This window comes from Kocuria himachalensis (assembly GCF_054784195.1).
Genome location: NZ_BAAGPL010000015.1, coordinates 307,267 through 363,566, shown reverse-complemented (window position 1 = coordinate 363,566; position 56,300 = coordinate 307,267). Strand labels below are relative to the sequence as shown.

Below are 56,300 nucleotides of genomic sequence, written 5' to 3'. Positions count from 1 at the left end.
TCCTCGACGAGATCGATGGGCATCCGCCGCAGGAGGGACTTGGGATTCTGTGCGTTCATGGGTGGTTCTCCGTGAGTGGGAGGGCATACCTGTCGAGGCCTTACTATGCGCGACTTCTGCCGTTGGATAAAGTGAATTTTTCCGACCGTTGTTCATCAGCGCGGACGATGGGTGACGGCTGTGGTGGCGCCGGTTGCGCCGCTGCGGTGGTCCGAGCGTGCTGTGTTCCGAGCGTGCTGTGGTCCGGATGACGGCCGTGCCGCCGGCCCGCGCCGGGTCGTGGTCCTCACCGCGCCCGCTCACCGCTCTGGAGGAGTCCCCCATGCCCACCCCCGAGTTCGTCCTGTCCCTGCGCGAGAAGATCGGCCACGACCTGCTCTGGCTGCCCGCCGTCACCGCCGTGGTGCTGCGCGACGACGGCCGGGTGCTGCTCGCCCGGCGCAGCGACAACGGCAACTGGGGACTGGTGAGCGGGATCGTGGAGCCCGGCGAGGAACCGGCGGTCACGGCGGTGCGCGAGTGCCTGGAGGAGACCGGCGTCGTCGCCGTCGTGGAGGAGCTCGTGGCGATCAAAGCGGGGGAGCCCGTGCAGTACCCGAACGGGGACCGCTGCCAGTTCCTGGACCACACCTTCCGCTGCCGCTGGGTCTCCGGCGAGGCCCGGGTCAACGACGACGAGTCGCTCGAGGTCGGCTGGTACTCCCCGGACGAGCTCCCGCCCCTGCCGCCCCACCAGCTCGAGCGGCTGCGGGCCGCGCGGGCGCACAGCGGCCCGCCCCGCTTCGTGGTCTGAGCCCGCCCACCGGTCACCCGCAGATGCCGGCACGCTCCCTTGCGACCGGGCGGTGTGCAGCGGCCCGCCACGGGTCGTGTGCCGCGCCGGGACCGGCCCCCATGGAGGACCCGTGTGCCTCCTCAGGACCGGGCTGCCGGAACCCGTTCCGCCCGGGGCCCGATGATCGACCGTGCCGTGCGGCGGGCGAGCCCCGCGGGATCGGACGGCGCTCCCCGCAGGAGGCTGCTGAGCACCCCGTTGTAGAGCAGCAGCAGCACCGAGGCCGTGGCGGCCGGATCCTGGTACCCGGCCTCCCGGGCGAGGTTCGCCAGCCGGTCGGTGACCAACCGGGTGTCCTGCCGGATCAGCTCGAACACCGGGTCCGTCCACCCGTCCTCGGGGGCGGGGCGTTCAGAGGCGGTGGCCAGGAAGCAGCACCACTGGGTCGGTCCGGCCGACGCGCGGAAGGTCTCGACGGCGTCGAAGACCGCCAGCAGCCGCTCCTCTCCGGTGCCGGCGGCGGCGACGGCCTCGTCCCAGTGCCGGGTCCAGGAGTCGAGCCGGCGGGAGAGCACCTCGCGCAGGAGGTTGTCCTTGGAGCCGAAGTGCTTGTAGAGCGTCACGATCGCCACTCCGGCCGCTGCGGCGACCCGGTCGACGCCCGTCGCGGCGATGCCGTCGGAGAAGAACAGCTCCTCGGCGGCGTCGAGGATACGGTCCCGCGTGTGCTGGGGGTTGGCCATGCCCCTAGTGTAACGTTCGTTATGGTGAAACGACCGTTATGCTCAGGGGGCAGAGATGACCGGAACGACCGTGGACCGTCGGGCGAGGGCCGGCCTCGGGACGGCGGTGGCGGGCATGCTGCTGATCGCCGCCACCTATGGCATGGCACGTTTCGGGGTGGGCCTCTTCGCTCCGGTCCTGAGCGCCCAGCGACCGGACCTCACGGGTGTCCTCGGCTGGGCGGGAGCCGCGCAGTTCACCTCGTACTCGCTGGCCGCGGTGGTGGCCGCCCGGTGGGTCGACCGGCGCCCTCGTGCCGGGCTGCTGCTCGCCGGGGCCACCGCGGTCCTCGGGTGCCTGGGAGTGGCGGTCGCCTCGACCCCGCTGCTGTTCGTGGTCGCGGTCTTCGTCGGCGGCATGGGCGGAGGGTTCGCCTCTCCCGCACTGGTGCCGGTCATCGACGCGGTCGTGGCACCGCACACCGCCGCGACGGCGCAGTCCGTGGTGAACTCCGGAACGGCCGTGGGCGTGATCGGGGCCGGGGTGGTGGCCTCGACGGCCGCGGCGGTCGGTCCGGCCTGGGTGTTCATGGCGCTGGTATGCGCGGCGGCCACGGCGGCGGCGTGGTATCCCGCCCGGGCGCGCACCGGTCCAGCCACCGCCCGTCGCGACACCGCGGTACCGGCCTCCGTGCCCGCTGGGGGCCCGCCCTCCGTGCCTGACCGGGGTCCGTCCGCCCCGCCGACCCGGGGCTCGTGGCGGCTCCTCGTCCGCCCCGGCGCGGCGGCGCTGGTCGCCGGCGCCGGCTCGTCCCTGGTCTGGACGTTCGGGCCGCTGCTGCTCACCGGCTCCGGTGCTGTCCCCCCGGCGCGGGTCGGAGGGCTGTGGATCGCCCTCGGGCTGGGGGGCGTCCTCGGCGCGCTCACCGGCACACTGGTCCGGCGCGCGGGAATCCGCGGTGCATGGTGCTGGTGCGCGGGTGCTCTGGCTGTGGCCGCCGCCGGAGTCGCGGTGTCCGTGGTGGCCGGCAGCGCCTGGGTGGCCCACGGCAGCATGGCCCTCTTCGGTGCCGGCTACATGGGCCTGTCCGGTGTGCTGATCCTCTGGGCGCGCCGGCTCTGGCCCGGCGGCGCCGGGGCCGGCACGTCCGTGCTCTTCATCGCCCTGGCCACCGGGCAGGCGCTGGGCTCTGCCGGTTTCGGACTGGCCCGGGAGGTGGCGGGCCCGGCGGGCCTGGCGGTGCCGGCCGCCGGCCTGTGCGTCCTGGCCGGTGTCGCGGCCGTGGTGCGGAAGCGGTGACCGCCCCTGCGCATCCCCGCGGAGCCTGCCGCGGTGCTCCGCGCACAGCGGCCTCCGCCTCGAGACCCACGGCCTGCCCGGCGGCGGCGCCAGCGGACACAAAGCGTACTTACTTGTGACCGGTGTCACCCGATCCTAGACTCGGAGACGTCCACCCGACGAGCACGAACGAGCAAGGAGGAACGACATGCCCGCAGGACAGACCAGTTTCGACGACGTGACCTACGACCTGGTCTCCGTGCAGTACCACTCGCTCAAGGCAGGCCACGACTACGGCCAGTACGTGCGGGACGCCCGCAACGCCGGCCGTGACGACATCGCCGACTTCTTCGAGCAGGTGATGAGCCAGGACGCCGACCGTGCGCGGAGATGCCACGAGTTCATCAAGGAGCTCTCCAAGTCCGACGAGTCCGGGCCCGCCGTGACGCCCTGACCCGGGCCACCGGTCCGGAGCGGGGCCACGAGCAGCCTCCGCACGACACGAGGGGTCGCGTCCGCACGGGAATGTCGCAGCATTCCCGTGCGGACGCGACCCCTCGGTGCGGAGGGAGCGCCGGGTCAGGCGTTGGGGCCCGTCATGGTGGTGACGTCCAGCGCCCGGTCCAGCTGCTCCTCGGTGAGCTGGCCGTTGTCGACGTAGCCCAGGGCGATCGTCGCCTCGCGCACCGTCATCTTGTTCGCCACGGCGTGCTTGGCGATCTTCGCGGCGGCCTCGTAGCCGATGGCCTTGTTCAGCGGGGTCACGATGGACGGGGACGCCTCGGCGAGGAACCGGCAGCGCTCCACGTTGGCCTCGAGCCCGTCGATCATCTTCTCGGCCATCACGCGCGAGGAGTTCGCGAGCAGCCGGATGGACTCCAGCAGGGCCGAGGCCATGACCGGGATGCCCACGTTGAGCTCGAACGCGCCGTTGGTGGAGGACAGCGAGACCGTGGTGTCGTTGCCAATCACCTGCGCGCAGACCTGGATGGTGGACTCGCAGATCACCGGGTTGACCTTGCCGGGCATGATCGAGGAGCCGGGCTGGAGATCGGGGATGAGGATCTCGCCGAGGCCGGTGTTGGGGCCGGAGCCCATCCAGCGCAGGTCGTTGTTGATCTTCATGTAGCTGTAGGCGACGTTGCGCAGCTGGCCGGAGGCCTCGACCAGGCCGTCCCGGTTGGCCTGGGCCTCGAAGTGGTTGCGGGCCTCGGTGATCGGCAGCCCGGTCTCCTCGGCGAGCAGCTCGATGACGCGGGCGGAGAAGCCGGCCGGGGTGTTGATGCCGGTGCCCACGGCGGTGCCGCCCAGCGGGACCTCGGCCACGCGCGGCAGCGAGGACTGCACCCGCTCGATGCCGTAGCGGACCTGCGCGGCGTAGCCGCCGAACTCCTGGCCCAGGGTCACCGGGGTGGCGTCCATGAGGTGCGTGCGCCCGGACTTCACGACGTCCTGGAACTCCGCGGCCTTCTTCTCGAGGGACTCGGCCAGCTGCGTCATGGCCGGGACCAGGTCGTTGATCAGTGCGCCCGTGACGGCGACGTGCACCGAGGTCGGGAAGACGTCGTTGGAGGACTGGGAGGCGTTGACGTGGTCGTTGGGGTGGACCTCGACGTCCGTGCCCTCGAGCGCCTGGTTGGCGAGGGTCGCCAGCACCTCGTTGGTGTTCATGTTGGAGGACGTCCCGGAGCCGGTCTGGAAGACGTCGATCGGGAAGTGCTCGTCGTACTGCCCCGTGGCGACCTTGTCCGCGGCGTCCGCGATGGCCCGGGCGCGCTCGTCGTCGAGCACCCCCAGCTCCGCGTTCGCCTTGGCGGCGGCCTTCTTGATCTGTGCCAGCGCGACGATGTGCTGGGGCTCGAGGGGCTTGCCCGAGATGGGGAAGTTCTCGATCGCCCGCTGGGTCTGCGCGCGGTACAGGGCGTTCGCGGGAACGCGGACCTCGCCCATGGTGTCGTGCTCGATGCGGTACTCGGTGGTCTCTGCGGTGGTATCAGCCATGGCGCCAGTCTAGGACAGCGCCAGGTGACGCCCGGCACGGCAACCCCCGGTGACGGTCGCCGTGCCGGGGCGCCCGGTTCAGCGGCCCGGCAACCAGGTGCCGTGCCCGTGGACGAGCTCCGCCTCGCCGTCCTCCAGGTGGTAGAAGACGCCGACCACGGCGACGTCGCCGTTGGAGACCGCGTCGGCGATCACCCGGGACTGCTCCATGAGGCGCGACGCCGTCTGCTTGGTGTGCTCCACGACCGCCGCGTTGACGTCCTGGTGGCCGTGGCGCTGGGTCTCGAGCACGGACGGCATGATCCGTTCGATGAGGTCCCGCTGGAAGCCGCGGGGCATCTGCCCGGAGCCCGCGACGTCGTGCGCGGCGGTCACGGCCCCGCACGAGTCGTGGCCGAGCACCATGATCAGCGGCGTGCCGAGGTTCGCCACGGAGTACTCGATCGAGCCGAGCACGGCGTCGTCGATGACCTGCCCGGCGGTGCGCACCACGAACGCGTCGCCCAGGCCGAGGTCGAAGATGATCTCCGCGGCCAGCCGCGAGTCCGAGCAGCCGAAGATCACGGCGAACGGGTTCTGCCCGCCCGCCACCGACTGCCGGCGGGAGGCGTCCTGGTTGGGATGCAGGGACTCGCCGGCCACGAAGCGGGCGTTGCCTTCGCGCAGCCGCCGCCAGGCGGCGGCCGGGGTGCGGGGCGAGGTGTCGTCGGGGCGGGTGTCCGGGGTCATGGCATCTCCGTGGTTCGCGGGGCAGGGGCGTCGGTGAGGTCCTCGGCGACGGCGGTGGCCAGCCGGTCCAGCTCGGCGCCGGGCGCGTCGCCCTTGAGCACCACGGTGGAGCCGTTGACCTCTCCGGTGTACACGGTCACGGCGTCCTGGTTCCGGGACTCCTCCCGGACGTGGACGTCCCACGGCACACCCCCGGCCTCGACCACCGCGGTGGCGGGCAGGGCCTCGGTCTGCTGGGCCAGCCACGTGGGGTTGGCCACGGACGTCTGGACCAGGCCGATGAAGCTGCCCTGCGGAGTGGCCCAGCCGATCTCCCAGAAGGGCACCCCCTCGGCGGCGCCGCCGTTCCACCGGGCGTAGTTGGCGGTCCAGCCCTCGCCCGGCTCCGGCACGACCGGGCTGAACGGCGCCTCGTCCGCGACGTACTCCGCCTCCTGGGCGACGTCGACGTCGGGACGGTACGGCTGCGCATCGGGGCGGGGCTGGAGCCACACGAACGGCAGGACCAGCAGGAGGAGGACCGCCATGGAGATGATCATCCCCTGCACGGGGGCGTTGAGCCGCCGGGCCTGCTTCTCCGTGATCTGCGGGAGCGGCTGCCCGGGGGCATCGGGACCGGGGGTGTCGGGGCCGGGCGCGGTGCCGGTGCCCGCGGCCGCGGGGTGTTCTGCCGCGCGGTGCTCTGCGGGACGGTCGGGGGTCGAGGAGCTCACCCGTCCATTGTGCCCTGTCCGCCGTCCCCCTGTCCGCCGCGCCCGCTCCACCGGTCCCGCCCCCGGCCGGGAATGTGGCGCAGGTCGCGGTCCGCGGCGGAGCGGGCGATATGCTGGGCGGGACGTGGACCGCGCCCGCGGCCGAGCCCGGCCCGGGGGTCCCCCAGAACGTGAACTCGAAGGTGAGGAACAACGTGGCCGAAGAATCCACCGGAACGATCCAGGCGCGCACCAACAACGTGGCCGACCGCAACCTCGCGATGGAGCTGGTGCGGACGACTGAGGCCGCGGCGATCGCCGGCGGCCAGTGGGTCGGCGCCGGCGACAAGAACGCCGCCGACGGGGCCGCGGTCGACGCCATGCGCTCCCTGCTCTCCACCGTGCACTTCAACGGCACCGTGGTCATCGGCGAGGGCGAGAAGGACGAGGCCCCGATGCTGTTCAACGGCGAGCAGGTGGGCGACGGCTCCGGCCCGGCCTCCGACGTCGCCGTGGACCCCATCGACGGCACCCGCCTCACCGCCCTGGGCATGAACAACGCCCTGGCCGTCATCGCGGTGGCCGACGGCGGGTCGATGTTCGACCCCTCCGCCGTCTTCTACATGGACAAGCTCGTGGTGGGCCCGGAGGCCGCGGACTTCGTGGACCTGCGCCTGCCCGTCAAGCAGAACCTGCACCTCGTGGCCAAGGCCAAGGGCATCAAGATCAACCAGCTCACCGTGTGCGTGCTGGACCGTCCGCGCCACCAGAAGCTCGTCGACGAGATCCGCGCCACCGGCGCCCGCACCCGGATGATCCTCGACGGGGACGTGGCCGGGGCGATCGCGGCCTGCCGCGAGGGCACCGGCGTGGACGTCATGATGGGCATCGGCGGCACCCCGGAGGGCATCGTCACCGCGTGCGCCGTCAAGGCCACCGGCGGCATCATCCAGGGCCGGCTCGCCCCGGTCGACGACGACGAGCGGCAGAAGGCCCTCGACGCCGGACTGGATCTCGACGCGGTGCTGACCACCGACGACCTCGTCACCTCGGACAACTGCTTCTTCTCCGCCACGGGCATCACGGACGGCGACCTGCTGCGCGGCGTGCGCTACCGCGGCGCCCGCATCACCACCCAGTCCATCGTGATGCGCTCCCGCTCCGGGACCGTGCGGATGGTCGAGGCGGAGCACCTGGCCTCCAAGTGGGAGAAGTACGCCCGGCACTGAGCCCGGCCCGGAGCACGCGGCCCGCGCGGCCGTGGCAGGACCCCCGCACCGACCCCGGTGCGGGGGTCCTGCCGTCCCTCGTCACACCGTGTCCGGCACCGGTCGCGACCCCTACCGGCTCTACACTGGAGGCCGAACTGCGGGCGCCGACCGCGGTCCCCCAGCCGGGGCGGAGCGCCCGGGTGACGAGGAGGATCCCCACGTGAGCACCACGGTCAGCCCCTGTCCCAACCGCAAGACCTGGGACGCCACCGTCCGGGTGACCGGCGGGCACCCGCAGCAGCTCTGGGGCATCGGCGAGGCGCAGGTCTCCGCGGAGGGACCCGGCCTGCGGGTCGACCGGGTCATGGTCCACGACGCCGAGCAGCGCACCGTGGGCTACGCGCAGCTCTACCTGCGCTCCGAGGCCGAGCGCGTGGTCGCCGGGACCGTGCACTGCCACGTCCACCGGCCCGAGGACCTGCCCGTGGTCGCCGCCGCGCTCGCCGACTGGGCGCGGGAGGAGCACTCGGCCGTCCTGCTGCGCTTCCAGGCCGACACCCTGCGCGCCCCCGGCACCCTGGAGGCGCTGGAGGCCGCCGGGTTCGCGCGTCCCGCCGCGGACGCCGGATCGGACGAGCCGCGGCGGCTGGAGGTCGTGCTGGGGGAGACGGAGCGGGACCTCTCGCGGCGGCTCTCGGAGGCCACCCTGGACCGGTGCCGCACGGCCCTGCGCACCCCGGGCGTGACGGTGCGCGAGGTCACGGCGGGCAGCCGGGTCCTCGCGAACATCGGGCTGCGGACCCGGCTCATCACCCAGCTGCTGGAGGACCTCGGCGACGACTCGCTGCTGCTCGTGGCCACCGAGGCCGCCGAGGACGGCCGAGAGAGTGCCCTGGGCTACCTGTGGTTCGTGCACACGCGCGGACTGGCGATGATCTACCGGCTCGGCTTCACCCGCCGGGGGCGGGACCTGGGCGTGGACGACGCCCTGCTGCTGACCGGGATCGTCGAGCTGCAGAAGCGGCGCGTGCAGCGCCTCGACGGCGGCGACCCGGACGAGACGGAGGTGCCGCTGGTGGTCCGCGAGCTCGCCGCGGCGCAGCGGCCGGTGCTGGGCCCGTGGGAGAAGCCCCTGGGGCGGGGCCCCGCCGGGGAGTTCTCGGAGGACGTCGCCGACGCCGCGGCCGAGGCCTCGGGGACCGCGGTCGCCGCGGAGCTGGGGCTGGACGAGTCCGCCCCGGCGTGGTCGCCCGACAGCGGGGAGCCGGACGACGTGCCCGAGGACGACGGCGGCACGGGGAACCCGGCCCGGGGGCGGGCCCGGCGGGCCAGGGACCTCACCCGTCGCGTGGTCGGGGAGAGCATCTCCGCCCTCCGGGACGCGGCGGGACGCTGACACCGGGCCGCGACCGGCCCCCGACCGCCAGAGTGCGGTCGGTCCGGTCCCGGTCCGTGCGGTGCCGGTCCGTCCGGTCTCGGTCCGCCCGGTCTCGGTCCGCCGGTCGAGGGGGGCGCTCAGGCCTCCCGGCGGCGCACCCCGGCGACGGCCTGCCGGAGCCGGGCCGTCAGGCCGGGCAGGCTCTTGCGGGCCGAGACGGCCGCCTCCCGGGCGGCGCGCACACCGGTGTACGCGGCGTACTTCCCCTGGCTCAGCGGCAGGTCCCAGGTCCCGGGGTAGGACTCCGTGCGTCCCCCGAAGGACTTCTTGAACTTCGTGAAGCCGTGCCACGCGTGGTCCGGGCCGGCGTCCTCCGGCGCGGTGCCGAAGAGGTCGAACCGGCTCAGACCCTTCTGCTTGGCGTCGAGGACCATCCGCACGACCAGCGGGATCCCCGCCGAGAGCCTGCGGTGCTCGAAGTCCATCGCGGCGTGGGCGTAGGTGCGGGTGTCGTCGGAGTCGTAGACGAGGGAGGCGCCGATGGGCTCCCCGTCCAGCCGGGCGACGTAGAGGGCCGCCGCGCCCACGGGCATGAGGCTACGGGCCGCCTCGCGCAGATAGGCGTCCTGCTGGCGGGCGAAGTCCTTGCGCTCGGCCGTGGCTTCCAGGAAGCCCAGCAGCACGTCGACGTCCTCGGGGTCGGTCGAGGCCGTGAAGGTCACACCCTTCTTGGCGATGTTGCGGTGCAGGTTGCGGTTGGTGGACTTCATGTCCTTGAGGATCGCGTCCTCGTCCTGGGTGAGGTCGATGACCTGGGTGTGCCCGGGCTGCACCTGCCGGGGCGCCGGGCGCAGCCCGCGCCGGCGCAGCGACGCCTCGGGGGTCTCGAGGCCGTCCGTCACCGCGGCGTCGACGGGCTCCACCCGCACGAACCAGCACCGCTCGGACCGGGCCGTGCGGGCGAGGTCGTCGAGCGCGGCCTCGAAGGCCTGCGGGCTCCGCGCCTCGGGGCCGTACGGGCAGTAGAGGTAGCGGCCGGTCCGGCCGCCCTCGAGGATCGCCAGGTAGCGCCATCCGTCCCCGGAGGCCTGGAACACCGTGTGCCCCAAGTTCCGCTGGAATCCGGCCCATGCCTTCGACTGCAGTATGTTCGCCACGTCCCCACTGTACCGGGGCGCCCGGGTGCCGCCGGCGACCCGCGGACCGGTCCGGTCAGCGCACCGAGCAGGTGCCGTTGGGGGTGAGCTCCTGCGTCCTGGCGAGGGTCTTCGCCGCCGCGAGGGGTGCGGTCATCGCGATCCCGGCGCCCACCGGGGTGCCGACCGGCAGGGCCTCCGCGTCCCGCGCGCCACGGTCCGTGGCCTCCTCGAGCACCCGGTCGAGGTCCTCGTGCAGCAGGTCGAAGTCCGGGTAGGTGGGGAAGGACGGGTCGTAGTAGGGCGGGCCGGCGGCGTACTGCACCAGCTCGTGCTCCTTGGCCTTCAGGGCCACGTCCACGAACGAGCCGATCTGGCTCTGCGGGATGTCGGTCTCGACGACCTGGGTCCCCGAGTTCGCGAGGTCCTCGAACCGCGTCAGCACGTTGACGGGGTTGAGCTGCTTGAGCATCGCGGCCTGCACGCAGCGCTGGCGGGCCTGGCGGTCGTAGTCCGTGGCCCCCTCGCGGGACCGGGCGTACCAGAGGGCGTGATAGCCGTCCAGGTGCTGGACGCCCGGCTCGATGTACCCGAAGATCTCGTTCGGCAGGCCCGTTGTCAGGTCGGTGCCACCGCCGATCGGGACCCGCCCGCCGACGTCGATGGTGATCCCGCCGAGGGCGTCCACGAGCTGCTCGAAGCCGTTCATCTCGACGATCGCGTAGGCCTGGACCTTGAGGCCCAGGACGCCGGACGCGGCGTCCTTCATGGCCTCGGCGCCGGGGTCGGCGGCGTCGGGGTAGAGCTCGGCGTGGTTGTTCGTGACGTCGGTGTAGAGGGAGTTGAGGATGCACTCGTCGCCGCAGTTGAAGCCCTCGGGATAGACGTCCGCCAGCGGCGAGTCCTCGGGGAAGGGCGCGTTCTGCAGGTTGCGGGGCAGGGAGACGGTCACGGTCCGCCCGGAGTCGGCGTCCACGCTGAGCACCGTCATCGAGTCGGGGCGGCGGCCCGAGCGGTCCTCCCCGGAGTCGGTGCCCATGAGCAGGATGTTGTACCGGCCGTCCGAGGGCCGGAAGGGCAGCCCGCCGCCGAAGACGTCCGAGACCGCCCCGCGCGTCACGGACAGCAGGTAGGCGGAGTACGCCAGCCCGCCCGAGGTGACGAGCATGAGCGCCACGGTGGCCGCGGCCACCGCCCGGCGGGTCCGTTGCACGAGCAGACCGGGCCGGACGAGCCGGAGCGTGTCGAAGAAGAGGAACGCCCATCCGAGCGCCAGGGCCAGCAGTCCCGCGATCAGCAGCAGGGACGTGAACGAGTTCGTCAGGAACCAGACCAGGGGAGTCCGCCACAGCACCAGGCAGACGAGCGTCAGCGCGGCGACGGCCCAGACGACCACGTCGACCCTGAGGGCGGCGCGCCCGATGGACCGCCGGCCCGCGACGAGCTGGGCGCTGCCGGGGACCACGAGCGTGGACAGCAGCAGCGTCCAGGCCCGCCGGGCCCGGGTGCCGTCCCCGGCGTGCTGGGGGTGGCGCAGCGGGTCCGTGAGCCGGGGCGAGCTCGTCGCCGCGTCGTCGTCGACGCCCCGCACCGCCGTCACGGCGTCGGGCGGGAGGTCCCGGGACGGGGAGTCCTCGGCGGACGGGTCGTGCGGCGGGCGGGGATCGTGCTCAGCGCGGGGGGTGTGGCCGTTCACGGGCAGCTCCGGCGGGGAAGGGCGGGCGGGGGAGGGGCAGGGGGGAGCGGTCGGCCGGGTCAGCCGTCGAGGCGGGTGCGCAGGGCGGCGCCCTTGTCGTGGGCGGTCTGCCGGAGCTCGGCGGCGAAGCGCAGGAGCTGCCCGCGCAGGGCCTCGGCCTGCGGGTCCGCGCCGGCGGCGAGGATCCGGACGGCCAGCAGACCGGCGTTGCGGGCCCCGCCGATGGACACGGTGGCCACCGGGACGCCGGCGGGCATCTGCACGATCGACAGCAGCGAGTCCATGCCGTCGAGGGTCTTCAGGGGGACGGGGACGCCGATCACGGGCAGGGGCGTCACCGAGGCGAGCATCCCCGGGAGGTGGGCGGCGCCGCCCGCCCCGGCGATGATCACCCGCAGCCCCCGGTCGTGGGCCCGCCGGCCGTACTCGATCATCTCGGTGGGCATCCGGTGGGCCGAGACGACGTCGGCCTCGTAGGGGATCCCGAACTCCTCGAGGGCGGTGGCGGCGGCCTCCATCACGGGCCAGTCGGAGTCCGAGCCCATCACGACGCCCACGACGGGCTGCTGCTTCTCGTTCACTGCTGCTCCTGGGCTGCTCGGCGGGTGGGGGCCGCCATCGCGGTCCGGTCTGGGGCTACGCTATCCGTCCCGGCTGGACGGGCCGTGGGAGGCACGCGGGTCAGGCCTGCCCGTCGCGCAGCACGGCCGCCGCGCGGGTGGCCCGCCGGCGCAGCTCCGGGATCTCGTCCGCGGCGCCGGTGAGGTTGACGTGGCCGATCTTGCGCCCGGGCCGCACGGCCTTGCCGTAGTTGTGGATCTTGGCGCGGGGCTCGGCGCTCATCGCCGCCCGGTAGGCGCCGAAGAGGTCCTGGTTCGCCCCGCCCAGGTAGTTCTTCATCACGGCGGACCCGCCGATCAGCCCGGTCTCCCCGAGCGGGAGGTCCAGCACGGCCCGCAGGTGCTGCTCGAACTGGCTCGTCACGGATCCGTCCATGGTCCAGTGCCCGGAGTTGTGCGGGCGCATGGCCAGCTCGTTGACCAGGAACCCGATGCCGCGGCCGGGGGTCTCGAAGAGCTCCACGGCCATCACCCCGGTCACCCCGAGCTCCGTGGCCAGCGTCCGGGCGGCGTCCGCGGCCGCGGTCGCGACCTCGGGCAGCAGCTGCGGGGCGGGCGCGAGCACCTCGTCGCAGACACCGTCCACCTGGATCGACTCCACCACCGGCCACGCCCGCACCTCGCCGGAGGGCGAGCGGGCCACGAGGGCGGAGAGCTCGCGGGCGAACCCGACCTTCTCCTCAGCCAGCAGGGGGCCGTCCGTGCGGGCGAACCACTGCGCCGGTTCGGCGCCGCGGGCGTCCTGGGCGGTGTCGAGCACCATGACGCCCTTGCCGTCGTAGCCGCCGCGCGGCGTCTTGAGCACCACGGGCCAGCCCGAGCGCTCGCCGAAGGAGACCAGCTCCTCGACGTCGGCCACGGCCTCCCACCGAGGGTTCGGCAACCCGAGGCGCTCCACGGCCGCGCGCATCCACAGCTTGTCCTGGGCGTGCACCAGCGCGTCCGGGCCCGGGCGGACGACCACGCCCTCGGCGAGCAGGGTCCGCAGGTGCTCGGTGGGCACGTGCTCGTGGTCGAACGTCAGGACGTCGACGCCCTCGGCGAACCGGCGCAGGACGTCGAGGTCGGTGTAGTCGCCCACCGGCGCGGTGGGCACGGCCGCGACGGCCGAGACGTCGGGGCCCTCGGCGAGCACGCGCAGCTCGATCCCCAGGGCGGTGGCGGAGGGCGCCATCATGCGGGCGAGCTGCCCGCCTCCGACGACGCCGACGACAGGGGCGGTCACAGAAGAATTCACCCGACCAGGGTATCCCGGCCCGTCGGCCCCTTCCGGCGGGGCACCGCACCCGTCCTCCGGGGCCGTCCTCCGGGGCTGTCCTCCCGTTCCGTTCCCGGCACCTGACCGGGAGCGGCCAGGGGACTGTGCTGTAACTCTCCGGTGCCGCCGAGGTGGGGCGGGGTAGGATGTGCCGAGGTCCGCCGCGGATGCTCTTCCGTGCGCGTCGACCGCCGCGCCGGCCGGCGCCCACCGCCTCACCACCTGGGAGACCTGAAGCCGCGTGAACCGTCTCGTCGACCGATTCGATGCCCTGTGGCACCTCTTCGTCAAGGAACTCATGAAGTTCGGCGTCGTCGGCGCCCTCGCGTTCGTCATCAACGCGTCGCTCACCTGGATCCTGATGCACACGGTGTTCGAGGACGGTCACCTCAAGGCCAAGTTCGTGGCGACGGCGGTGGCCATCGCCTTCGCCTGGGTCGCCAACCGGCTGTGGACCTTCCGGCACAAGCGCCAGTCGGACAAGCGCCGCGAGCTGATCCAGTTCCTCGTGGCCAACGGCATCGGCATGGCCATCGAGCTCGGCTGCCTCGGGTTCAGCTACTACGTGCTGGGTCTCACCAGCGCCTACGCGTCCTTCGTGTCCGGCACGATCATCGGGACCATCCTCGGCACGGTCTTCCGGTACTTCGCCTACCGCTTCTGGGTGTTCACCGAGGAGCTCGACGAGGATCCCAACTTCGCGGACACCGCGGCCCTCGAGATCGCCCTGATCACCGGCCACGAGCCCGCGGAGGGCGCCGGGCACCCCCACCGCGCGCACACGCATCCCCCCCGGGAGGGCGGCCACCACCGGACGGGAACCGCGGCCCGCCCCGGCCCGGGCGCCCACGAGAGCCACGAGAGCACCGAGCCGGTCGAGGGCCGCTGAACCGTCCCGCTCAGAAGGGAACGGCGTTCTCGGCCGCCAGCACCGACCGCCAGGCGTCGTCGTCGGCGTCCGCCGGGCGGTCCGTGACCACCACGGTCCGGCCCCCGGCCAGCACGGCCAGCACGCGCAGCAGGAACTCGGCGTCCATCCTCCGCCCCGGCACGTGCACCGCCGACGCCGTGCCCCACGCGGCCTCCCGCCCGGACGCGAGCTCGCCCGCAGCCGGCATCAGCCGATCGTGCGGCAGGAAGCCGTCGGTGCCCGCGGTGCGGAGCGCGGCACCGTCCGGTGCCGGTTCCTCGACGCCGTCGTAGACGTCCGCGTGGGAGCGCACCTCGGCGCAGTAGTCGAGGACGTCCCCGGCGGGCAGCCCGCCGCGGTGACCGAGCGAGAGCGCCGGCCGGTCCAGGACCACCGCCCGCGCGCCGGCAGGCACCCGGTCCAGCAGCGGCGGCGTCGCCCCCTGCGCGTCGACGAGGCCCACCACGGCCCGGTCCCCGGGCTCCGCCGCGTCTGAACGGGGGTCGACCGCTCGCACGGCGGCGCCCATGGTCCACGAGCCCAGGACGACTGCGAGACTGCGCCAGTGCACCTCGTCGCCGAGGGCCACGACGTCGCCCGCCTCGAGGTCCAGCTCGTCCACCCACAGGTTCGCGGTCTTGGCCACCCAGTTGTCGAGGACCCGCCCGGAGAGCTCCACGCGCTCGCCGTCCAGGCCGTACCAGATCAGGGCAGGACGGCTGCTGCTCCGCAGCTTGTCCACCAAACGGGGGACAGATCGGGGAATCGGTATGTCCATGGTTCCTCCTCGTGGATGCCGCTCCCACGGCGGGGGCACGGCATATGCGTAGGTCCGCATTTTTCGCGTTCTGCGGAGTCCTGTCGAAAATCGGGCCGTGACGTGGAAAAACGTCTACTCCCAAAGCCATTCTTCCCGGATATCGTGGCACGGGTGGTCGCCCGAGGTGGGTTGACTCCGTACTAGTTACACACGTGTAATTGGGAAGTCCGGCAGACGATCAGCAAGGATACGTTCTCCGGGATGCAAAGGGTCCGCGTCCCCCGCACTGTGCCGGGCCCGAGCGATCGTGTCGGATGGAAGGAAAGTCATGGGAGAGGCCGCACGACAGCAGGTCGTGGAATCCAGCCCCCTCGATGCCCGTCGACGGAGCATCCGCTCGGTGCCCGAGGACTGGTTCGTCGATCCCGTCGATCCGCGCGCCGCCGAGCGGCACGTCCGCCGGGCCGCCGGCAGCCTGGACGACCAGGCCACGGCCTATCTCCGGGCCCACGAGGCCGTCCAGAACCTCTCCGGAGCCGAAGCGGCACCTGCCCTCGACCTGCTCGAGGCACCCACCGACGACGAGGGCTCCGACTGGAGCGCCGTGGCCGGGCTGTACGCCGTGGACGAGGACGAGGGAGAGCTCGCGTGGCAGACCGACGCGCTGTGCGCCCAGACCGACCCGGAGGCCTTCTTCCCCGAGAAGGGCGGGTCCACGCGTGACGCCAAGCGCGTGTGCGAGGCCTGCCCCGTGCAGGCGGAGTGCCTCGACTACGCAATGAGCAAGGACGAGAAGTTCGGCATCTGGGGCGGGCTCTCCGAGCGCGAGCGCCGCCGCCTGCGCCGTCTCGCCCGCTGAGGTAGTTTCGGGCCATGAGCTCTTCCGGCAGCGCCACCCGTCTCTGCTCCCGCCAGACCTGCACGCGGGACGCGGTCATGACCCTGACCTACGTGTACTCGGACTCGACCGCGGTGGTCGGGCCGCTCGCCGGCCACGCGGAGCCGCACGCCTACGACCTGTGCGCCGTGCACGCGGACCGGCTCACCGTGCCCCGTGGCTGGCGCGTCGTCCGCCTGGAGCTGCCGGAGGCGCGGGCACGGCGCGAGGACATCGGTGCCGTGGCGGAGGCGGTCCGGGAGAGCGAGCCCCCGGCGCCCGTCCGTGACCGCCCGCGGACGGTGCTGCGTGACGTCTCCCTGCCCCGACCGTCCTCGCCGCGACCTTCCTTGCCGCAGCCCTCCGTCCCGCGCACTGAGAGCCCCCCTGCGAGTCCCCGGACCGGCCGGCGGACGCCCGCCCCGGAGAGCGGCGCCCGGAGCGGCCCGACGACGGCCCCGCCGCCCGCCCCGGAGAGCCCCCGGACGCCCGCCCCGGCGAGCGCCTCGCGGCCGAGCCCGGAGCCGGCTCCCGAGGTGCCGTGGCACGACGTCCCGGTGCCCGCAGCTCTGCGCCGGGCGCACCTGCGCCGGCCCGCCGCGCTCGGGGGCTCCGCCCGTCCCGAGGCCTGAGCTGGCCGGCCCGAGGCGTGAACCGCCCGTCCCGAGGCCTGAGCTGGCCGGCCCGAGGCGTGAACCGCCCGTCCCGAGGCCTGAGCTGGCCGGCCCGAGGCGTGAGCCGCCCGTCCCGAGGCCTGAGCTGGCCGGCCCGAGGCGTGAGCCGCCCGTCCCGAGGCCTGAACCGCTCGACCCGAGGCGTGAGCCGCCCGTCCCGAGGCCTGAACCGCTCGGCCCGAGACATGAACCGCCCGTCCCCGGCCGGTTCCGGACCACACCGGTGCTCCGCCCCTAGGATGAGCCGCAGACCGCACCTGTCCGGTGCGGGTGGCTCTTCCCCCCGGAGCACCAGGAGTCCCCCCATGACCGTCCCTGCAACGACGCAGCCGACGCACGAGCACCGCACCGAGGCCCGCCACGGGAGCAGGCCTGCCGGGCGCCCCGAGGCACCTGCCGACCGTCGCCCGGCGCCCTGGGCGCTGCCGGCGCCCGAGCCGGAGCCGGTGCCCCCGGTGGCGGCCGCTCTCGCGCCCGACCTCGCCGAGATCCTGCGGTGCCCCCTGACGGGCGGGACGCTGATCCCCGTGGACGCCGACCGGCTGATGAGCGACCGCCCGTTCCGCGACGGCGTGCACCCGGTCTACCCGATCACCCGCGGCATCCCCTGCCTGACCCCCGGGCGTTGAGGCCCCGGCCGGGACGCCGGGGGTCACGAAGGCGTTAACATTCGTGACCGATGGGCGGCGGGTGGGGTCGGGCGCGTCCGGGGGACCTATCGTGAAAGCAGTTCGCCAGCGTTCCCCCGCGTTCCCCCCGCCCCCTGACGCCCGAGGTGCCGTTCCCCATGCCCCTGTCCTCCTGCCCGGTTCCCGTGCCCCCTGCCCTGCGAGCCCTGCCCGCCCCCCGGCGCCTGCTCGCCCTGGGGGCCGTGACGGTCCTGCTCGCCACCGGTTGCGCGCAGGCCTCCGGAGCCCCTGCGGCAGAGCCGGCCGCCACCGCATCGGCCGCCACCGCCCCGACCACGCCGTCCTCGAGCCGGCCGGCCACGGCGGCGCCGGCGGAGGTCACGGTCGCTCCCGCGGACGCGGCCGTCGAGCACAACCCCGTGGAACCGGTCGTGGTGCGCGCCGACGGTGGCGAGCTGACCGACGTCGTGCTGGTTCCCGCCCCCGGCGGCGAACCGGTGCCCGGGGAGCTCTCCGCCGACGGGCGCACGTGGACCAGCACCGCGGACCTGGCCTTCGACACCCCGTACGTGCTGCACTGGAGCGCCGCGTCCGGGACCGGGCCCACGACGACGGGCACGAGCACGTTCACGACCGTCCTCGCGGCTCACGAGGTCGACGCGCGCCTCAACGTCGTCGAGGGCGGGGTGTACGGCACCGGGCAGGTCCTGGAGTTCACCTTCTCGGAGCCCGTCGTGAACAAGGAGCAGGTCGAGGAGGCCGTCACCGTGGACGGCGGCGGGGACCGGGCGGGCGCCTTCCGCTGGTACTCGGACACTTTGCTCCGCTACCGTCCGGCCGAGAAGTGGGCGCCGCGCTCGGAGATCACGGTCTCCCTCGACCTGCTCGGTCTCGACGTGGGCCACGGCATGGTGGGCAACCACGACCTGCGCCGGAGCTTCTCGACGGGCGCCGAGCACTACGCCCGGGTGGACAACGAGACCAAGACGCTGACCGCCTGGGTGGACGGCGAGGTCGCGGGAACGTTCCCCGTGACCCTGGGCAATCCGGACTGGCCCTCGACCACCGGGCAGAAGGTCATCATGGAGCAGGCCCCGGAGTACCTGTTCAAGGCCTCCTCCCTGGACCTGCAGCCGGGGGACCCGCACTGGTACGACACGTTCTGGGCCTCCAACGTGTCCCGGCTGACCGCGAGCGGGGAGTTCGTGCACCAGGCGCTGCCCTCCGCGCTGCCCGTCCTGGGGATCGCCAACGTCTCCCACGGGTGCGTGGGCATGCCGCCCGAGGGGGCGAAGTTCATCCACGACGTGTTCCGCCCGGGGGACGTCGTGGAGGTCGTGGGCACCGGCTACCCGCAGGCCGATCCCGACGACGGGTACGGCGACTGGAACATCCCGCTCGAGCACTACGCGGACGAGGAGTGGAAGGGCGACTGGTGAGCGCACGGCGCTGAGCTCCTGCCGCTCGGTCTCCGCCGTCGAGCTGCTGCCACGGGGTCGCCGCCGTCGGGCTCCTGCTCATGGAGTCTCCGGCGCAGAGCCCCTGGTGGGACGCGGGTGGAGGAGACCGGTGCCGGAAGCCGGTGGGGGAGCCCTGCGGGTGCGGCCGGTGGGGAGGGAGCGGGCCCGCGGTGGGTAGGATCGGGACCGGCCGGAGCGGACCCGCCCGCCCCGGACCCCTGATTCCCCTCCGACCGAAGGACCCGCCCGTGGCCACCCCCAGCAACGACAAGGCCCCCTGGCAGCAGGCCGACCCGCCCACCGGCGAGCTGCAGCGCGAGGAGCCCGTGTGGACGGGCCTGCTCCCCGCCGTGGTTCCCGCCGAGCCCGCGCACGACGACGAGCACGACCACGGGCGCCCCGGCGAGCCCGGCGGCGCCGGGCCGCGCCGCGCGCCCGGACGCACGGGCGGGGGCTCCCGCGCCGTCGGGGCCGACGAGGCCGCGGGGGACGACGACCCGGACGCGGAGGCCCGCCGCCGGGCCGCGCTGCGCCGGGACGCGGTGGCGGACGAGCCGCGGCTGCCGCGGCTGCAGCAGGTCTTCCTGGTGCTCGTGCTCCCGCTCGCGCTGCTGGCCGCGGCCGTGCGCGTGGTGGCCACGCCCCTGTTCCTGTGGGCGGAGTACCACCGCCCGGGCTTCCCCGCGGACGCGTACGGCTTCTCCACGGAGGAGCGGATGGTCTTCGGCTCCTACGGACTGGACTACGTCATGAACTGGGCTCCGTCCGGGTTCCTCGGCGGGCTGCAGGACACGGACGGCGCGCAGCTGTTCCTGAGCTCCGAGGTCGCGCACATGACCGATGTGAAGATCGTGCTGCAGAGCGCGCTCGCCGTGGTCGCGGTCCTGGCGCTGCTCGGCATCGTCTCGAGCCTGTACCTGCGGGCGAAGGCCCCGGGCGCCGCCTCCGGCGCCCTGTTCTTCGGCTCGTGGCTGACCGTCGCGCTGCTGGTCGCGCTGGCGGTCGCCGCGGTGCTCGGCTGGCAGCAGTTCTTCGCGCTGTTCCACTCCCTCTTCTTCTCGGACGGGTCCTGGACGTTCCGGGCCTCGGACACCCTCATCCGGCTGTACCCCACCCAGTTCTGGATGGACGCCGCGATCGCGGTGGCCGGGCTCGCCTTCCTGGGGGCGCTCGCGGTCATGGCCGCCACCTGGCCCACCGCGTTCCGCCGGCACCGGGCCCTCGACCGGGTGCGCCGGCGGCAGGAGCTCAAGCGGCGGCTGGCCGGTCGCTGAGCCGGCCGGCCGAGCCCGCCGCCGAGGCCGCCGTCGACCGGATCGCCGTGGTTCAGATCCAGGCGGCGAACCACATCCGCTCCCGCCACTGGGCGTACTCGACGGTCTCCGCGTACCAGACGGGCGCGAAGTGCGCGCTCAGCAGGAGCACCGCGGCCGTGAACACGCCGACCACCACGAGACCTGCCTGCCGGCGGCGCACGGTGTCCGCGCGCCGGCCCAGGACCAGACCGAGCATGCCGGCGAGCATGAGCATCAGGACCGGCTGCACGGGCAGCGCGTAGAAGTAGTACATGGTGCGCTCCGGGTACAGGAACCAGGGCAGGTACCCGGCTGCGAACACGCAGCTCAGCGCCCCGAAGCGCCAGTCCCGTCGCACGGCCCACAGCCACGCGGCCACGAGCACGGCGGCGATCCCGGTCCACCACAGGAGCGGGTTGCCGATGTTGAGGATCGCCTGCGAGCAGTGCTCCGCCGCGCACCCGGCCGTGCCCTGCTCCGGGTCCTCGTAGAAGTAGGAGGTGGGCCGGCCCAGGGTCAGCCACAGCCAGGGCAGCGCCTCGTAGGAGTGATCGGTGCCCAGGCCGCTGTGGAAACCGTAGGCGGAGGAGTGGTAGGCCCACAGCGAGCGCAGGGGCGCGGGCAGCCACTGGGGGCCCTCGCCCGGGTGCTGCTGCGCCCAGGCGCGGTCGTAGGCGTCCTCGGAGGCGAACCAGCCCGCCCAGGTGGACACGTAGACCACCAGGCCCGTCCCGACGACCGCGAGGAACGCGGGCACGCCGTCCTTGAGCACCCCCGCGAGCAGCCAGCGCCGCACCCCGGCCACCCGGCGGGCGTTGAGGTCCCACAGCACCGTGAGCACGCCCAGCCCGGCCACCAGGAACAGGGCGCTCCACTTCACGCCGACCGCGAGCCCGCAGGCCGCGCCCGCCGCGATCCGCCACCAGCGCACGCCCAGCCACGGACCCCACTCCAGGCGGCGCAGCAGCTCCGCCTCGGGGACGCCGTGCCCCGGGGCCATGCCCAGCCGGGCGACCAGGCGGCGGCGCCCGTGCTCCCGGTCCAGCAGGAGCAGGACGAACGCGAGCAGGACGAAGAACATGAGGAACACGTCCAGCATCGCGAGCCGGGACTGCACCAGGTGCAGGCCGTCCACGGCGGTGAACAGCCCCGCCAGCGTGGCCACGGTGACGGAGCGGAAGAGCAGCCACCCGGCGGCGCACACCAGCGCGATGGAGAGCGTCCCGACCAGGGCCGCGGAGAAGCGCCACCCCAGGGGGTCCTCGGCGCCGAGCAGCCACATGCCGAACGCGATGAGCCACTTCCCGGCCGGCGGGTGCACCACGTAGGAGGGGGTGCCCAGGGCCTCGGGCGGGGTGCCCGCCACGAACAGCTCGTCCGCGCCCTCCGGCCACTGCCGCTCGTAGCCGTGTAGCAGCAGCGAGTAGGAGTCCTTCACGTAGTAGGTCTCGTCGAAGACGATCGCGTCCGGGTGGGAGAGCCGGTGGAAGCGCAGCAGCCCGCCGAGCAGGACCACCAGCAGCGGCGCCAGCCACGCGAGCCGGGCCACGGCCGCGGGGGCCGGCAGCAGCCGCTCCCGCAGGGCGGCCGGGGCCAGGGACCGGTGCAGGGTGCTCACCGGTGCCGCCGGCCGGGGCCCCGGGGCCAGGACTGGGGCACGCACCGAGGAGCTCACGGTGTCATCGTAGGGGACGCCTCCCGGCGCCCGCGGCCCCCGGCCCAGCCCGGCGGAGCGCGCCGTAGAGTGGACCCGTGCACACGGAATCCCACGACGACGCCCACGACGACGCCTCCGCCGACTCCGCAGGCGGTGCCGCGGGCCCCGGGCAGGTGGTCCTGGCGGGCACCCCGATCGGCAACCTCGGCGACGCGCCGCCTCGGCTGCGGGCGGCCCTCGAGACCGCGGACGTGCTCGCCGTGGAGGACACCCGGCGGCTGCGCCGGCTCACCGCCGGGCTCGGCGTCACCACGCGCGGTCGGGTGCTCACCCACCACGAGCACAACGAGGCCGGACGGGTCGCCGAGCTGCTCGACGCCGTCCGCGCCGGCGGCACCGTGCTGGTCCTCTCCGACGCCGGGATGCCCACCGTCTCCGACCCCGGCTACCGGCTCGCCGAGGCCGCGGCCGCCGAGGGCCTGATCGTCACGGCGATCCCCGGTCCCTCGGCGGTGCTCATGGCGCTGGCCGTGTCCGGTCTGCCCACGGACCGGTTCACGTTCGAGGGCTTCCTGCCGCGGAGGTCCTCGGAGCGTACTGCCCGGCTCGCCGAGCTCGACGGCGAGCGGCGCACCATGGTCTTCTACGAGGCCCCGCATCGGCTCGAGGTCATGCTCACCGCGCTGCGGGACTCGTTCGGACCCGGCCGCCGGGCGGTCGTGGCCCGGGAGCTCACCAAGCTGCACGAGGAGGTCGTGCGGGGCTCGCTGACCGAGCTCGTCGACTGGTGCGGGCAGGGGCAGGTGCGCGGGGAGATCGCCGTCGTCGTCGCCGGTGCCCCCGCTCCCGAGGCCGCACGCCCCGAGGACCTCGTGGCCGAGGTCGAGGCGCTCGTGGCGGCCGGGACCCGGCTCAAGGACGCCGCCGGCCGCGTCGCCGAGCGCACCGGGGTGGGCAAGCGGGAGCTCTACGAGACGGTGCTGGCCGCCCGCAAGGGCTAGGGCATGTCTGCCACCCGGTCTTTGAGCCAGCACAGTCCGACTCCAAGACCTAATGGAAGACATGCCCCGAACGCGGTCGGCTGAGCTTTCCCGTGGACCGACCTCGCTCCTCCGTCTCGAGCGCCATGGCGCGAGGTCTGCTGCCTCGAACCGGAGGCAGGAGATGAGACTGCCCCGCTCCTCGCGTTTGCACGCACCACCGCCTCAGCGGCGCCGGGAGTCCCACAGGTGCGTCGGCGGGCGGGACCTCGCACCGCGTTCGGGTCCCTCGACGCCTGCGCGGCCGACCCGAGCGGGCCGCGGGGATCGGGCACATCCCCTCCGCAGCTGTCCGACCGGAAGCGGGCCACGTGGGGTCGGCGTGGCCGTGGCTGCGTGGACGGTACGCCGTCCCCTGCTCCGCCATGAGCTCCTCACCCTGGTGCGCTGCTCGACGAACCTGGCCGGCCAGCCCGGATGCGACAGGTTCGGCGTCCGGAAGGAGCATCACCGTGGAAGCGGGGTGCTGGACATGGTGCCACGGCCACGAGGAGCCTCTCGCGACGCCGGGTGAGGAGCCGTTGGTCGACCTCGTGGGTTGACGGCCGCGTGTTTGCCATCGCATAGTGGTGCTTGACGTCCGCCGCATCCTTCGCGGCGACTGGGGGACATCTGGGCCGGACGCACCCGCGTGCGAATGGCTGTTGGCTGCGCCGGCGCGGTGCGGTTCCAACCGCGTAGGGGGATGCTGAGTGTTGGGGACTTCTCGGGCTGTGCTCGCCACAGCTGCCACCGCTGCCACCGTTGCCACCGGCGTGCTGCTGGGTGTTGTGGCGCCGGCGACCGCGGATCACGGTACGGCGCCGCACCGTGTCGCGGGGCCGGAGGATCGGCTGCCCGATCTGCAGATGGAGCCGTTGAGCGACCATCGCGTCCAGATCCTCGAGGGCCGTCGCGTCCTGCGGTTCACCGCTGTGATCGCCAACCGCGGTGACGGGGCTCTGGAACTCGTCGGGAGCAGGACCAGTACCTCAACGGAACAGATGTCCGTCGTCCAGCGCATCTCCCAGCGCGATGGCGGCCATGAGTCCGTCCCGACCGATGCGGTGATGGATTACTCGGTGGATGACAAGCACAGCCATTGGCACCTGCAGCACGCTGCCGAGTACAGCCTGGGGGTACCCGGCGAGGAGCATCCGCGCGTTGCGCACAAGGAGGGCTTCTGCCTCATCGACGACGTTCGCCTGCCCGGCGCCTCCGCGGGCGAAACCCCTGAATCGGCTGACTACGACGGCTGCGAGGAAGGTCTGACAGAGACCCGCACGGTGACGCAGGGCATATCAGTCGGTTGGGGCGACCCGTACTCGTTCGACGTGTGGGGCCAGTGGATCGACCTGACCGGGCTGCCTCTGCCGGGACGCTACTGCCTGGAAGCCACCGCTGACCCGCGCGGACTGCTGGCGGAGACCGACACGGGGAACAACACCACCACGACGCTGGTCGACCTCACCTCCCACGACGTCAAGGTCGTCGGCACCGAGTGCTGAGCCGCACACGACCGCCCGAGATGCCACCGGCCCCGGACGGGTCCGCCGGCGCTCGGACCCTGAAGGTCGTTCGCGCAGTGCACCCCGGCGCAACAGGTACCAAGGAGAACTTGACCCCGATGCAGAAGCCCACATCCGTGTCCCGCGCCCGGGCCGGCCTCTATCCAGCGCTCCTGGTGGCGATCACCCTGACGGCGTGTGCGCCCGGCACCAGCGCATCTGAGACGCCGGACGGGACGGCGCCTCCTGAGGTGCCGGCGCAGGCGGGACCCGCCCGGACACCACCGGCAGACCAGGTGCTGTCACCACCCCCGCAGTCCATCGAGGTGGAATGGACGGAACTTCCCGGTCGGTTCCAAGAGATCAGCGTTGGTGGCATCAGTAAAGACCCGTCGGTCTGGGCGCTCAGCGCGGAGAGCTGGCCCGGTAGCCCTGAGGTCAACTATTGGAACGGTGAGGCATGGGAGGCCCTCGGACGGGAGGCTGCTGCCCTGGACGTGGGCCCCAGCGGGCACCCCTGGATCGTCGATGCCGACGGCCGCATCTTCGAGTGGAACGGCTCGGACTGGATCGATCGACCGGGAAGCGCCCGCGACATCGGCATCGGCGCCGACGGCTCGGTCTGGATCGTCGGCACCGACCCGGTGCCTGGCGGCTACGGCATCTACCGTTGGACCGAGACGAGCTGGGAGAAAGCACCCGGTAATGCTGTCGCCATCGACGTCGCCACGCAGGGCGATCCCGCCGTGGGACACCAGAGCGAGCCGTGGATCATCGACGAGAACAACCGGATCTCCCGCTGGACCGGCTCCGAGTGGTCGCAGCAACCCGGGCAGGCCCAGGACATCGGGGTAGGCGCCAACGGAGCAGTGTGGATCACCGGAACGGATTCGGCCCCCGGGGGCCACGGCATCGCCACCTGGAACGGCGAGGACTGGGCAACCGCACCCGGCGGCGCTGTGAAGATCAGTGTCGACCCTGACGGCTTCCCCTACGTGGTGACCGACGACGACCGGCTCCTGCGCGGGACGTGAGCCTGCGGGTCTCGGGTTCCCTGTTCGGGGTCTGACCCCGTGAAACGTGAAAGAGCGTCAGACGACGGCATGCAGTGACCGCCCGGGCGCGCTGGGAGGGTGGGGCCGGTCCGGACGCCGCCTCACGGGCGCGCCGCGCCCCGGTGAGGCGGAGTTGACTCCCGGGGGCGGACGGGGACACGGTGCCGAAACATCGCCCCGTCAGACTCGGCAGTGCCGGGACCCGGGCACGTGCCGCGCGGGCCCCGGCGTCCTCCTGACCGTCCAGCACCGGAGCCATGCCATGTCCTATGTGATGCCCGCCGACTTCGTCACGAAGATGATTGACGCCGGAGAGGCGAAGGTCGCCATGTCCACCCGCGACACCCTGATCCGTGCCTTCATGGCCGGTGCCATCCTCGCGCTCGCCGCGGCGTTCGCGGTCACCGTCACCGTGCAGACGGGCCAGCCGCTGCTCGGGGCCGTGCTCTTCCCGGTCGGGTTCTGCCTGCTGTACCTGCTGGGCTTCGACCTCCTCACCGGCGTGTTCACCCTCGTGCCCCTGGCCCTCATCGACAAGCGTCCGGGCGTCACCGTCCGCTCGATGCTGCGCAACTGGGGCCTGGTGTTCACCGGCAACTTCGCCGGCGCGTTCGTCGTGGCCGTCCTGATGGCGGTCATCTTCACCTACGGCTTCTCCCTGCCCCCGGACGAGGTCGGCAGCCGGATCGGCGAGATCGGCGAGGGCCGGACCGTCGGCTACGCCGAGTTCGGCGCCGCCGGGATGCTGACGCTGTTCGTCCGCGCCGTCCTGTGCAACTGGATGGTCTCCACCGGGGTGGTCGCCGCGATGATGTCCACCAGCGTCTCCGGCAAGGTCATCGCGATGTGGATGCCCATCATGCTGTTCTTCTACATGGGGTTCGAGCACTCGATCGTCAACATGTTCCTGTTCCCCTCCGGCCTGCTGCTCGGCGGCGGGTTCTCGGTGATGGACTACCTCGTGTGGAACGAGATCCCCACCGTGCTCGGCAACCTGGTGGGCGGGCTCACCTTCGTGGGGCTCACCTTGTACGCCACCCACGCCCGCACCGGGGCTCCCCGCACCGGGCCGGCCCTGCAGCAGGAGCGCGTCCCGGCCGCGTGAGCGCGGCATCCCCCGTCCGGCCGCCCCTCTGCCACTGCATCCTGCAGTGGCTCGAGGGTGTCCTCCCCGACCGGCTCGCCGCTCTCCCTGCCGTGCTCGCCGTCGTCCCGACCAAGTTCGCCGTCTCCCCGAGGAGCCCCACATGACCCCGATCCTGACCAAGTCCGACGCCGCCGGGCTCGTGGTGGCGGCGCGCGTGCGCCGCGGCCTGTCCTGGCGTGAGATCGCCGACGAGATCCGCGCCCCGCACGTCTGGACGACCGCCGCGCTGCTGGGCCAACACCCGATGACCCCGGAGCAGGCGCGGCAGGTCTGTGACCTCCTGGGGCTGGACGGGACGGTCGCCGAGAGCCTCCAGCAGCAGCCGTCCCGCGGCGCCGACCCGGCGCGGATGACGGACCCCACGGTCTACCGCTTCGTGGAGGCGCTCTCCGTCTACGGGCCGGCTCTCAAGGAGCTCATCCACGAGGAGTTCGGCGACGGGATCATGAGCGCGATCAACTTCCGGGTCGACGTCTCACGCCGACCCGACCCGGACGGCGACCGCGTGGTGGTCACGTTCGACGGGAAGTTCCTCGACTACAAGTGGTGACTCCCCACTCCTGACCTCCCTGAACTCCTGCGCCGAGTCCTCCGGGTGCTCGCATCTCCCCCGGATCGATCGGGGGAGATGCGAGCACCGGAGGACTCGGCGTTCGGCTCAGGTCGGCGGCCGATGCTCAGCGGCCGATGCTCAGCGTCGGGTCGTCACCGAGCGGGGGAGCCATCGTGCGCGCCGTGCTCCGGGCCCGCCGCGCCCGGCGAGGTCCGTCCGCAGCGCCGCGACGTCCTCCGGTCCCGCCTCGGGCGACCACGCCGTGGTGCCCGGCGCGTAGAGGGCCCGCTCGACGTCCCGGCCGAGCCGCCCGAGCGGCGCCGCGGCCGCCGGCACCACGGCGCCGAGCCGGTCGACGTAGGCCCGGGGCGTCTCCGCGGCGGCGCGGCCCAGCCCGTGGTCGACGCCGAGGTCCTCGACCTCCGCCCACCCCGCCAGGGCCCGCTGCGCCGCCGGGGCCTGCTCGTCGCCCAGCACCCGCATCCGGCGCCGGCGCCGCCGGGACCGGAGGAGACGGGGGAGGGCGGCCAGCAGGGCCAGCAGCGCGGCGGCCAGGAACCCGGCCAGCCAGGGCAGCCACGCGGCAGGGCCGGCGTCCTCCTCGGGCTCCGGTGCGGCGGGGACCTCGGGGGTCGGCACCGCGGTCGGCTCGGCGGAGGACGCGTCCTCGTCGGGGCTGTCCGCCGTGCTCGCCGGGGTGGGGGCGTCGGTCGGCTCGCCGGTCGGCTCCGCGGTGCCCTCGCCCTCCTGCGACTGCCCGTCCCCGTCCTGCGGCCCCTCGGCGGCGTAGCCGGGGAGGTCGCCGGTGCCGGGGGTCGGCTCGAAGCGCACCCACCCGGAGCCCTCGAACCACAGCTCCGGCCACGCGTGAGCGTCACGGGGCAGGACCGCGAAGGCGCCCGGGTCCGCCGGGTCCCCGAACGGCTCGTCGGCCTCCGGCGCGCCGCCCGGTCCGGCGCCGGATCCGGTGGCCGGCAGGTAGCCGACCGCCACGCGGGCCGGGATGCCGAGATCCCGGGCCATGACGGCCATCGCCGGGGCGAAGTGCCCGGCGTAGCCCGTGCGCACGGCCAGGAACTCCTCGAGGGAGGCCATGCCGTCGGCGTCGTAGCCCTGCTCGAGCGGGGCGTTCACGTCGTAGCGGAACTCGTCCGAGCGCAGCCACTCCTGCAGGGCCAGGGCCTGGTCGAACGCGGTGGGGGCGTCCCCGGCCCGCTCCCGGGCGGCCTCCCGGAGCGCGGCCGGGGTGTCGCCGGGCAGCTCGCGGAACGGGGCGAGCTCCGGGGAGTCCGGCGCGGCGGGGGCCTCGCGCAGCTGGGCGGACGTGGGCTCGGGCACGATCGAGCGGACCTCGTAGGCGGTGCCCTCCGGCGGGACCTGCTCGCCGTGCACGGTGAGGTCCCGTGGGCTCCAGGCCCAGCCGTCGTTGTCGAGCCCCGCCACGTCCACGGGCGCCCACGGCAGCGGCAGCCAGCGCTCGGACCAGTCCCGCAGCTCCACGGCGGTGCTGCGCTCGGGGCCGTCGCCCACCGGGTGCAGCGGGGTGGGCCCGAGCTCGTCGAGCTGCGGGTCCAGCCCGGTGGCGTCCGGGAACCACTCCGCCCCGGAGAAGTCGGCGAGGGTGAGCACCCGCAGCAGCTCGGGCTCGTCCGCGCTCGTCGTGTACTCCAGGCGCGGCAGCTGCTCCGCGGAGCGCAGGTCCTGCCCCACGGCCCGCAGCGGCCCCACACCCGAGGCGCGGTCGCCGGCCGGGCCGCTGCCCTGGGGGAACGCGCCGTTGACGAAGCCGGGCACCAGGCCCGGGACCAGCAGGGTCACCGCGAGCACGCCGGCGCCCACCACGAGGGCCCGCGGCCAGCTCCCGGGCGCCGCGGCGGTGCGGGGCTCCCGCACCGCGCCGAAGCGCCGCGCGCCGCCGAGCAGGACCAGGGCCGCGAGCACGGCGGCCGCCGTCCCGGCCGGTCCCACGCTCTCCGGCAGCACCAGGGCGGGCGCCACCAGCAGCGCCAGCACGCCGAGCGCGCTGACCCCCGGCAGCCGCAGCGCCACGAGCACGGTGTCCACGAACAGGGTCACGGCGCCCGTCGCGAGGGCGGCGACGAACGCGAGCGCCGCGGCCTCCGGGTACGGGGCGGGCCGCTCCGCGACGATCCCCGCGGCCTCCCGCCACAGCTCCGCGCCGAGGGCCAGGCTCCCGGGGGTGGGGACGAGGCCGAGCAGCGCGGGCTCGCGCAGGTGCAGCACCGTGAGCACGAGCACCAGGGCGCCGGCGCCGAACAGGGGCGCCAGCGGGCCCGGCAGCCGCAGCACCCGGGACGTCGTGGTCGCGGCGACCACGGCGAGGGCGGCGAGCAGGGCACCGGGGACCCAGCCGGCGCCGTCGAGGACGCCGGTCAGCGCCACGAGGGACAGCCCGACCGCCACCAGGACCGTGCCGGCCAGGCCCAGGAGGGCGCGCACCGGGCGGCGGCCCGTTCCGGGAGCCTCCGGGGGTGCAGGAGTCTCCGGCGGGCGGGGGGCCGAGGGAGCGCGGACGGCGGCGCTCACCGGACGGCCCCGGCCGCGCGGGCCCCGGTGCCCAGCTGCGCCCACGCGTCCTCGAGCGCGGCGGAGGCGGGCACGACGACGACGGACCAGCCCGCCGCCTCGAGCACTCCCGCCCCGTCCGGGACCGTTCCGGGGGAGGAGGTCACCAGCACCGCGCTGCCGGCGGCCGCCCGCTGCGTGCCGCGCAGAACCCGCTCGGCGGCCGCCGCGGAGAGGTCCCCCGAGACCAGCAGCACGGGGTGGACCAGGCCGTCGCGGTCGAACCGGTCGGCCAGCGCGTCCGCCACTGTCCCACCGGTCGCCGTCTCCTGCGGTGCGGGCTCAGGACGGACCCGCGCCAGCCCGTGCCGGGCGTCCTCGGCGCCGTCGTCGGTGACGGCGGTGGCGCGGGTGCGGGCGGGGGCGGCGTCGTCGTCCTCCCCGCCGCGGGGCAGGGGGCGTCCGAAGGTGTCGAGGGCGTGCAGGGCGGTCTCGCGCTGGGTGAGGTGCTCGAGCACGGCGGCGGTGAAGGACACGGCCCACTCGAACTCGGCGGTGCTGGGGAGCACGCCGGCCCACAGCCGCTCCCCGGGCCAGGAGGTCTCGTCGCGGTCGAGGACCAGGGTGAGGCGGCGGGTGCTGCGGGGGTCCTCCTGGCGGACCATCAGCTGGCCGTGCTTGGCGGAGGCCGCCCAGTGGACCCGCCGCATGGGGTCTCCGTGCCGGTACTCGCGGGTGGTGACGTTGTCCGGGCCCGGCTGCGGCAGCGCCGTCCGGGACGGGTCGGTGCCGGACTCCCGCAGCCGGTCGGCGCTGATCTCCGGCAGCTCCACGGGGTCCGGCGCCACGTGCAGGGACGTGCGCTCGGAGGCGTCGAGCAGCTCGGCGGCGAGACCGAACGGGTCGGCGACCCGCACGGTGGCCGGCCCCAGGGCGTACACGCCGCGGCGGCGCGGGCGCACGGTGTAGGCGGCGGGCTCCCCGCCGGCCTCCACGCTCAGCTCGCGGTCCCCGCCCAGCGGCTCCGGCACCGTCTCGTGCACGGCGACCGCCCCGGTGACCGTCCCGCCGCGCCGGGTCCGGTGCCGCACGCGCAGCCGCACCACGGCGGAGTCCCCGGCCGTCACGAGCGCCGGGTCCACGCCGCGCTTGAGCAGCACCCTCGGCTTCACCACGTACAGGGACAGGGCCGCGAACAGGGGTGCCCCGCCGAGGAACAGCGCCAGCGCTAGCACGTCCTTGCGCCCCAGCCAGGTGGCCAGCAGCAGGCACACGGCGCCCGCCCCCAGGAAGGCCCAGCCGCGCCCCGTGAACCGGGCGCGGGAGTCCACGGGTCGCTCCGCCCGCTCGCCCTCCGCCGTGCGCCCCGGCTCCGGCCGGCGCCTCATCGGGTCCGGGGAGTGTGCTCGGCCGGGACCCGCACCTCGTCCAGCACCGCCCGCACCAGCTCCTCCGCGGAGTCGGTGCCGGCGCGGCGGTCCAGGATCAGGCGGTGGGCGAGCACCGGCACCGCGACCGCCCGCACGTCGTCGGGCAGCACGTACTCGCGCCCGCTCAGGGCGGCCTCCGCGCGGGCCGCCGCCTGCAGCTGGAGCAGCGCCCGGGGGCTGGCGCCCAGCCGGATCTGCGGGTGCGAGCGCGTGGCCTGGCCCAGGGCCACGATGTAGGCGCGCACCGCGTCCGAGACGTGGATGCCGCGCACGTGCGCCACCAGGCGGGCCGCGTCCTCCAGGGAGACCACCGGCTGCAGGCCCTCCAGCGGGGAGCCGCCGCCGTGGTCGGTGAGCATCGTCATCTCCGCCTCGGTGTCCGGGTAGCCCATCGAGATCCGGGCCGTGAACCGGTCCCGCTGCGCCTCCGGCAGCGGGAACGTGCCGTCCATCTCCACGGGGTTCTGCGTGGCCACCACCATGAACGGGGTCGACAGCCGGTAGGTCGTGCCGTCGGCGGTGACCTGTCCCTCCGCCATGCACTCGAGCAGCGCGGACTGGGTCTTGGCCGACGCCCGGTTGATCTCGTCCCCGATCACTACGTTGGCGAACACCGGGCCGGGCTTGAACTCGAACTCGCGCCGGGCCTGGTCGTAGACCGAGACGCCCGTGATGTCCGTGGGCAGCAGGTCCGGGGTGAACTGCACGCGCGAGACCGTCCCGCCGATCGCGGTGGCCAGCGTGCGCGCCAGCATGGTCTTGCCCACGCCCGGCACGTCCTCGACCAGCAGGTGCCCGCCGGCCAGCAGCACGCTCAGGGCCGTGCGCGCCGCCTCCGGCTTGCCGTCGATCACCGTGTTGATCCGGTCCAGGATCGCCTGCGTGTACTGGGGGAAGGACTCCATGGGCTCCTCGGCTTCCTGCTCGCGTCTGCTGCTCCCAGTATGTCTGCCCGGTCCCAGCTCGTAGATTGGTCGGTGCCCGCGTGTTTCCCGTCCCTCGTGCATCCCCCGTCCGACCGTGTCCCGTACCGTTGCCCGATCCGTTGCCCTATCCGCTTCCCGATGTCCTGCTCGATCCGCTCCCCGAGACCTCCTGAGGTGCCGCCCGTGACCGACCCCAACGCCACCCTCCTCGCCGCCTCCCTGTGGCCGGACCCCGCCGCCCGGCCCGCTCCCGCCCCGGGTGCGGCCCCCGCCGCCTACGAGCCGGAGCACTACGCCGTGCCCGAGGACGTCCCCGCCGGGGAGGGCACCCGCCGCCGTTCGGCCCAGGCCGACGACGGGCGCCGCCGCAACCTCGCCTATCCGCCCGCGCCGGAGCCGCTGCCGCACCCGGTGGCCGACAACCACACCCACCTGGACCTGCAGGACGGCCGGGTGCAGGTCTCCGTGCGGGACGCCGCGGACGCCGCCGCCCTCGCCGGGGTGGGCGGGCTCGTGCAGGTCGGCTGCGACGTCCCGTCCTCCCGCTTCGCCGTGGCCGCCGCCCAGGCCGACCCGCGAGTCCTGGCCGCCGTGGCGCTGCACCCCAACGAGGCGCCGAAGCTGGCGGCCGCCGGGACCCTCGACGAGGCGCTCGCCGCGATCCGTTCCCTGGGGGAGCACGAACGGGTCCGGGCCTTCGGCGAGACCGGCCTCGACTACTACCGCACCGAGGGGGAGGGGCGGGAGCACCAGAAGCGGTCCTTCCGGGAGCACATCCGCTTCGCCCAGGAGACCGGCAAGGCGCTGCAGATCCACGACCGGGACGCCCACGCCGACGTCGTCGCCGTCCTGCTGGAGGAGGGCGCCCCCGAGCGCACCGTGTTCCACTGCTTCTCCGGGGACGCTGAGCTCGCGCGCACCTGCAACGAGCACGGCTGGTACATGTCCTTCTCCGGGACCGTCACCTTCAAGAACAGTCACGATCTCAAGGCCGCGCTGCGCACCGCCCGCCCCGAGCTGGTGCTCACCGAGACCGACGCGCCGTTCCTCACCCCGCACCCGTACCGGGGCCGGCCCAACGCGAGCTATGTGGTCAACTACACGGTGCGGGGCATGGCCGGGATCCTGGAGCAGGAGCTGGAGCCGCTGTGCGAGCGCCTCTGGGCGAACACGGTCGAGGTGTACGGCCGCTTCTGAGCGACCACATCCCCTTTCCACGCCGAGTCCCCAGCCTCGACTGCCCCCCTGCGGAGTCCCTGATGTCGTGGCGCCCCACCCGTCGAGTCCCCAAGGCCTGGCCCCTCTGCGACGCCGAGTCCCCACATCCCGGTGCCCCCACATGTCGAGTCCCCAAAGTGGTCGCAGTTCCCCAAGATATTTCTGGTGAAACAGAAGCACCTTGGGGACTCGGCGGTTCAGCGGCGGGCCAGCGACAGTGCAGCGCGGTGCGGCGTGGCTCAGCGGGCGGCGGCCGAGCGGAGCAGAGCGGACGCGATGCGGTCGACGGTCGCGGCAGGGGTGCGCACGACGTCGTGCCACCCTACTCGGATGACTGTCCACCCCAGTTCCTGGATCTCGATCTCCCGTCTCCGCTCGTTGCGGATCACGGTGGCGGGGGCGTCGCCGTACTTGACCTCGCCGTCGAACTCGAGCACCAGCCATTGCTCGGGCCACGCGAAGTCGGCCCGGTAGGTCCCCGTCCGGCCCACGATCACCCACTGCAGCTCCGGCAACGGCAGGACGGACTCCGCCAGCATGAGCCGGGTGAGGGTCTCGCCCACGGACTCGGAGCGCGCGTCCATGGCGTCCAGCACGCGCTGAGCCCTCCGCACGCCCCGCCGGCCTGTCCACTCCGGCAGGCGCTCCTCCAGACGGGTCCGTGTGAGACCGAAACGGTGCGCCTGGTCCGCCAGGACCACGGCGTCGGTGAAGGGCAGCAGACGGGCGCAGTCCAGCAGTGTTCGTTCGCCCGTGGTGGCGCGCAGACCGTGGACCGTGACGATGTCCGTCTCCGCCAGCGGTTCCTGGTGCCTGACGACGCCGGCGTACCCGTTGTGGGTTCCCTGGCCGGGCCGGGTGAGCGTGTGCAGGCGGGCCGGGACGCGCCGAAGCTCCAGGCCGTGCAGCACGGCGGCCGAGGCGAGACAGAAGACCGGTGGCACGGAGGCGGCCCGGCTGAGCGCCCGGTGCCTGAGCAGCGACTGCTCCTCGGGTCTGAGCCGCGAATAGGTGTCCGACGCTGTGAAGTATCCCGGGTGGATCCGGTGGAGTTCTCCGTCGCGGACGCGGCGCCGGATCTCGTGGCTGCTGAGGCCGGTGTCATGCAGCTGGGCGAGACTCATGATGTCGGTCATGACCCGTTGATAGACCCGACGGAGTCCTGGTGGGTGGACTCCGCCGTGCCCGGGGAAAAGTCCGTGGAGCGGGCACGCAGCACGGCAATGGGGAGTGGGGATGACGGCCCCGCCGAGCCCCCAATGCGGTGGCATTTCCCCATGCGGATTCGTGGGGGCGTGGAGCATCACTGGGGACTCGGCGCCGAGAGGAGCTGGAACATGGGGTCTCGGTGGTCGAGGGGTGCCTGGGTATGGGGACTCGGCGCCGGCAGGAGCTGGAACACGGGGACTCAGTGGCGGGAGGAGCGCCAAGACGACAGGAATTTGGGGGTTCGACCGCATTGACGTGCTCGACTTGGGGTCTCGGCGGCATCGGGGCGCTTGAGTATGTGGGCTCGGCGGGATGACGTTGCAGGGGTGTGGGGGCTCGGCGGCGGCATGGGTGGCTGGGGGAGAGGGAGGCATGGATGGCTGGGGCTCGGCGGCGGCATGGGTGGCTGGGGAGAGAGGGCGGCGGGGCGGGCGGCCGATACGATGTCCCGGTGACAGAATCCACCGCGCCAGAGCCAGCCGCGCCAGAGCCCGCCGCCCGCCCCCTGCTAGGGCCCGCGGAGATCCGGGCGCTCGCCGAGCAGCTCAGGATCCGGCCGACCAAGACGCTCGGGCAGAACTTCGTGATCGACCCCAACACGATCCGGCGGATCATCGCCGCCGCGCGGCTGGGGGAGCACGAGACGGTGCTCGAGGTGGGACCGGGCCTGGGATCGCTGACCCTCGGGCTGCTGGACGCCGCCGAGCAGGTCGTGGCCGTGGAGATCGACCCCCCGCTGGCGGCGCAGCTGCCGCACACGGTGGAGCGGCTGCGCCCCGAGCTGGCGGGACGTCTGACCGTGCTCGAGCAGGACGCCATGCGCGTCGAGGAGCTGCCCGCCGCGCCGACCGCCCTGGTGGCGAACCTGCCCTACAACGTGGCCGTCCCGGTGCTGCTGCACCTGCTGGCCCGCTTCCCCTCGATCCGCCGCGGGCTGGTCATGGTCCAGGAGGAGGTCGCGGACCGGCTGGCCGCGGCACCGGGCTCTAAGGTCTACGGGGTGCCGTCGGTCAAGGCCTCCTGGTACGCCGAGGTCACGAAGGCCGGGACCATCGGGAAGAACGTCTTCTGGCCGGCCCCGAAGATCGCCTCGGGGCTGGTGCGCTTCGTGCGCCGCGAGCAGCCGGTGGCGGACGTGGACCGGGAGCTGGTCTTCGCGGCGGTGGACGCCGCCTTCGCGCAGCGGCGCAAGACCCTGCGGGCCGCCCTCGCCGGGTGGGCGGGTTCCGCCGCGGCGGCGGGAAAGATCCTCGAGGCGGCCGGGATCGACCCGGGGGAGCGCGGCGAGAAGCTGGACGTCCACGAGTTCGCCCGGATCGCGCAGGCCGGTGCCGCCGCGGGTCTGACCGCCGGGGTGCGCGGCGCATGAGCGTGGCACAGCTTGCGGAGCGCGCCGGTGCGCCCGGCGAGGTCCACCTGTTCTACCCTGCGGGCCGGAGTGCGGGGGTGCGCGGCGCATGAGCACGGCACAGCTCGCGGAGCGCGCCGGTGCGCCCGGCATGGTCGACCCGTTCTGTCCCGCGGGCCCGAGGGCGGGGGTGCGCGGCGCATGACCACGGCACAGCTCACCGAGTGCGCCGAGGCGCCCGGCAAGGTCAACCTCTTCTTCGCCGCTGGCCCGCCGCGCGCGGACGGCTACCACGACGTCGCGAGCCTGTACTGCGCGGTCAGCACGGGCGAGACCGTGACGGCCACGCTGACCGGCGGCACCGGCACCACCGTGGGCGTGGCGGCGGTCCCGGGCTCGCTCGTGGCCCAGCAGCTCGACCGCGGGACCTTCTCCCTGGACTCGGTGCCCACCGACGGGTCCAACCTGGCGGTCCGGGCCGCCGAGGCGGTGCTCGCGCGGTTCCCGCCTCTGGTGGGCGGACTGCGCCTGCAGATCGACAAGGCCGTGCCCGTGGCCGGCGGCATGGGCGGGGGCTCCGCGGACGCCGCGGCGGCACTGGTCGCCGTGAACCGGCTCGCCGCCCGCGTCCTCGGGAGCCCAGCGCTCGACGACGACGCGCTGCTGGGTCTTGCGGCCGGTCTCGGCGCCGACGTGCCGTTCGCGCTGACGGGCGGGGCGGCGGTCGGCACCGGGACGGGAGCCCGGCTGCGCCGGGTGGCGGTCGGGGCGCCGCTGCACCTGGTCCTCGTGGCGGCGGAGGCGGGTCTGTCGACGCCCGCCGTCTACGCCGAGCTGGACCGCCTGCGCGCGGACGAGGACGTCCCGCCGCCGCGGCTGCCGAGGGGCCTCGAGGAGCACCTGGGCTCCGGTGCGGCCGGAGAGCTGGCGCCGCTGCTGGCCAACGACCTGCAGGCCGCGGCGCTCTCCCTCGCCCCGCAGCTGGAGCCGGTGCTGTCCGCGGGCGCGGCCGCCGGCGCCCTGGCGAGCTTCGTGTCCGGGTCCGGGCCCACGGTGGCGCACCTGGTGGCGGACGCCGCGGCGGCGGAGGGCCTCGCGGACGTGCTCAGGGGTCAGGGAGCGCCCGCTCTCGCGGTGCGTGCTCCCTGACCCCTGGCGTCCGGCCGCCGGCGCCTGGATCTGACCTGACCTCCCGGGTTCAGGCGGCGCCGGTGGACGATCAGTGGTGCTGCGGCCGGGCGTCCTGGGCCGGCACGGCATCCGTGCCCGGGCGCGCCTGGCGCTGCACGACGAACGCGGGGACCACCGCGGCGCCGCGGCCGCTGAGCCGCTCGAACCGCTCGCGGAACCGGCGCAGCCGGCCCCGGGGCTCCACGGCCAGGACCACGCCGTCCACCCGGTCGGTCAGGGCGGCCAGCTCGGCCGCCCCGGCCCGGGGCGGGACGGTGGCCACGAGCAGCGAGGGCGTGGTGTCGTCCATGCCCAGCCAGTTCGTGTCGCCCAGCGGGCCCACGGCGTCCGTGAGCGTGTGGGCGTCCACGACCTCCACGGTGCCGCCCCACGAGGAGACCACGGCGTCCAGTGCCTGGACGACGACCGTGGCCTGTCCGGGCAGGGACGAGTGCACGGCGATCCGGGAGCCCGGCCGCGGCACCGCGCGGTCCTCGTCCTGGGAGAGCCGGCGCAGCAGCTCGAGCGCGCCGTCCTCGTCGTCCACGGAGCTCAGCACCACGACGGGCGAGCCGGTGGCGTCGGCGAGCCGGTCGGGCCGGCGCACGCTGCGGTCGGCCCGCTCCCGGAGCGCACCGGCGAGGGCGCCGAGGACCAGTCCGCCGACCACGCCGCCGGCGAGGAAGAGCGGGATGCCGGCGGAGGAGGGCTCCTGCGGCGGCGTGGCCTCGCTGATCACGCGGCCCGGCGTCGGGGCGATGAGGGCGAGGGCGGTGCGCTGCTCGCGCAGCTGCCGCAGGCTGGAGGAGCCGTCGTCGCTCCGCTCGAGGCCGGCGATGGACTCGTCGATGCGCTTCAGGGTGTCGTCGGCGGTGGTCTGCACGTCCTCGCCGCGGTCGGCGAGGTAGGCGGTGGCCAGGGCGTCGGCCTGCTCGGCGGCCTGGTTGGGGTCGTCGGCGGTCACCGTCACGCGGAGCACCTGGGTGTCGTCCGGGGCGGTGGTCGAGAGCCGCTCGAGCAGGTCCTCGGCCAGCGCCGGGTCGGCCTCCTCGACGGGGACGTCCTGCAGCAGGGCGGCGGCCCGCAGGGTGATGCGCTGGGAGGCCATCGTGGCCATCTCCGTCTGCATCTCGACCTCCTCGAAGCCGGCGTCGCCCGTGAGCGGGTTCACCGCGCTCGGCGTGACGGTCATCGAGGCGGTCGCCTGGTAGGACGGCGGCCACAGCAGACCCGCCACGAGGGCCGCGGCCAGCACGACGAGCCAGGTGCTGACGATCGTGGGCCATCGGCGCAGGACGCGGCGCCACGCCGGCGTCGGGTCTGCCGGCTCCGGGCGGTGCGGCCGGGTCCGGGCGGTGTCGTCCCGGGTTCGGCGCCGTTCGGAGCCGATGGTGTTCAGAGTCTCACTCATGTGGATTTCCCCCCTGGTGGATCGCGGGTCGTCTCGGATGGAGCGGCCGTGCTCGGTGGTCCACCCCCGGCGGATCACCGACCCCGGCTTCGGGAAGCGCTGCCGAGTCCAGCCCGGCCGGCGGCGTCCTGATCCGATGTCGATCGATTTGAATGTTACAGATGCAAACTCAACGGGACCACAGCAGGACCTTGTGATCCCGTGGCCTCTTCGGACCACAGGCCTCGGCGTCCGTCCCCCGGACGGCGGTGCGGCGCCGGAGCAGGAGCACCGCCGCGGCGCCGGTCACGAGCAGACCGGTCAGTGCGAGGTGGACGAGCAGGCCGGTGGTGGTGGTGCCGAGCAGGGCGCGGACCAGCAGTCCGCCTCCCCCCGTGAGCACCGCCGCGGCCGCGGCGATGGCGCCCACCACGGACCAGCGCGGGGCGATGCCGAGCAGCCGCACGGACTGGAACAGGGCCAGTCCCGTGTCGGTGAGCACGGACGCCGCCCACGCCGTGGCCGCTCCGACCAGGCCCCACTGCGGGATCAGCCACAGGTTCAGGGCCACGGCCACGGCCAGGGCGGCGGACTTGTTCATCAGCTGCCAGCGGCTGCGCCCGGCCATCAGCAGCAGCGACTGCACGCCGCCGGCCGAGACGGCCAGGAGCATGGCGGAGGCGATGACGAGCATCGCGGGGTAGCCGGACTCGAAGCCCTCGCCGAAGAAGGACAGGACCACCGGCCCGAACAGCAGCAGGGTGAGGTAGAAGGGCCAGGCGCCGGCCACGAGCACGGCGGTGGTGCGGGTGAACACGGAGCGGGCGGTGGCGAGGTCGTCGACCGCCAGCGCCGCGCTGATGGACGGGCCGGTGACCATGCGCGCGGTGTGGTCGAGCATGGCGCCCACCCGGATGCACCGGTTGACCACGCCGTAGACGCCGGCCGCGGCGGGGCCCAGGAACGCGGCCACGAGCAGCACGTCGAGCCACTCGAGCAGCGCCTCGACCACCGCGGTGACGCCGCGGGCCGAGGAGAAGGACCAGAACGCCCGCCGCTGCTCGGCCGCCTCCGGCGGGGGAGCGGCCCCGGGCCGGTCGCGCAGCTCGCGCAGGCACCGGCGCAGGAGCACGAGGGCGAGCACGGCGACCACGGCGACCGGCGCCGTCCACGCCGCCGTGAGGGCGAGCAGCCCGCCGCCGGCGACGACGACGCCGAGGACGCCGAGCACCCGCAGCGAGGGCAGCACGACGTTCTGCAGGAAGGAGAAGGTCGGCACCCGGTGCAGTCCGCGCAGGGCGCCGAAGGCGAGGTTGAGCACGGCGCCCAGCACGAGGAAGGGCGCCGCCAGCAGCACGGCGGGGCCCACGCCGTCGGGCAGGACCCCGGGCAGGGCCGTGAGCACGGCCGCGGTGGCGGCGACGCCGGCGGCGAGCACGAGCACCGGCCGGCCCGCGATCCGCAGCACCCCGGGCACCGCGGAGCCCTGGCCCCGGGCGGTGAGGGCGGGGACCGCCCGCACCAGCCCGGTGTCGGCGCCGAAGGTGGACAGGGTCGTGGCGATCGCCAGCACGGCCACCACCTGGAAGAACTGACCGGCCGCCGCCGCGCCCGAGGCGTTGGAGACCACCAGCGTGGCGGCGAAGGCGAGACCCGCGCCGGTGACCACGAAGGCGAAGGTGAGCGAGCCCGAGCGCGCCAGCGGCTGCGGGGTCACAACCCCTCCCCGTAGCGCCGGGAGCGCAGCAGCACGGCCAGGCTCAGGCTGATCAGGATGAACTGCACCGCGTCGAGGCCGTAGTAGGTGAAGAACAGGCACGCGGCCACGGGCGCGGAGTGCACGAGCAGCCCGGTGGTGGTGCGGACCTTCAGGGTCACCAGCGTGGTCCCGTGCAGGTAGGCCACGAACAGGCCCAGGCCCACGAGCCCGTAGCAGAACATGAGGGTCCAGACGTAGCCCTGGGTGCCCATCTCGATGCCGACGGTCTCGTCGTACAGGGGCGCCCCGTAGCCCAGCAGCGGGGAGTCCAGGGTGGCCAGGAAGGTGTCCCGGTACAGGTCGGAGCGCGTGCCCGTGCTGTCGCTGTACTCCTGCCGGCCCAGGATCCGCTCGACGGCGCCGCTGGCCACGAGCCACCCGCCGACGGCGGCCACGCCCGCGAGCCCGGCCAGGGCCACCCCGATCCGGCCCCGCAGGACCATCCGGACCATCACGTACCCGAGCGCTACCGCGATGCCGAGGAACATGCCCCGGTTGGTCGTGGCCACGGCCGGGGCGAGCGAGGCCAGCAGCCCGGCGACGATCAGCAGGTGCCGGGCGCGGAAGCGGACGGTGGTGAGGTAGGCGAGCACCAGGGGAGTGAGGAGCACGAACCCGGAGCCCCACCCGTTGGTGTACGGGAACGGGGCCGCCGGCCGGTTGTAGGGCTCTGGTGCGCCCCAGGGCATCTGGACCTCCGCCAGGGGCGGGAAGAAGAAGTTCTGCACGAGCGCGTTGGAGGTGATCCCCTCCGGCAGCAGCAGGCCGATCGGGGTGGTCAGCCGCGCCTCGGGGATCACGAACGTCAGCAGGCCGAGGCCCACGAGCGTCGCCCACGCGACGACGGCGGCCCGCAGGAACCGCCGGTGGTCCAGCGTCTCCCGGGCGTTCCAGTAGTAGACGACGTAGATCAGCGCGGCGAAGATGTTCACCCAGCGCAGCGCGAAGCCCATCCAGGAGCCGAACCCCTCGATCTGCACCGAGCTCGCCGCCATCCACAGCAGGAACACCAGGAGCACCCACGCCGGCCACGGGACCGTCACCGAGCGGTGGAGCACGAGCAGGAAGAGCATGACCACGGCGAGCAGCGCCGGAGCGAACTGCAGGGCGCCGGAGGCCCAGATCAGGGGCAGTCCCCAGAACAGGACGAGCAGCGGCCAGGCGGGCAGGGCGCCGGTGGTGCGGCGGACCGGGGCCGGCCGCACCACCGAGGAGGCCAGGAGCGCCACGGCCGCCTCACACCCCTCTGCCGAAGAAGGACACGGCGTTCTGCAGCCGCTCGGCGCTGACCGCGCCCGTCGCGACGGCCAGGGCGCCCCACGCCCGCAGCTGCCCGCGGTCCCGGCGCAGCGCGGCCCGCGCCCACCGCACCGCCTCGCCGCGGTCGCCGCGGGCGGCGTGGGCGAAGGCCACCTGTCCGGCCATCAGGGCCGTGCCCTGGTCGGAGGTCTCGAACTCGGGGAACTTCCGCAGCATGTAGGTCAGGGCGTCGGCCATGTCCCCCCACTTCTGGCGGAAGAAGGAGGGCCGGTCCCAGCGCACGGTCAGCACGGTCTCGGGCACGGAGTGCACCGGGGCGTGCCGGGCCAGGCGCAGCAGCAGGTCGTAGTCCTCGCCGTAGGAGGACGGCAGGTCCTCGTCGACGAGGCCCACGGGCCCGTACAGGTCGGCGCGGCGGCAGATCAGCGCGGAGGGGTGGATCTCCATCATCCGGTCGGCGAGCAGCTCCGGGAAGGTGGCCACGGCCTGCGGGACCCGCCGGATGGTGCGCTCGTGGGAGACGATGTTGATCGCGCCGGCGATCGCCGAGGCCTCCGGGTGCCGGTGCCAGTGCGCCACCTGCCGGGTGAGCTTGCGCGGGGCCCACACGTCGTCGTCGTCGCAGAAGGCGATGATGTCCCCGGTGGCCGCGTGGATGCCGGTGTTGCGGGCGCCCACCAGGCCCGGGGAGCGGGTGTTGGGCACGGTCAGCAGCTGCACGCCGGCCGGGACGTCGACGTCCGTGAGCGGGTCGACCTCGACGCGGTCGAAGACGACGACGACCTGTAGCGGGCCGGCGTAGTCCTGCTCGACGATCGCGCGGACCGCCTCGCGGAGCATCTCCGGCCGCCCGGCGGTGGCGATCAGGACGGAGACGGACGGGTGGTCGGTGCGGAAGCCGGCGGCGGTGGTCGGTGCCGGGGCGAGGACGTCAGCGGACATGGCGGGTGCTCCTGTCGGTCGGGAGGGCGCCGACGGCGTCGGCGTCCGGGGCGGTGTCGGCGGGCCGCGTGGTGAGCCCCAGGTACTTGCGCCGCATGGAGACCGCGCTGATCGCCGCGAGGGCGGCCAGCAGGATCGCGTAGGCGGGCAGGAAGAGCGCGGGGACCCCCCAGAGCAGGAAGATCCAGCAGGTGACCCCCGCGTCGGTGGGCAGGTTGAGGAAGGAGCGCAGCGTCCCGCCCGCGGGCGGCCCGGAGAGGCCGCCCGTGCGCCGCAGCTGCTCGGCGAGGATCTGGCTCATGAACTGGCCGACCTCCACGAGCACGAACAGCGCGGCGAGCACCGCGAGTGCTGCGGCCGGGAACGCCTCGGGCCGCGGGTGCAGCAGGGCGGCGGCCGCCACGGCCAGGTGGAGCGCCGGGGTCCGGATCGAGTCGACCACGTGGTCGAGCCACTCCCCGGCCGGCGAGCCGGTGCCCGTGAGCCGGGCCACCTGCCCGTCGGCGGAGTCCAGGACGTAGCCGGCCGCGAGGAGCACGGCGACGACGACACCCGTGGCCGGGGCCGGCGGGACCGCCAGGAGCACGACCAGCCCCGCCGCGGAGAGGACCGCGCTGAGGGCGGTCACCCCGTTGGGGGTCAGCCCTGCCGCGGCGGCCTCGGCCGCGGCGTAGCGGGCCAGCGGGCGGTTCACCCACCGGGTGTACGCCGGGACCCCCTGGCCGGGCTTCTGCGCCGCGCGCAGCCCGGCCAGGGCCTCCGGGAAGGTGGGCCGGCGCCGCGGCGCGGCGGTGTCGGTGGAGGCGCTCATCAGGCGTTCGCCTCCGTGCTGGGCACGAGCTCGAGGTCGAACGTCGTGTCGGTGGTGTTCGACCAGTTGGAGTGCACCTCGGCGGCGATCACGTTCTTGCCGTTGCGCAGCACCGACGCGGGGATCTCCACCACGACCGGGGCGGCCAGCGCGGTGGCCGTCCGGCGCGGCGACAGCGCGTAGGTCCCGGCGCTCAGGGCGCCGTCCGGCAGGTTGTCCCGGACGACCTCCTGGCCGTTGACGTAGACCGCCACGGCGTCGTCGGCGCGGGTGGTGAGCGTCAGCTTCCCGTACTTGGAGGCGTCGGCCACGTCCACGGACCGGCGGTAGTACGTGGTCAGCGGACGCGTGCCGTCGGCCACCAGCGTGGTCTTGACCGAGGCGTCGCCCCAGCCGAGCACGGCCGAGCCCTGCTTCCACGCGGTGTCGACGAACGCCGTGCCGGCCCAGTCGTCGGCCGGCGGGGTGGCGCGGTCGTGGTGGTACCTCCAGGTGGCGCCCTCGGCGACCAGCGCGGCCGGACCGGCGGGCTCCTCGGCCGGGGGCTCCTCCGCCGCGGGCGGCGCCGGCTGCGTGCCGGCGGTGACGACCGCGGAGAGGTCGAAGGTGGCGTCCGTGGTGCTGCGCCAGTTGGAGTGCACCTCGGCGGAGATCACGTTCCTGCCGGTCTTCAGCGCCGATCCGGGCACCTCGACGACGACCGGCTCCGCCACGGCGGCGGCGGTCCGGCGCGGTGCCAGGGCGTAGGTCCCGGCGTTCAGCTCGCCCTCGGGGAGGTTGGAACGGACCACTTCCTTGCCGTTGACGTAGACCGCCACGGCGTCGTCGGCGCGGGTGGTGAGGGTCAGCTTCGCGACCTTCGAGGCGTCGGCCACGTCCACGGTCCGGCGGTAGTAGGTGGTCAGCGGCCGGGTGCCGTCGGCCACCAGCGTGGTCTTGACCGAGGCGTCGCCCCAGCCGAGCACGGCCGAGCCCTGCTTCCACGCGGTGTCGTCGAAGGCCGTCCCGGCCCAGTCCGCACCGGGCGCCACGTCCTGGTGGTGGTACTTCCAGGTGGCGCCCTCCGCGATCAGGGTGCTCGTCCCGGGCGCCGGCTGCGGCTCGGGCTGGGGTTCGGGCTGCGGCGCCGGGGCCGGCTGCGAGCCGGCCAGCACCACCGGGGTGGAGGCGGAGACGTTGCCCGCGGCGTCCGCCGCGCGCACCGCGTACCGGGCGCCGTCCACGTGCGGCACCTTGAGGCTCGTGCCCGTGGCGGTGCCGATCGGCCGGTCGTTGCGCAGGACCTGGTAGGTCACGCCCGTCTCGGGGGCCGCCGTCCAGGTGAGGGCGTCGGACGTGCCGTCCAGGAGGACCTTCAGTCCCGCGGGCGCGGCCGGGGCCTTGGCGTCGCGCGGGGCGAAGCGGAGGAAGCCGCCGGACCACTGCGCGGCGCCGGAGGTGGAGACGCTGCGGTTGATGTCGCCGCCGGTCCACAGCACCCCGTTGCTGTCCACGAGGGTGGCCCACACGCCCCAGCCGCCGAAGCCCTTGATGTCGGGGTTGAAGCCGGGCAGGTACTTGCCCGCCGCGGCGTCCCACGCGCCGATCGCGTTGATCCGGTCGGCGACGGTCACGGGGCGGGTGTTGCCCCCGGCCTTGATCCACTTGGTGGCGCCGGCGTTGTACCAGTGGAAGCAGTGGCAGGCGCCGTAGACGGTGTCGTCGGTGGAGGTGATCGCCTGGATGTCCCCGCCGAGGGAGGTGATGCCCGCGGAGGTGCGCTGGAAGGTGGAGCGGTCGTAGCCGAACATCGAGTGCTCGGCGCCGCCGGCCCACACGGTGTTCCCCTGCTCGCGCACGGCCAGCTGGAACGCCGTCTGGCCGGGGTTGGCGTAGTCCACGGGCACGGACGGCTCCCAGGTCCAGGTGTCCAGCGCGGCGCCCGCCGTGGTGCGCACCGCGGCCAGGCGGAAGGCGGAGGCGCCGCGGGACTGGTTGAAGTACCCGGCCGCGTAGAGCCGGTCGCCCTTCGCGGAGGCGTCGACGCTCGTCACGGTGCCGTTGAACTCCGGGTTCCAGGTCGCGTCCGGGGTGCGCGTGGAGATCTTCACGCGGGCGCCGGACCGGGCGTAGACCTTGCCGGTGGCCTGCCCGCCGCTGAGGTGGGTGAAGGCCCCGCCCAGGTAGAGGTGGTCGCCCTGCACGTCGAGCGTGCGGACCTGCAGCACGCCGCCCGTGAGGAGGTTCTCCACCTTGAGGTTCCAGGCGGTGTCCACCTTGCCGGTCGTGGCGTCGAGCACCACGAAGCCGGGGGCGCTCACGCCGTTGACCGTGCTGAACCGCCCGCCGACGGCCAGCCGGTTGTTCGGCAGCTCGGCGAGGGCCTTCACCTGGCCGTTGAAGACCGGGCGGAAGTCGGTGCGCAGCTCGCCGGAGTTCACGTCGAAGGCCGCGAGGTAGGACTGGGCCACGCGTCCGGTGCCCGCGGCGTTGCGCTGCATCGCCTTGAAGTTGCCGCCGGCGAAGACCGTGCTCCCGATCTGCTCGAAGGCCTGCACCTCCGTGTTCATCTCCTCTCCCTGCCCGTCGGCGCGCTCCACGGCGCCCCACTTGGTGGGCTCGGCGCCGCTGTTGGGCAGGGCCCGCTGGGCGATCGCCGCGGTGCCGGAGTCGGGGACCGCCTTGCCGCTGAAGGCCTGCTGGGTGACCTTGGGCCGCAGGTACATCTGGGTGAACGGGATGGCGCCCGCGCCGCCGGCGGTGGGCGTCCACAGGTGGGTGGTGCTGGTGTTGCTGCCGGTCACGGTGTCGCCGTAGCGGAAGCCGCGCTGCCAGCTGGTCTCGGCGACGTCCTGGAAGCGGACGCGGGCCGTGCCGGTGTTCGTGCCGAAGTCGTTGGTGGTGCCGGTGGTCCCGGAGGCCACGCCGGTGCCGTAGACCAGGGAGAAGGAGGTGACCGGGGTGCGGGAGCCGAACGTCCAGTTCCAGTACGGCTTGGCGGAGATCTTCATCCGCCCCTCCTGCCACGTGGTGCCCGCGGCGTCACGGGCCCGGCGCAACCGGATGCCGTCGTCGAGGGCGTCGGGCCGCTGCCCGTTCAGGAGCTCGTCCACCGTCTTCGAGGACAGCTGCTTGGGCGCGAAGGCCGCGGTGCCGGTGACGGTCGAGGAGACGTCCTTGGGCGTGCCCACGCCCTGGTAGTACTCCTTCCAGTCGTTGCGGCCGCGGCCCACGAGGACCCAGCCGCCGCCGTCGGTCACCTGGTCGCAGTAGAACTGCTCGGGCGCGGTCATGGCCGGGGTGACCAGCCAGTAGACGCCGGAGGCGGACTTCGGGTCCTTCTGCTTGATCTCCCAGCAGGACGCCGCGGCCGAGGCCGCGGACTTGCCGTCCACCGGCGGCGCCTCGGCGGCGCCCACCGGGCCGAAGGTCAGCAGCGTCGCGGCGACGGCCATCACGGTGCCGATGCTCAGGGACGCCTTGGTGCGGGCCGTGCGCGCCCGGCGCCGGCTGCGATCCGCCCGGGGCGGGGTGTTCGTGTTTCCCATGGTGTGGTTCCTCAACAGGTTCGAGCGGACGGATCAGCAGGTCGGGTCGTCGGGGAAGCCGTGCTGGACGACTTGCCAGGACTGGCCCGGTTGGCGGAAGAGGTCGTAGTTGTGCAGGGCCTTGCGGCCCTTCTGCTTGCCGCTGACGACCACGCCCTCACGGTCGACGACGGTGACCTCGGAGGAGTCCAGGCAGACCGTCACGCGCACGGCCTCGCCGTCGTCCGTGGGCAGCGGGGCGGAGACGGGCTCGCCGACGACGACGGGCGTCCCGCGCTGCTCCCAGCCCTGGTGCTCGAACTCGGCCAGGGACGCGATGACCTCCTGGAGCGCGGCGCCGGTGGCGGACTCCTCGGCCGCCGCGACGACGGCCGGGTCCAGCTCGGCGGGACCGTTCCCGCCGCCGAGCTCGGAGGAGGACTCCGGGTTGGCCGGATCGGCCGGAGCCGGCTGGTCCGACGGGACGAAGGCCTCCTGGGCCTCGAGGACGGCCTCGATCGGCTGGACCTCGGGTGCGTCGGCGGCCACGGGTGCGGCCGAGGGCAGGTCCTTGGCGCGGACCTCCTGCGGCGTCTCCAGCTCCACCACCGTGCTCGCCTCGAGGGCCTCGGCCGCCGTGTCGTCGGCGGCACCGGCGGCGCCGCAGCCGGTCAGGATGCCGGCGAGCAGGAGCCCGCCCAGCACCGTGCGGGCTGTTCGGTCAGTGGGACCTCGAGTGCTCGATGTGCACGACAGGTCAAGGATCATGTCAGCTCCCCCAGATCTGAACTTCCGGCGCCGATGGCCGGCGCCGCGGTGATCCGCCGCAGGTCGTGGGTCGAGGGACCCCCGCGGCGTTCCGGACGACCCCCCGTCCGAATTCATTGGATCGCATGGAGTCTAACCCCGGCGTTAACGATCGGGAACGGAATCCGATGTCCCCTTTTGTGACCCCCGTTATCAGATGCAAACGCGCGTTTCTCCGCAGTAGGGTGAGGCGATCACCGGAGTTTCCTGTAGCAAACAGGAGTCCGGACGCAGCACGGGACGGCCGCGGCTCGGGGGGAGCGCGGGGTCCGGCGAACGCAGGGGGACGTTGTGGTGGGGGAGACAGCAGGAGCGGTTCCGGCGGGGGCGCGCCGCCGCCCGAGAGCGCAGTTGCCCGTGCGGCAGTTCGCGCACCTCGACGCGATGCGGGCTGCCGCGGTGATGCTCGTGGTGCTCGCGCACGCGGGGCTGGAGCTGGTGCCGGGCGGCAGCGGGGTGACGATCTTCTTCGTCATCTCCGGGTTCATCATCACGCACCTGGTGCTCAAGGAGCACCGGCGCACCGGGGGCTTCGACATCGCGGGGTTCTACCGCCGGCGGGCCCTGAAGCTGGCCCCGCCGTTGCTGGTGGCCCTGGTGCTGCCCACGGCCCTGTACGCGTGGCTGGTGCGGCCGGTGAGCCTGGGGGACCTCCTAGGGCAGGTCTTCTTCTTCTTCAACTGGCGCTACACGGACTCCCAGGTGGACGTCCTGCCCGGCTCGATCGTGGTGTGGAGCCTGTCGATCGAGGAGCAGTTCTACGTGGCGTTCGCGCTGATCTGGCTGCTCCTGGTGGGCCGGCGCCGGCCGGCCACCGCGCTGGCGGTGCTGGCGGGGATCGCCGCGGTCGCCTCGGCGGGCGCGCGGGTGGCCCTGCACCTGGGCGGGGCGAGCGCGGACCGGATCTACTTCGGCACGGACACCCGGCTCGAGGCCATCGCGATCGGGGTGCTCGCCGCCGTCTGGTACGCCCGCACCACCGAGCAGCGTGGTGCCGCGGAGCGTGCCGGCGGGGAGGGCGCCGCCGGCGCCCCGGCGTGGTGGGGCCGGGACCGGGTCCTGGTGCTGGCGGTGCTGCTCTACCTGGGGTCGCTGCTGGTCCGGGAGGAGTTCTTCCGCGAGACCGTGCGCTACACGGCGCAGGCGGTGGCGGCCTGCCTGGTGGTGCTCTGGGGCCTGCACGGGCCCACCGGCAGGATCGGGTCCCGGGTCCTGGCGGGGATGCGGTGGAAGCCGGTCCAGCTGCTGGGACTAGCCAGTTACAGCATCTACCTGCTCCACCTGGGCGCCGGGCACGCGCTGACCGCGCTGTTCGGGGAGCTGCCCGGGCCGGCCGGGGTGGCCCTGCGCGTGGTGGTCGGCACCGTGGCCGGCATCGCCTGCTGGTGGCTCGTCGAGGAGCCCGTGGCCCGCTGGCACCACCGCCGCAGGGCCGGCCGGCGCCCCGCGGCGCCCGCCGCCCCGGTGCCCGCCGGGCAGGCGTCCGGCTGAGTCCGCACCGGGCCGTCCGCTCCGGGCGGCCGGGCCCACAGATTTCCGCCGCGCACCCACGGTGCCCGCGGCGAGCAGACCGAGAAGGACCCCCGGCGTCGTCCGGGCGGTCCACCGGGCCGGGGCACAGGAGGCCCCGGCGGGATCCCGAGGGGGGAATGACTGACATGAGCACCGACAAGCACACGCCGCGCGTGGGGTACGCGGCCGGGGCGTTCGACCTGTTCCACGTGGGGCACCTGAACATCCTGCGCCAGGCGAAGATGCACTGCGACCACCTGATCGCCGGGGTCGTCTCGGACGATCTGATCGAGATCACCAAGGGCCATCGGCCGGTGGTCTCCCTGCGCGAGCGGATGGAGATCGTCGAGCACATCCGCTACGTGGACCAGGTCCACGCCGAGGTGCTGCTGGACAAGCTGGACACCTGGCAGGAGCTGCGCTTCGACGTGTTCTTCAAGGGCGACGACTGGCGCGGCACCCCGAAGGGGGAGCGGCTCGAGCGGGAGTTCGCGGCGGTGGGCGTGGAGGTCGTGTACTTCCCGTACACGGTCCACACGTCCTCCACCAAGCTGCGGGCGGCCCTCGAGGTGCTCTCGCTCCCGGTGGGCTGAGGCTCAGCGCGGCGGCTCCGGGGGGAGCTGCCGCGCGGAGCCGTCGCCCGACCACGGCGGCCGGGGCCGCGGAGTTCCCTGCGGGCCGTGTCCGGGGCCGGTCGGCCCCGGACCGGCCGGCCGGGAACCGGCCGCTCCCGGATCGGTCTGCCATGCGCCGGGCTGCTGGGGGCCTGCAGGCCACGATCCGGCGTCGCCGCCCCGGTCCGGGCCGTGGTCCCGGTTCCGGTCCGCGCGCCGGCGCGCCCGGGAGCGGCGCGCCGCGTCCCAGGCCCACACCACGAGGGCGCCGACACCGAACAGCGCCACGAGCAGGCCGACGACGGGACCCAGGAAGGGCACGGCCCGCAGCAGCACGTAGATCAGCAGGCCGAGGGCCAGGGCGAGCACACGCTTGCCGAAGCCGGCCGGTGCGCTGTCCCGGACCAGGAGCCCGCCCGCCGTGTACGCCACCACCACCGGGGCCAGCAGGGCCACGGCGAGCACCAGGCCGAGCATCAGCACGAGGTCGAGGACCACGGCCGTCGTCACGACCGCGGCGGCCAGGCCGGCGAGGGTCAGCCAGCCCAGGGCGATGGCCAGCAGGATCGACACGACGAGCACGGCCAGCACGGCAACGGCCGTTCCGGCGATCGTCAGTGCGCCCCAGCCGAGGCTGAGCCAGGGCCGGGCCCGGAGCGTGCTCGCCGCCCCGGTCACGGCCCGGGGCAGCAGCCACAGCGCGAGCAGCCCGGCCAGGAGCAGCGTCACGAACAGGCGCAGCCCGGCGATCAGCAGCGCGAGCGGGCCGGCGGGACCGGCCGGTTCCTCCTCGACCACCACCTGCTCGTAGATGACCTCCCCGGCGATCTTGGCGCCCGGGGCGATCGCCGCCTCTGTCCCGGACCGGTAGGACAGGTTCCCGTCGAGACGTGCCGCGTCGGTCAGCGTGAGCCCGGGGTCCACCCGGGGCACGGCGACGCCGGACGTGGGCGCCCACGCGGCCCCGACGTCGTCGGCGGAGCCCACGTCCGCCTGCACGTCCCCGCCGATCGCGCCGGCCAGGGTGAGCGCGGCGGCCCCGGCGGTCACGTCGCCGTCGATCGTGCCGGCCAGCAGGCCCTGGTAGGCGCCGAGGAGGACGTCCCCGCCGATCTCGGTGCCGGGGCGCGTCTCCAGGCTGTAGCCGGCCGCGACGAGGTCGTCGGCCACCCGCGCCTGCGCGCCGAGGAGGAGCGCCTGGCCGGCCACGCGGGCGTCGTCGCCCACGGTGCCCTCGATCACCACGGTCTGGGCCGCGGCCATCAGGTCCCCCTCGACCGTGCCGTTGATCGTCACCGTCCCGCCGGCCACCAGGAGGTCGCCGCGCACGGTGCCGTCGACCACCACGCTGCCGCCGGTCACGTACAGGTCGTCGTCCACGACCTCGTCCGCCGCCACCACCACGTTCTCTCCGTCGCGCACCTCCACGGCCCCGGCGGCGGGGGCGGTGAGCAGGGCGCCCGCGAGCGCGAGGACCAGCAGGGTCAGCAGGGCCAGCAGGGTCAGCGGTCGGAGCAGGAACGGGACGGGCGAGGTGCGGGGCACCGGCAGGGACTCCATGTTCCCGAGTGCACGCCGGGGGCGCCGGGGGTGTCAAGGAACGGACCAGTGTGACGGCGCTCCGCCACCTACCCGCGCGTAGGTCAAGAGGCGGTCACGGTTGACGATCGTTGCTGGTGGGGGTCGGATCACGGTCCTGGCCTGAGGCTGTCGCGCGGCTGGCGCGCGGGTGGATCCGACCGGGGGTGGGTCATGACAGGACAGAGATTCGGAGCAGGCGTGTGCACGGCCGTCGTGGTGCTGGCGGGGCCGCTGCCGGCGGCGCTCGCGCACGGGGACGACAGCCCGGCCGGGCCGCGCGTGGTCGCGGAGGACCTCGACAACCCGCGTCAGCTCAACTGGGACCAGGACGGCGACCTGGTCGTGGCCGAGGCGGGCCGCGGCGGGGCGGAGTGCGCAGAGACCCGGTGCATGGGGGCGACGGGCGCGGTCACGCTGATCGAGGACCCCCACCGGGACGCGCCCACGGTGTCCACGGCCGTCGAGGGGCTGCTGTCCGTGGCGGGGCCGGACGGGACCTTCGCGGAGGGAGCCGCCGGTGCGGACGCCACGGACGTGGAGGGGCAGTACATCATCGCCGGCTACGACCCGGAGCGGTTCGACCTCGCGGTGCCCACGGCGCGGGGCGCCGCGATGCTCGTCGCGGGCACCGAGGAGAACGGGGAGGAGTATCTGCTCCCGTACGCCGACCTGCAGGCCGCTGAGGAGGAGCTGAACCCCGACGGCGCGCAGGTCGACTCCAACCCGTACGCGGTGCTGTACGTGGACGAGGACGACGACGTGTCGCCGGACGGCTACGCGCTCGTGGCCGACGCCGGGGCGAACACCGTGTGGAAGGTCGAGCCGGACTTCTCCACCGCCACGGAGGAGTCCCCGCCGGAGTACGAGGTCACCGCGTGGGCCACGTGGCCGACCACCGTGCTGCCGGACGGGTCGGACGACCCGGCCGGCCCGGCCGAGTTCGTGCCGACGTCCCTGGCCGCAGACGAGCACGGCAACGTCTACGTGGGTGGGCTGGGGTCGATCCGTCCGGGTGAGGCCTCGGTCGTGCAGTTCTCCGCGGACGGCACCGAGCTGGACCGCTGGGACGGCTTCACCGCGATCACCGGGGTGGCGGTGGACCACGAGCACCTCTACGTCTCGCAGCTGTTCGGGCCCACGCCGCCGATGCCTCCGGGGGAGACCCCGGCGGAGGAGGCGCCGCCGACCCCGGGGACGGTGCCCGGCCAGGTGGTGGTGCTGCACCGGCACCAGGAGGACGCCGCCCGGTACGCGGTCGACGTCCCGCTGCCCGCCGGTCTGGCGACCGGCCGGCACGGCGAGGTCTACGCCGCGGTCAACAGCGTGGCCACGGCCGAAGGCATCGCGGAGGGACCCATGAACCCGTTCGGCGCCGTCGGCGGCGGCGCGGTCTGGGAGCTGGACTTCTCCGACGCCTACCGCCTGGAGGCTGCGGAGGAGTAGTCCCGGCCACGGAGCCCGTGGACAGAGCGCGGATCCACCGAGCGCGCGTCAGCACAACAGGAACGACGACGGACGGCGGTGGCGCGGCGCAGGCCCGCCACCGCCGTCGGTCATGCCCAGCATGGTCAGGCCCCAGCTACCGGCCGTTCCCCGTCGGCCTGGTCGCGCCCCGACCAGGTCGTGGCGCCCGGCGGCGCCGGGTCGCTCCCGTCAGGTCGCAACGGGTCAGGTCGGAGCGCCCGGCCGTGCTGGGGGCAGGACCGCTGCTCCTGCGCGCTCGCGAGGAAGTCCTCGGCGACCACCAGCCGCCGCCGGGCCCGGTCCGGGGGGCCACCCGAGCGGCGGGCGCCCGCCACCAGGGACAGGGCGACACCGGCGCAGCGCACCCGCAGCGCGGCGGGGTCCACGACCTCGTCGAAGCCGGCGAGCATGCGCCGCGCGGCGGCCGGCGCGTACCCGTAGCGGTCGTGGACCGTGGGCAGGACCGCCAGATGGGCCACGAGGCAGGCGAGGTCGTCCACGCGGTGGCCGGGGCCCACGGCGTCGACGTCGAGCAGACCGGTGACCGGGCCGAACGGGCCGCGAACCGCCGGGCCCACGAGCAGATTGGCCTCGTAGAGGTCCCCGTGCACGGGCACCACCGGGCCGGGATCCGTGACCTGGCGGGCCTCGTCGATCGCGGCGGCGAGCCTTTCGATCCGTGCGCGCTCCTCCGGCAGGGCCACCGCGGCCGCGTGGCCGTAGGCCAGGACCCGGTCCGTCCAGGAGGCGCGGGCGGGGAGCCCGAGCGCGGCGGCGGGCAGGGCGTCGAGCAGTGCGAGCACGTGCTCGGGTCGCAGCGCGGCGGCGCCGTCGTCCCGCACGGACGCGGCCAGCGGGATGCCGGGCAGCTGCCGGAGCACCACCACGTCCCGCACCGGGTCCGCGCAGGGCTTCGGTACGGGCAGCCCGGCCTCGAGCAGGATCCGGTGCCGGGCGTGCAGGGCCGCGGCCCGGTCCTGCCGCAGCACCTTGAGGTAGCGCACCTGCGACCCGTGGGCCGCCCGCAGCACCGCCCGCCGGGTGGGCCGGTAGGAGACCTCGGTGAGCTCCGCGGGCACGGCGGAGGAGAAGACCTCCCGCCCGACGGCCTCGGGCGAGGACGCCCAGGCCAGCCCGGGCAGCCACGGGTCGTGCGGGTGCCGCCACGCCACCAGGTCGACGCCCTCGTGCCGGGTCCGCACCGCGTCCGGCGACGTGCCGTCGGGCGGGGCGGCGGTGCTCACGCACACCGCCTCGGCGGCCCGTCGGTCGCCGGCCAGGGCCACGACGTCGAAGACCGCGGTCACTCCGGCGCCCGGGCGGTGGTGGACGCGCCGCCGGGTCCAGCGCTGCACGGACAGGCCGGCCGGGGCCAGCGCGTCCGCCAGGACCGGGCCCATCCCGGTGCCCGAGAGCAGGGCCACGGCCTTCTGCTCCGGGCCCGCCACGGGGCTAGACCAGGTCCTCGGACAGTTCGAGCCAGCGCAGCTCGAGCTCCTCGATCTCGTCCTGGACCGCGGTCAGCCGAGCGGTGATCCTGCCCAGGCCGGTGTAGTCGGACTGGTCGTGCGCCGCCATCTCCGCGTGGAGGGTGTCGACCTGGGTGGACAGCTTCTCCAGCTTCCGCTCGATCGCGCCCACCTCCTTCTGCGCGGCACGGGCCTGGGCCCCGGAGAGCTTCGGCCCGCCGTCCGCCGTCGTCCCGTTCGACGACGACGTCCCCGTCGCCGCCAGCGGGTTCGAGGCGTTCGCGGAGCCGGCGGCCGTGCCGGTGCGGGACTGCGAGGCGAGCTCCAGGTACTGCTCCACGCCCCGGGGCAGGTGCCGGAAGCGGCCGTCGATCACGGCGTACTGCTGGTCGGTGACCCGTTCCAGGAGATAGCGGTCGTGGGAGACCACCAGGAGGGTGCCCGGCCAGGTGTCGAGCAGGTCCTCCATGGCGGTGAGCATGTCGGTGTCGAGGTCGTTGGACGGCTCGTCGAGGATCAGCACGTTCGGCTCGTCGAGCAGGATCATCAGCAGCTGCAACCGCCGCTTCTGCCCGCCCGAGAGGTCCTTGACCGGGGTGGCGAGCTGCTCGTTGGTGAAGCCGAGCCGCTCCAGCAGCTGGCCCGGCGTCATCTCCTTGCCGTCGGCCAGGTAGGTGGTGCGCTTCGACGCGACCACGTCCGAGACCCGGTCCTCGGCGACGTCCTCCAGCTCGGACAGTTGCTGGGTCAGGGTCGCGATCTTCACGGTCTTCCCGCGCTTGACCCGCCCGCTCGTGGGCTGGACCTCGCCGGTGACCAGGCCCAGCAGCGTGGACTTGCCCGCGCCGTTGACGCCCAGGATGCCGGTGCGCTCGCCGGGGGCGATCAGCCATGTCACATCGCGGAGCACCTCCCGCGGGCCGTCGTCCTCGGTGGGGTAGGAGACGGAGACCTTCTCGAGGTCCACCACGTCCTTGCCCAGCCGGGATACCGCCAGCTGGGACAGGGCCACGGTGTCGCGCGGCGGCGGGACGTCGTTGATCAGCTGGTTCGCGGCCTCGATGCGGAACTTCGGCTTGGCCGTGCGGGCGGGCGCGCCGCGGCGCAGCCACGCCAGCTCCTTCTTCATGAGGTTCTGCCGCTTCGACTCGATGGTGGAGGCCTGCCGGTCCCGCTCCACGCGCTGCAGGACGTACGCCGCGTAGCCGCCCTCGAAGGGCTCCACCATCCGGTCGTGCACCTCCCACGTGTCGGTGCACACCGCGTCCAGGAACCACCGGTCGTGGGTGACCACGGCGAGACCGCCCTGGTTCTTGGGCCAACGGTTGTTGAGGTGGCGGGCCAGCCAGGTGATGCCGTCCACGTCCAGGTGGTTGGTGGGCTCGTCGAGGAAGATGACGTCCCAGTCCCCGGCCAGCAGGGCGGCGAGCGCCACGCGGCGCTTCTGGCCGCCGGAGAGCTCGCCGAGCTTGGCGTCCCAGTCGAGGTCCTTGACCAGCCCCCCGAGCACGTCCCGCACCTTCGCGTCCCCGGCCCACTCGTGCTCCTCGCGGTCGCCGACGACGGCGTGCCCCACGGTCAGCTCCGGGTCCAGCACGTCGGCCTGGTCGAGCATGCCGACGCGCACGCCCGAGCGCACGGTCACGCGGCCCCCGTCCGGCTGGAGCCGTCCGGCGAGCAGCTTCATGAGCGTGGACTTGCCGTCGCCGTTGCGGCCCACGATGCCGATCCGGTCGCCCTCGTCGATGCCGAGACTGACGGCGTCGAAGACCGTCTTGGTGGGGAATTCCAGGTGCAGGTTCTCGCCGCCGAGTAGATGTGCCACCCATCAAGGGTACTCGCGCCCCAGCAACGCCGAGTCCCCACCTCTCGGGGCCCTTGGCGCGCCGAGCCCCCCACCCTTCGGGCCCTCGGTGCGACGAATCCCCAACCTCCCGCGCCGTGGTGCGCCGGGTCCCCAAGGTGGTCGCAATTCCCCAGACCGAACCATGGGGATCTGCAGCGAGATGGGGGACTGGGCGGAATGGGGGTGCGGACACTGGGGACTCGAAGCACAGAGTCCCCAGCCTCCCGCGCCCTGGCGCGCCGAGTCCCCAAACTAGAGGTCTCAGGTGCGCCGAGCCCCCAAGTACTTGGGGGCCGGACGCACCGAATCCCCAATCTCCCGCGCATTGGCGCGCCGAGTCCCCAACCTAGAGGCCCCAGGTGCGCCGAGCCCCCAAGTACTTGGGCGCCGGACGCACCGAATCCCCAATCTCCCGCGCATTGGCGCGCCGAGTCCCCAACCTAGAGGCCCCAGGTGCGCCGAGCCCCCAAG

47 protein-coding genes are annotated in these 56,300 nt (G+C 74.0%); 23 read left to right on the top strand and 24 right to left on the bottom strand.

Going from position 1 to position 56,300, the window contains the following annotated elements; genetic code table 11:
• Window positions 1-322 precede the first annotated feature (322 nt).
• Window positions 323-793 (top strand): NUDIX hydrolase, encoded by a 471-nt coding sequence (locus tag ACYVM4_RS10810; protein WP_460668568.1) that lies wholly within the window; start codon window positions 323-325, stop codon window positions 791-793.
• 122 nt (window positions 794-915) lie between these two features.
• Here ACYVM4_RS10810 and ACYVM4_RS10805 read toward each other — a convergent pair whose 3' ends face one another.
• Window positions 916-1,518 (bottom strand): TetR/AcrR family transcriptional regulator, encoded by a 603-nt coding sequence (locus tag ACYVM4_RS10805; protein WP_460668567.1) that lies wholly within the window; start codon window positions 1,516-1,518, stop codon window positions 916-918.
• Between the two features lie 55 nt (window positions 1,519-1,573).
• Here ACYVM4_RS10805 and ACYVM4_RS10800 point away from each other — a divergent pair, with 55 nt between their 5' ends.
• Window positions 1,574-2,797, top strand: coding sequence for an MFS transporter (locus ACYVM4_RS10800; protein WP_460668566.1), 1,224 nt, complete (start codon window positions 1,574-1,576; stop codon window positions 2,795-2,797).
• 187 nt (window positions 2,798-2,984) lie between these two features.
• Window positions 2,985-3,230: an acyl carrier protein gene (locus ACYVM4_RS10795; RefSeq protein ID WP_460668565.1), complete on the top strand. Its 246-nt coding sequence runs from the start codon at window positions 2,985-2,987 to the stop codon at window positions 3,228-3,230.
• Window positions 3,231-3,355: 125 nt separating this feature from the next.
• Here the strand turns inward: ACYVM4_RS10795 and ACYVM4_RS10790 are convergent, their stop codons facing one another.
• From ACYVM4_RS10790 to ACYVM4_RS10780, 3 genes are all read right to left on the bottom strand, one after another.
• The gene (locus ACYVM4_RS10790; protein ID WP_460668564.1) at window positions 3,356-4,777 is read right to left on the bottom strand and encodes a class II fumarate hydratase; all 1,422 of its coding nucleotides are present in this window, start codon (window positions 4,775-4,777) and stop codon (window positions 3,356-3,358) included.
• Between the two features lie 78 nt (window positions 4,778-4,855).
• Window positions 4,856-5,506 carry a carbonic anhydrase gene (locus ACYVM4_RS10785; RefSeq protein WP_368821730.1) on the bottom strand — a complete coding sequence of 217 codons (651 nt, stop codon included), beginning with the start codon at window positions 5,504-5,506 and terminating at the stop codon, window positions 4,856-4,858.
• A complete protein-coding gene (locus ACYVM4_RS10780) occupies window positions 5,503-6,219 on the bottom strand; it encodes a DUF4245 domain-containing protein (protein ID WP_460668563.1) in 717 nt (238 codons plus the stop codon). The genes ACYVM4_RS10785 and ACYVM4_RS10780 overlap by 4 nt, the downstream gene beginning before the upstream one ends.
• A 260-nt stretch (window positions 6,220-6,479) precedes the next feature.
• Here ACYVM4_RS10780 and glpX point away from each other — a divergent pair, with 260 nt between their 5' ends.
• Both glpX and ACYVM4_RS10770 read left to right on the top strand, forming a co-directional pair.
• Entirely contained in the window at window positions 6,480-7,427 is a 948-nt protein-coding gene (gene glpX / locus ACYVM4_RS10775; RefSeq protein WP_368821849.1) for a class II fructose-bisphosphatase, read from the top strand.
• 202 nt (window positions 7,428-7,629) lie between these two features.
• Window positions 7,630-8,805 (top strand): hypothetical protein, encoded by a 1,176-nt coding sequence (locus ACYVM4_RS10770; RefSeq protein ID WP_460668562.1) that lies wholly within the window; start codon window positions 7,630-7,632, stop codon window positions 8,803-8,805.
• A gap of 119 nt (window positions 8,806-8,924) precedes the next feature.
• Here the strand turns inward: ACYVM4_RS10770 and ACYVM4_RS10765 are convergent, their stop codons facing one another.
• From ACYVM4_RS10765 to ACYVM4_RS10750, 4 genes are all read right to left on the bottom strand, one after another.
• Window positions 8,925-9,944 carry a lipid II:glycine glycyltransferase FemX gene (locus ACYVM4_RS10765; protein ID WP_460668561.1) on the bottom strand — a complete coding sequence of 340 codons (1,020 nt, stop codon included), beginning with the start codon at window positions 9,942-9,944 and terminating at the stop codon, window positions 8,925-8,927.
• 55 nt (window positions 9,945-9,999) lie between these two features.
• Window positions 10,000-11,619: an LCP family protein gene (locus ACYVM4_RS10760; protein WP_460668560.1), complete on the bottom strand. Its 1,620-nt coding sequence runs from the start codon at window positions 11,617-11,619 to the stop codon at window positions 10,000-10,002.
• A 59-nt stretch (window positions 11,620-11,678) separates the two neighbouring features.
• Window positions 11,679-12,164 (bottom strand): 5-(carboxyamino)imidazole ribonucleotide mutase, encoded by a 486-nt coding sequence (purE, locus tag ACYVM4_RS10755; protein ID WP_368821850.1) that lies wholly within the window; start codon window positions 12,162-12,164, stop codon window positions 11,679-11,681.
• 136 nt (window positions 12,165-12,300) lie between these two features.
• Complete coding sequence (locus tag ACYVM4_RS10750; RefSeq protein ID WP_460668576.1) at window positions 12,301-13,416, bottom strand: 5-(carboxyamino)imidazole ribonucleotide synthase; 1,116 nt, start codon at window positions 13,414-13,416, stop codon at window positions 12,301-12,303.
• A gap of 322 nt (window positions 13,417-13,738) precedes the next feature.
• Between ACYVM4_RS10750 and ACYVM4_RS10745 the strand changes: the two genes are divergently transcribed.
• On the top strand, window positions 13,739-14,386 hold the full coding sequence (locus tag ACYVM4_RS10745; RefSeq protein ID WP_368821736.1) for a GtrA family protein: 648 nt from the start codon (window positions 13,739-13,741) through the stop codon (window positions 14,384-14,386).
• A gap of 10 nt (window positions 14,387-14,396) precedes the next feature.
• Here the strand turns inward: ACYVM4_RS10745 and ACYVM4_RS10740 are convergent, their stop codons facing one another.
• Window positions 14,397-15,185, bottom strand: a complete 789-nt coding sequence (locus ACYVM4_RS10740; protein ID WP_460668559.1) for a TIGR03089 family protein — start codon at window positions 15,183-15,185, stop codon at window positions 14,397-14,399.
• 310 nt (window positions 15,186-15,495) lie between these two features.
• Between ACYVM4_RS10740 and ACYVM4_RS10735 the strand changes: the two genes are divergently transcribed.
• From ACYVM4_RS10735 to ACYVM4_RS10715, 5 genes are all read left to right on the top strand, one after another.
• The gene (locus ACYVM4_RS10735; RefSeq protein WP_460668558.1) at window positions 15,496-16,026 is read left to right on the top strand and encodes a WhiB family transcriptional regulator; all 531 of its coding nucleotides are present in this window, start codon (window positions 15,496-15,498) and stop codon (window positions 16,024-16,026) included.
• A gap of 14 nt (window positions 16,027-16,040) precedes the next feature.
• Window positions 16,041-16,676 (top strand): DUF3499 family protein, encoded by a 636-nt coding sequence (locus ACYVM4_RS10730; protein WP_460668557.1) that lies wholly within the window; start codon window positions 16,041-16,043, stop codon window positions 16,674-16,676.
• Window positions 16,677-17,023: 347 nt separating this feature from the next.
• Window positions 17,024-17,347: a hypothetical protein gene (locus tag ACYVM4_RS10725; protein WP_368821743.1), complete on the top strand. Its 324-nt coding sequence runs from the start codon at window positions 17,024-17,026 to the stop codon at window positions 17,345-17,347.
• Window positions 17,348-17,505: 158 nt separating this feature from the next.
• Complete coding sequence (locus tag ACYVM4_RS10720; protein ID WP_460668556.1) at window positions 17,506-18,786, top strand: L,D-transpeptidase; 1,281 nt, start codon at window positions 17,506-17,508, stop codon at window positions 18,784-18,786.
• A 269-nt stretch (window positions 18,787-19,055) separates the two neighbouring features.
• Window positions 19,056-20,081, top strand: coding sequence for a TIGR01906 family membrane protein (locus ACYVM4_RS10715; protein WP_460668555.1), 1,026 nt, complete (start codon window positions 19,056-19,058; stop codon window positions 20,079-20,081).
• Window positions 20,082-20,133: 52 nt separating this feature from the next.
• Here the strand turns inward: ACYVM4_RS10715 and ACYVM4_RS10710 are convergent, their stop codons facing one another.
• On the bottom strand, window positions 20,134-21,777 hold the full coding sequence (locus ACYVM4_RS10710; protein WP_460668554.1) for a dolichyl-phosphate-mannose--protein mannosyltransferase: 1,644 nt from the start codon (window positions 21,775-21,777) through the stop codon (window positions 20,134-20,136).
• Between the two features lie 77 nt (window positions 21,778-21,854).
• Between ACYVM4_RS10710 and rsmI the strand changes: the two genes are divergently transcribed.
• From rsmI to cynS, 6 genes are all read left to right on the top strand, one after another.
• Window positions 21,855-22,760: a 16S rRNA (cytidine(1402)-2'-O)-methyltransferase gene (gene rsmI, locus ACYVM4_RS10705; protein WP_460668553.1), complete on the top strand. Its 906-nt coding sequence runs from the start codon at window positions 21,855-21,857 to the stop codon at window positions 22,758-22,760.
• 752 nt (window positions 22,761-23,512) lie between these two features.
• Entirely contained in the window at window positions 23,513-24,286 is a 774-nt protein-coding gene (locus ACYVM4_RS10700) for a lysyl oxidase family protein (RefSeq protein ID WP_460668552.1), read from the top strand.
• A gap of 119 nt (window positions 24,287-24,405) precedes the next feature.
• Window positions 24,406-25,320, top strand: a complete 915-nt coding sequence (locus ACYVM4_RS10695; RefSeq protein ID WP_460668575.1) for a tectonin domain-containing protein — start codon at window positions 24,406-24,408, stop codon at window positions 25,318-25,320.
• 283 nt (window positions 25,321-25,603) lie between these two features.
• The gene (locus tag ACYVM4_RS10690; protein WP_368821751.1) at window positions 25,604-26,446 is read left to right on the top strand and encodes a formate/nitrite transporter family protein; all 843 of its coding nucleotides are present in this window, start codon (window positions 25,604-25,606) and stop codon (window positions 26,444-26,446) included.
• Window positions 26,443-26,592, top strand: coding sequence for a hypothetical protein (locus tag ACYVM4_RS10685; protein ID WP_368821752.1), 150 nt, complete (start codon window positions 26,443-26,445; stop codon window positions 26,590-26,592). The genes ACYVM4_RS10690 and ACYVM4_RS10685 overlap by 4 nt, the downstream gene beginning before the upstream one ends.
• Entirely contained in the window at window positions 26,589-27,038 is a 450-nt protein-coding gene (cynS, locus tag ACYVM4_RS10680; protein WP_368821754.1) for a cyanase, read from the top strand. The genes ACYVM4_RS10685 and cynS overlap by 4 nt, the downstream gene beginning before the upstream one ends.
• A gap of 141 nt (window positions 27,039-27,179) precedes the next feature.
• Here the strand turns inward: cynS and ACYVM4_RS10675 are convergent, their stop codons facing one another.
• The 3 genes from ACYVM4_RS10675 to ACYVM4_RS10665 form a co-directional block, all read right to left on the bottom strand.
• Complete coding sequence (locus tag ACYVM4_RS10675) at window positions 27,180-29,501, bottom strand: transglutaminase family protein (protein WP_460668551.1); 2,322 nt, start codon at window positions 29,499-29,501, stop codon at window positions 27,180-27,182.
• Between the two features lie 83 nt (window positions 29,502-29,584).
• Window positions 29,585-30,898 (bottom strand): DUF58 domain-containing protein, encoded by a 1,314-nt coding sequence (locus tag ACYVM4_RS10670; RefSeq protein ID WP_460668550.1) that lies wholly within the window; start codon window positions 30,896-30,898, stop codon window positions 29,585-29,587.
• A 53-nt stretch (window positions 30,899-30,951) separates the two neighbouring features.
• Window positions 30,952-31,902: an AAA family ATPase gene (locus tag ACYVM4_RS10665; RefSeq protein WP_387608025.1), complete on the bottom strand. Its 951-nt coding sequence runs from the start codon at window positions 31,900-31,902 to the stop codon at window positions 30,952-30,954.
• A 204-nt stretch (window positions 31,903-32,106) separates the two neighbouring features.
• Here ACYVM4_RS10665 and ACYVM4_RS10660 point away from each other — a divergent pair, with 204 nt between their 5' ends.
• Window positions 32,107-33,120, top strand: a complete 1,014-nt coding sequence (locus ACYVM4_RS10660) for a TatD family hydrolase (protein WP_368821761.1) — start codon at window positions 32,107-32,109, stop codon at window positions 33,118-33,120.
• Window positions 33,121-33,380: 260 nt separating this feature from the next.
• Here the strand turns inward: ACYVM4_RS10660 and ACYVM4_RS10655 are convergent, their stop codons facing one another.
• On the bottom strand, window positions 33,381-34,277 hold the full coding sequence (locus tag ACYVM4_RS10655) for a DUF559 domain-containing protein (RefSeq protein ID WP_368821762.1): 897 nt from the start codon (window positions 34,275-34,277) through the stop codon (window positions 33,381-33,383).
• 524 nt (window positions 34,278-34,801) lie between these two features.
• On the opposite strand from ACYVM4_RS10655, the gene rsmA reads away from it, so the two are divergent.
• Window positions 34,802-35,719 carry a 16S rRNA (adenine(1518)-N(6)/adenine(1519)-N(6))-dimethyltransferase RsmA gene (rsmA, locus tag ACYVM4_RS10650; protein ID WP_460668549.1) on the top strand — a complete coding sequence of 306 codons (918 nt, stop codon included), beginning with the start codon at window positions 34,802-34,804 and terminating at the stop codon, window positions 35,717-35,719.
• 180 nt (window positions 35,720-35,899) lie between these two features.
• A complete protein-coding gene (locus ACYVM4_RS10645) occupies window positions 35,900-36,847 on the top strand; it encodes a 4-(cytidine 5'-diphospho)-2-C-methyl-D-erythritol kinase (protein WP_460668548.1) in 948 nt (315 codons plus the stop codon).
• A 70-nt stretch (window positions 36,848-36,917) separates the two neighbouring features.
• Here ACYVM4_RS10645 and ACYVM4_RS10640 read toward each other — a convergent pair whose 3' ends face one another.
• The 7 genes from ACYVM4_RS10640 to ACYVM4_RS10610 all read right to left on the bottom strand — a co-directional run bounded on the left by ACYVM4_RS10640 (window position 36,918) and on the right by ACYVM4_RS10610 (window position 47,304).
• On the bottom strand, window positions 36,918-38,279 hold the full coding sequence (locus ACYVM4_RS10640; RefSeq protein WP_460668547.1) for a hypothetical protein: 1,362 nt from the start codon (window positions 38,277-38,279) through the stop codon (window positions 36,918-36,920).
• Between the two features lie 169 nt (window positions 38,280-38,448).
• Window positions 38,449-39,975, bottom strand: a complete 1,527-nt coding sequence (locus ACYVM4_RS10635; protein WP_460668546.1) for a lipopolysaccharide biosynthesis protein — start codon at window positions 39,973-39,975, stop codon at window positions 38,449-38,451.
• Complete coding sequence (locus tag ACYVM4_RS10630; RefSeq protein ID WP_460668545.1) at window positions 39,972-41,246, bottom strand: O-antigen ligase family protein; 1,275 nt, start codon at window positions 41,244-41,246, stop codon at window positions 39,972-39,974. The genes ACYVM4_RS10635 and ACYVM4_RS10630 overlap by 4 nt, the downstream gene beginning before the upstream one ends.
• Window positions 41,247-41,253: 7 nt before the next feature.
• On the bottom strand, window positions 41,254-42,219 hold the full coding sequence (locus tag ACYVM4_RS10625; protein WP_460668544.1) for a glycosyltransferase: 966 nt from the start codon (window positions 42,217-42,219) through the stop codon (window positions 41,254-41,256).
• Complete coding sequence (locus tag ACYVM4_RS10620; protein ID WP_460668543.1) at window positions 42,209-43,030, bottom strand: CDP-alcohol phosphatidyltransferase family protein; 822 nt, start codon at window positions 43,028-43,030, stop codon at window positions 42,209-42,211. Before ACYVM4_RS10620 ends, ACYVM4_RS10625 begins: the two co-directional genes overlap by 11 nt.
• Window positions 43,030-46,557 carry a fibrinogen-like YCDxxxxGGGW domain-containing protein gene (locus ACYVM4_RS10615; RefSeq protein WP_460668542.1) on the bottom strand — a complete coding sequence of 1,176 codons (3,528 nt, stop codon included), beginning with the start codon at window positions 46,555-46,557 and terminating at the stop codon, window positions 43,030-43,032. Before ACYVM4_RS10615 ends, ACYVM4_RS10620 begins: the two co-directional genes overlap by 1 nt.
• Before the next feature lie 33 nt (window positions 46,558-46,590).
• Window positions 46,591-47,304: a hypothetical protein gene (locus ACYVM4_RS10610; RefSeq protein ID WP_460668541.1), complete on the bottom strand. Its 714-nt coding sequence runs from the start codon at window positions 47,302-47,304 to the stop codon at window positions 46,591-46,593.
• 396 nt (window positions 47,305-47,700) lie between these two features.
• Here ACYVM4_RS10610 and ACYVM4_RS10605 point away from each other — a divergent pair, with 396 nt between their 5' ends.
• Together ACYVM4_RS10605 and ACYVM4_RS10600 are read left to right on the top strand one after the other, a co-directional pair.
• Window positions 47,701-48,834 (top strand): acyltransferase family protein, encoded by a 1,134-nt coding sequence (locus ACYVM4_RS10605; RefSeq protein ID WP_460668540.1) that lies wholly within the window; start codon window positions 47,701-47,703, stop codon window positions 48,832-48,834.
• 167 nt (window positions 48,835-49,001) lie between these two features.
• Window positions 49,002-49,448 (top strand): adenylyltransferase/cytidyltransferase family protein, encoded by a 447-nt coding sequence (locus tag ACYVM4_RS10600; protein WP_368821774.1) that lies wholly within the window; start codon window positions 49,002-49,004, stop codon window positions 49,446-49,448.
• Window positions 49,449-49,451: 3 nt separating this feature from the next.
• Here ACYVM4_RS10600 and ACYVM4_RS10595 read toward each other — a convergent pair whose 3' ends face one another.
• Window positions 49,452-51,029 carry a bactofilin family protein gene (locus ACYVM4_RS10595; protein WP_460668539.1) on the bottom strand — a complete coding sequence of 526 codons (1,578 nt, stop codon included), beginning with the start codon at window positions 51,027-51,029 and terminating at the stop codon, window positions 49,452-49,454.
• A gap of 192 nt (window positions 51,030-51,221) precedes the next feature.
• Here ACYVM4_RS10595 and ACYVM4_RS10590 point away from each other — a divergent pair, with 192 nt between their 5' ends.
• Window positions 51,222-52,493, top strand: coding sequence for a ScyD/ScyE family protein (locus ACYVM4_RS10590; protein WP_460668538.1), 1,272 nt, complete (start codon window positions 51,222-51,224; stop codon window positions 52,491-52,493).
• 125 nt (window positions 52,494-52,618) lie between these two features.
• On the opposite strand, the gene ACYVM4_RS10585 is transcribed toward ACYVM4_RS10590, so the two are convergent.
• Window positions 52,619-53,962, bottom strand: a complete 1,344-nt coding sequence (locus tag ACYVM4_RS10585; RefSeq protein WP_460668537.1) for a phosphotransferase family protein — start codon at window positions 53,960-53,962, stop codon at window positions 52,619-52,621.
• 4 nt (window positions 53,963-53,966) lie between these two features.
• Window positions 53,967-55,808, bottom strand: coding sequence for an ABC-F family ATP-binding cassette domain-containing protein (locus ACYVM4_RS10580; RefSeq protein ID WP_460668536.1), 1,842 nt, complete (start codon window positions 55,806-55,808; stop codon window positions 53,967-53,969).
• Window positions 55,809-56,300 lie beyond the last annotated feature (492 nt).

Excerpts from the sequence above, each read along its gene's own strand:
- ACYVM4_RS10810 (WP_460668568.1), top strand. The coding sequence starts at position 323 with ATGCCCACCCCCGAGTTCGTCCTGTCCCTGCGCGAGAAGATCGGCCAC.
- ACYVM4_RS10805 (WP_460668567.1), bottom strand. The coding sequence starts at position 1,518 with ATGGCCAACCCCCAGCACACGCGGGACCGTATCCTCGACGCCGCCGAG.
- ACYVM4_RS10800 (WP_460668566.1), top strand. The coding sequence starts at position 1,574 with ATGACCGGAACGACCGTGGACCGTCGGGCGAGGGCCGGCCTCGGGACG.
- ACYVM4_RS10795 (WP_460668565.1), top strand. The coding sequence starts at position 2,985 with ATGCCCGCAGGACAGACCAGTTTCGACGACGTGACCTACGACCTGGTC.
- ACYVM4_RS10790 (WP_460668564.1), bottom strand. The coding sequence starts at position 4,777 with ATGGCTGATACCACCGCAGAGACCACCGAGTACCGCATCGAGCACGAC.
- ACYVM4_RS10785 (WP_368821730.1), bottom strand. The coding sequence starts at position 5,506 with ATGACCCCGGACACCCGCCCCGACGACACCTCGCCCCGCACCCCGGCC.
- glpX (WP_368821849.1), top strand. The coding sequence starts at position 6,480 with ATGGAGCTGGTGCGGACGACTGAGGCCGCGGCGATCGCCGGCGGCCAG.
- purE (WP_368821850.1), bottom strand. The coding sequence starts at position 12,164 with ATGGGCTCGGACTCCGACTGGCCCGTGATGGAGGCCGCCGCCACCGCC.
- ACYVM4_RS10750 (WP_460668576.1), bottom strand. The coding sequence starts at position 13,416 with ATGATGGCGCCCTCCGCCACCGCCCTGGGGATCGAGCTGCGCGTGCTC.
- ACYVM4_RS10740 (WP_460668559.1), bottom strand. The coding sequence starts at position 15,185 with ATGGACATACCGATTCCCCGATCTGTCCCCCGTTTGGTGGACAAGCTG.
- ACYVM4_RS10735 (WP_460668558.1), top strand. The coding sequence starts at position 15,496 with ATGGGAGAGGCCGCACGACAGCAGGTCGTGGAATCCAGCCCCCTCGAT.
- ACYVM4_RS10730 (WP_460668557.1), top strand. The coding sequence starts at position 16,041 with ATGAGCTCTTCCGGCAGCGCCACCCGTCTCTGCTCCCGCCAGACCTGC.
- ACYVM4_RS10725 (WP_368821743.1), top strand. The coding sequence starts at position 17,024 with ATGACCGTCCCTGCAACGACGCAGCCGACGCACGAGCACCGCACCGAG.
- ACYVM4_RS10720 (WP_460668556.1), top strand. The coding sequence starts at position 17,506 with ATGCCCCTGTCCTCCTGCCCGGTTCCCGTGCCCCCTGCCCTGCGAGCC.
- ACYVM4_RS10695 (WP_460668575.1), top strand. The coding sequence starts at position 24,406 with ATGCAGAAGCCCACATCCGTGTCCCGCGCCCGGGCCGGCCTCTATCCA.
- ACYVM4_RS10690 (WP_368821751.1), top strand. The coding sequence starts at position 25,604 with ATGTCCTATGTGATGCCCGCCGACTTCGTCACGAAGATGATTGACGCC.
- cynS (WP_368821754.1), top strand. The coding sequence starts at position 26,589 with ATGACCCCGATCCTGACCAAGTCCGACGCCGCCGGGCTCGTGGTGGCG.
- ACYVM4_RS10665 (WP_387608025.1), bottom strand. The coding sequence starts at position 31,902 with ATGGAGTCCTTCCCCCAGTACACGCAGGCGATCCTGGACCGGATCAAC.
- ACYVM4_RS10655 (WP_368821762.1), bottom strand. The coding sequence starts at position 34,277 with ATGACCGACATCATGAGTCTCGCCCAGCTGCATGACACCGGCCTCAGC.
- ACYVM4_RS10645 (WP_460668548.1), top strand. The coding sequence starts at position 35,900 with ATGACCACGGCACAGCTCACCGAGTGCGCCGAGGCGCCCGGCAAGGTC.
- ACYVM4_RS10640 (WP_460668547.1), bottom strand. The coding sequence starts at position 38,279 with ATGAGTGAGACTCTGAACACCATCGGCTCCGAACGGCGCCGAACCCGG.
- ACYVM4_RS10625 (WP_460668544.1), bottom strand. The coding sequence starts at position 42,219 with ATGTCCGCTGACGTCCTCGCCCCGGCACCGACCACCGCCGCCGGCTTC.
- ACYVM4_RS10620 (WP_460668543.1), bottom strand. The coding sequence starts at position 43,030 with ATGAGCGCCTCCACCGACACCGCCGCGCCGCGGCGCCGGCCCACCTTC.
- ACYVM4_RS10615 (WP_460668542.1), bottom strand. The coding sequence starts at position 46,557 with ATGGGAAACACGAACACCCCGCCCCGGGCGGATCGCAGCCGGCGCCGG.
- ACYVM4_RS10610 (WP_460668541.1), bottom strand. The coding sequence starts at position 47,304 with ATGATCCTTGACCTGTCGTGCACATCGAGCACTCGAGGTCCCACTGAC.
- ACYVM4_RS10600 (WP_368821774.1), top strand. The coding sequence starts at position 49,002 with ATGAGCACCGACAAGCACACGCCGCGCGTGGGGTACGCGGCCGGGGCG.
- ACYVM4_RS10595 (WP_460668539.1), bottom strand. The coding sequence starts at position 51,029 with ATGGAGTCCCTGCCGGTGCCCCGCACCTCGCCCGTCCCGTTCCTGCTC.
- ACYVM4_RS10590 (WP_460668538.1), top strand. The coding sequence starts at position 51,222 with ATGACAGGACAGAGATTCGGAGCAGGCGTGTGCACGGCCGTCGTGGTG.